This window comes from Variovorax sp. PMC12 (assembly GCF_003019815.1).
In the GTDB taxonomy this organism is placed as follows: Bacteria; Pseudomonadota; Gammaproteobacteria; order Burkholderiales; family Burkholderiaceae_C; genus Variovorax.
Map to the genome: position 1 here is coordinate 1682098 of NZ_CP027773.1, position 55180 is coordinate 1737277.

Annotated in this window: 56 protein-coding genes and 1 tRNA gene (2 of these 57 running past the window's edge); 27 read left to right on the plus strand and 30 right to left on the minus strand. The window is 66.5% G+C overall.

All coding sequences use genetic code 11. The features are described from left to right. Positions 1-269, plus strand: the 3' portion of a protein-coding gene (locus C4F17_RS07830; RefSeq protein WP_081270119.1) for a class II aldolase/adducin family protein. Its footprint begins 499 nt before the window's first position; the window shows 269 of its 768 coding nt (coding positions 500-768); the start codon falls outside the window, past its left edge; the stop codon is at positions 267-269. A 143-nt stretch (positions 270-412) separates the two neighbouring features. Next, positions 413-2698: a glycoside hydrolase family 3 N-terminal domain-containing protein gene (locus tag C4F17_RS07835; protein WP_106934850.1), complete on the plus strand. Its 2286-nt coding sequence runs from the start codon at positions 413-415 to the stop codon at positions 2696-2698. 18 nt (positions 2699-2716) lie between these two features. On the opposite strand, the gene C4F17_RS07840 is transcribed toward C4F17_RS07835, so the two are convergent. Continuing rightward, positions 2717-3070, minus strand: coding sequence for a hypothetical protein (locus C4F17_RS07840; RefSeq protein ID WP_106934851.1), 354 nt, complete (start codon positions 3068-3070; stop codon positions 2717-2719). Between the two features lie 175 nt (positions 3071-3245). Here C4F17_RS07840 and C4F17_RS07845 point away from each other — a divergent pair, with 175 nt between their 5' ends. After that, on the plus strand, positions 3246-3596 hold the full coding sequence (locus C4F17_RS07845; RefSeq protein ID WP_106934852.1) for a VOC family protein: 351 nt from the start codon (positions 3246-3248) through the stop codon (positions 3594-3596). Between the two features lie 19 nt (positions 3597-3615). On the opposite strand, the gene C4F17_RS07850 is transcribed toward C4F17_RS07845, so the two are convergent. The 9 genes from C4F17_RS07850 to urtA form a co-directional block, all read right to left on the minus strand. Continuing rightward, complete coding sequence (locus C4F17_RS07850) at positions 3616-4914, minus strand: aspartate carbamoyltransferase (RefSeq protein ID WP_106934853.1); 1299 nt, start codon at positions 4912-4914, stop codon at positions 3616-3618. A 112-nt stretch (positions 4915-5026) separates the two neighbouring features. Continuing rightward, positions 5027-5377 (minus strand): alpha/beta hydrolase, encoded by a 351-nt coding sequence (locus C4F17_RS07855; RefSeq protein ID WP_081270124.1) that lies wholly within the window; start codon positions 5375-5377, stop codon positions 5027-5029. Positions 5378-5537: 160 nt separating this feature from the next. Then, entirely contained in the window at positions 5538-5879 is a 342-nt protein-coding gene (locus C4F17_RS07860) for a zinc ribbon domain-containing protein (protein WP_081270125.1), read from the minus strand. Positions 5880-5893: 14 nt separating this feature from the next. After that, positions 5894-7126 (minus strand): formamidase, encoded by a 1233-nt coding sequence (gene fmdA / locus C4F17_RS07865; protein WP_081270126.1) that lies wholly within the window; start codon positions 7124-7126, stop codon positions 5894-5896. A gap of 39 nt (positions 7127-7165) precedes the next feature. After that, positions 7166-7855 carry an urea ABC transporter ATP-binding subunit UrtE gene (gene urtE, locus C4F17_RS07870; protein ID WP_106937481.1) on the minus strand — a complete coding sequence of 230 codons (690 nt, stop codon included), beginning with the start codon at positions 7853-7855 and terminating at the stop codon, positions 7166-7168. A gap of 308 nt (positions 7856-8163) precedes the next feature. Continuing rightward, on the minus strand, positions 8164-8907 hold the full coding sequence (urtD, locus tag C4F17_RS07875) for an urea ABC transporter ATP-binding protein UrtD (RefSeq protein ID WP_081270127.1): 744 nt from the start codon (positions 8905-8907) through the stop codon (positions 8164-8166). Between the two features lie 17 nt (positions 8908-8924). Further along, a complete protein-coding gene (urtC, locus tag C4F17_RS07880) occupies positions 8925-10115 on the minus strand; it encodes an urea ABC transporter permease subunit UrtC (protein WP_106937482.1) in 1191 nt (396 codons plus the stop codon). 32 nt (positions 10116-10147) lie between these two features. Continuing rightward, positions 10148-11062, minus strand: a complete 915-nt coding sequence (gene urtB / locus C4F17_RS07885) for an urea ABC transporter permease subunit UrtB (protein WP_081270128.1) — start codon at positions 11060-11062, stop codon at positions 10148-10150. A 154-nt stretch (positions 11063-11216) separates the two neighbouring features. After that, positions 11217-12482 (minus strand): urea ABC transporter substrate-binding protein, encoded by a 1266-nt coding sequence (gene urtA / locus C4F17_RS07890; protein WP_106934854.1) that lies wholly within the window; start codon positions 12480-12482, stop codon positions 11217-11219. Positions 12483-12726: 244 nt separating this feature from the next. On the opposite strand from urtA, the gene C4F17_RS07895 reads away from it, so the two are divergent. From C4F17_RS07895 to C4F17_RS07905, 3 genes are all read left to right on the plus strand, one after another. After that, positions 12727-16122 (plus strand): hybrid sensor histidine kinase/response regulator, encoded by a 3396-nt coding sequence (locus tag C4F17_RS07895; RefSeq protein WP_199851928.1) that lies wholly within the window; start codon positions 12727-12729, stop codon positions 16120-16122. Continuing rightward, on the plus strand, positions 16100-17002 hold the full coding sequence (locus C4F17_RS07900) for a response regulator transcription factor (protein WP_106934856.1): 903 nt from the start codon (positions 16100-16102) through the stop codon (positions 17000-17002). The genes C4F17_RS07895 and C4F17_RS07900 overlap by 23 nt, the downstream gene beginning before the upstream one ends. Positions 17003-17124: 122 nt before the next feature. Further along, positions 17125-17895 (plus strand): TIGR04325 family methyltransferase, encoded by a 771-nt coding sequence (locus tag C4F17_RS07905; protein ID WP_106934857.1) that lies wholly within the window; start codon positions 17125-17127, stop codon positions 17893-17895. 21 nt (positions 17896-17916) lie between these two features. On the opposite strand, the gene C4F17_RS07910 is transcribed toward C4F17_RS07905, so the two are convergent. Continuing rightward, positions 17917-18411 carry a Spy/CpxP family protein refolding chaperone gene (locus tag C4F17_RS07910; protein ID WP_159053619.1) on the minus strand — a complete coding sequence of 165 codons (495 nt, stop codon included), beginning with the start codon at positions 18409-18411 and terminating at the stop codon, positions 17917-17919. A 172-nt stretch (positions 18412-18583) separates the two neighbouring features. Between C4F17_RS07910 and C4F17_RS07915 the strand changes: the two genes are divergently transcribed. The 3 genes from C4F17_RS07915 to C4F17_RS07925 all read left to right on the plus strand — a co-directional run bounded on the left by C4F17_RS07915 (position 18584) and on the right by C4F17_RS07925 (position 20615). After that, positions 18584-19480 carry an SPFH domain-containing protein gene (locus C4F17_RS07915; protein WP_106934859.1) on the plus strand — a complete coding sequence of 299 codons (897 nt, stop codon included), beginning with the start codon at positions 18584-18586 and terminating at the stop codon, positions 19478-19480. Between the two features lie 19 nt (positions 19481-19499). Continuing rightward, positions 19500-19697 carry a hypothetical protein gene (locus C4F17_RS07920; protein WP_106934860.1) on the plus strand — a complete coding sequence of 66 codons (198 nt, stop codon included), beginning with the start codon at positions 19500-19502 and terminating at the stop codon, positions 19695-19697. Positions 19698-19793: 96 nt separating this feature from the next. Continuing rightward, on the plus strand, positions 19794-20615 hold the full coding sequence (locus C4F17_RS07925) for a substrate-binding domain-containing protein (RefSeq protein WP_081270136.1): 822 nt from the start codon (positions 19794-19796) through the stop codon (positions 20613-20615). 102 nt (positions 20616-20717) lie between these two features. Here the strand turns inward: C4F17_RS07925 and C4F17_RS07930 are convergent, their stop codons facing one another. From C4F17_RS07930 to C4F17_RS07950, 5 genes are all read right to left on the minus strand, one after another. Next, entirely contained in the window at positions 20718-23252 is a 2535-nt protein-coding gene (locus C4F17_RS07930) for a response regulator (protein WP_106934861.1), read from the minus strand. Continuing rightward, a complete protein-coding gene (locus C4F17_RS07935) occupies positions 23245-23703 on the minus strand; it encodes a response regulator (protein ID WP_081270138.1) in 459 nt (152 codons plus the stop codon). The genes C4F17_RS07930 and C4F17_RS07935 overlap by 8 nt, the downstream gene beginning before the upstream one ends. Continuing rightward, a complete protein-coding gene (locus C4F17_RS07940; RefSeq protein ID WP_234382857.1) occupies positions 23696-25969 on the minus strand; it encodes an ATP-binding protein in 2274 nt (757 codons plus the stop codon). Before C4F17_RS07940 ends, C4F17_RS07935 begins: the two co-directional genes overlap by 8 nt. A 103-nt stretch (positions 25970-26072) precedes the next feature. Then, complete coding sequence (locus C4F17_RS07945) at positions 26073-26747, minus strand: biliverdin-producing heme oxygenase (protein WP_234382651.1); 675 nt, start codon at positions 26745-26747, stop codon at positions 26073-26075. After that, positions 26744-27160, minus strand: coding sequence for a response regulator (locus C4F17_RS07950; RefSeq protein WP_081266746.1), 417 nt, complete (start codon positions 27158-27160; stop codon positions 26744-26746). The genes C4F17_RS07945 and C4F17_RS07950 overlap by 4 nt, the downstream gene beginning before the upstream one ends. Before the next feature lie 165 nt (positions 27161-27325). Between C4F17_RS07950 and C4F17_RS07955 the strand changes: the two genes are divergently transcribed. Further along, positions 27326-28078, plus strand: a complete 753-nt coding sequence (locus tag C4F17_RS07955; RefSeq protein WP_106937483.1) for a transporter substrate-binding domain-containing protein — start codon at positions 27326-27328, stop codon at positions 28076-28078. 4 nt (positions 28079-28082) lie between these two features. Here the strand turns inward: C4F17_RS07955 and C4F17_RS07960 are convergent, their stop codons facing one another. The 4 genes from C4F17_RS07960 to alaS form a co-directional block, all read right to left on the minus strand. Then, on the minus strand, positions 28083-28502 hold the full coding sequence (locus C4F17_RS07960) for a hypothetical protein (RefSeq protein WP_106934864.1): 420 nt from the start codon (positions 28500-28502) through the stop codon (positions 28083-28085). Between the two features lie 14 nt (positions 28503-28516). Next, positions 28517-30763 (minus strand): M1 family metallopeptidase, encoded by a 2247-nt coding sequence (locus tag C4F17_RS07965; RefSeq protein ID WP_106934865.1) that lies wholly within the window; start codon positions 30761-30763, stop codon positions 28517-28519. A gap of 705 nt (positions 30764-31468) precedes the next feature. Continuing rightward, positions 31469-32485, minus strand: coding sequence for a 2-dehydropantoate 2-reductase (locus C4F17_RS07970; RefSeq protein ID WP_106934866.1), 1017 nt, complete (start codon positions 32483-32485; stop codon positions 31469-31471). Between the two features lie 36 nt (positions 32486-32521). Next, complete coding sequence (gene alaS / locus C4F17_RS07975; protein ID WP_106934867.1) at positions 32522-35146, minus strand: alanine--tRNA ligase; 2625 nt, start codon at positions 35144-35146, stop codon at positions 32522-32524. A 249-nt stretch (positions 35147-35395) separates the two neighbouring features. Here alaS and C4F17_RS07980 point away from each other — a divergent pair, with 249 nt between their 5' ends. The 3 genes from C4F17_RS07980 (at position 35396) to C4F17_RS07990 (ending at position 37767) form a co-directional block, all read left to right on the plus strand. Beyond that, positions 35396-36217, plus strand: a complete 822-nt coding sequence (locus tag C4F17_RS07980) for a ferritin-like domain-containing protein (RefSeq protein ID WP_106934868.1) — start codon at positions 35396-35398, stop codon at positions 36215-36217. A gap of 192 nt (positions 36218-36409) precedes the next feature. Beyond that, entirely contained in the window at positions 36410-36724 is a 315-nt protein-coding gene (locus C4F17_RS07985; RefSeq protein ID WP_106934869.1) for a hypothetical protein, read from the plus strand. Positions 36725-37497: 773 nt separating this feature from the next. Then, positions 37498-37767, plus strand: a complete 270-nt coding sequence (locus C4F17_RS07990) for a hypothetical protein (RefSeq protein WP_106934870.1) — start codon at positions 37498-37500, stop codon at positions 37765-37767. 42 nt (positions 37768-37809) lie between these two features. Here the strand turns inward: C4F17_RS07990 and C4F17_RS07995 are convergent, their stop codons facing one another. Together C4F17_RS07995 and C4F17_RS08000 are read right to left on the minus strand one after the other, a co-directional pair. Beyond that, positions 37810-38511 carry a Crp/Fnr family transcriptional regulator gene (locus C4F17_RS07995; RefSeq protein WP_106934871.1) on the minus strand — a complete coding sequence of 234 codons (702 nt, stop codon included), beginning with the start codon at positions 38509-38511 and terminating at the stop codon, positions 37810-37812. Between the two features lie 94 nt (positions 38512-38605). Next, entirely contained in the window at positions 38606-38887 is a 282-nt protein-coding gene (locus tag C4F17_RS08000) for a hypothetical protein (RefSeq protein WP_081266737.1), read from the minus strand. 11 nt (positions 38888-38898) lie between these two features. Between C4F17_RS08000 and C4F17_RS33795 the strand changes: the two genes are divergently transcribed. From C4F17_RS33795 to C4F17_RS08015, 5 genes are all read left to right on the plus strand, one after another. Further along, entirely contained in the window at positions 38899-39114 is a 216-nt protein-coding gene (locus tag C4F17_RS33795; RefSeq protein WP_159053620.1) for a helix-turn-helix domain-containing protein, read from the plus strand. Between the two features lie 264 nt (positions 39115-39378). Next, complete coding sequence (locus tag C4F17_RS08010; protein ID WP_106934873.1) at positions 39379-39861, plus strand: hypothetical protein; 483 nt, start codon at positions 39379-39381, stop codon at positions 39859-39861. A 42-nt stretch (positions 39862-39903) separates the two neighbouring features. Then, the gene (locus tag C4F17_RS33620) at positions 39904-40035 is read left to right on the plus strand and encodes a hypothetical protein (protein ID WP_267898716.1); all 132 of its coding nucleotides are present in this window, start codon (positions 39904-39906) and stop codon (positions 40033-40035) included. 30 nt (positions 40036-40065) lie between these two features. Then, positions 40066-40212, plus strand: coding sequence for a hypothetical protein (locus tag C4F17_RS32715; protein WP_159053621.1), 147 nt, complete (start codon positions 40066-40068; stop codon positions 40210-40212). Between the two features lie 38 nt (positions 40213-40250). After that, positions 40251-40688: an immunity protein Imm33 domain-containing protein gene (locus C4F17_RS08015; RefSeq protein ID WP_159053622.1), complete on the plus strand. Its 438-nt coding sequence runs from the start codon at positions 40251-40253 to the stop codon at positions 40686-40688. Positions 40689-40752: 64 nt separating this feature from the next. Here C4F17_RS08015 and C4F17_RS08020 read toward each other — a convergent pair whose 3' ends face one another. Next, positions 40753-41202 (minus strand): SMI1/KNR4 family protein, encoded by a 450-nt coding sequence (locus C4F17_RS08020; protein WP_106934875.1) that lies wholly within the window; start codon positions 41200-41202, stop codon positions 40753-40755. 134 nt (positions 41203-41336) lie between these two features. Between C4F17_RS08020 and C4F17_RS08025 the strand changes: the two genes are divergently transcribed. After that, the gene (locus C4F17_RS08025) at positions 41337-41636 is read left to right on the plus strand and encodes a hypothetical protein (protein ID WP_106934876.1); all 300 of its coding nucleotides are present in this window, start codon (positions 41337-41339) and stop codon (positions 41634-41636) included. An 89-nt stretch (positions 41637-41725) separates the two neighbouring features. Here C4F17_RS08025 and C4F17_RS08030 read toward each other — a convergent pair whose 3' ends face one another. Then, complete coding sequence (locus tag C4F17_RS08030) at positions 41726-42172, minus strand: hypothetical protein (RefSeq protein ID WP_106934877.1); 447 nt, start codon at positions 42170-42172, stop codon at positions 41726-41728. A gap of 193 nt (positions 42173-42365) precedes the next feature. Here C4F17_RS08030 and C4F17_RS08035 point away from each other — a divergent pair, with 193 nt between their 5' ends. Continuing rightward, on the plus strand, positions 42366-42719 hold the full coding sequence (locus C4F17_RS08035) for a hypothetical protein (RefSeq protein WP_106934878.1): 354 nt from the start codon (positions 42366-42368) through the stop codon (positions 42717-42719). Between the two features lie 239 nt (positions 42720-42958). Here the strand turns inward: C4F17_RS08035 and C4F17_RS08040 are convergent, their stop codons facing one another. Next, positions 42959-43177, minus strand: coding sequence for a hypothetical protein (locus tag C4F17_RS08040; protein WP_106934879.1), 219 nt, complete (start codon positions 43175-43177; stop codon positions 42959-42961). A 6-nt stretch (positions 43178-43183) separates the two neighbouring features. Beyond that, the gene (locus tag C4F17_RS08045; protein WP_325002743.1) at positions 43184-43939 is read right to left on the minus strand and encodes an integrase arm-type DNA-binding domain-containing protein; all 756 of its coding nucleotides are present in this window, start codon (positions 43937-43939) and stop codon (positions 43184-43186) included. Positions 43940-44238: 299 nt separating this feature from the next. On the opposite strand from C4F17_RS08045, the gene C4F17_RS08050 reads away from it, so the two are divergent. After that, positions 44239-44312 (plus strand) — tRNA-Gly (locus C4F17_RS08050). A 26-nt stretch (positions 44313-44338) separates the two neighbouring features. Here the strand turns inward: C4F17_RS08050 and C4F17_RS08055 are convergent. After that, positions 44339-45250, minus strand: coding sequence for a LysR family transcriptional regulator (locus C4F17_RS08055; RefSeq protein WP_106934881.1), 912 nt, complete (start codon positions 45248-45250; stop codon positions 44339-44341). A 124-nt stretch (positions 45251-45374) separates the two neighbouring features. Between C4F17_RS08055 and C4F17_RS08060 the strand changes: the two genes are divergently transcribed. From C4F17_RS08060 to C4F17_RS33115, 3 genes are all read left to right on the plus strand, one after another. After that, entirely contained in the window at positions 45375-46370 is a 996-nt protein-coding gene (locus C4F17_RS08060) for a Bug family tripartite tricarboxylate transporter substrate binding protein (protein WP_106934882.1), read from the plus strand. A 10-nt stretch (positions 46371-46380) separates the two neighbouring features. After that, the gene (locus tag C4F17_RS08065) at positions 46381-47928 is read left to right on the plus strand and encodes an amidase (RefSeq protein ID WP_106934883.1); all 1548 of its coding nucleotides are present in this window, start codon (positions 46381-46383) and stop codon (positions 47926-47928) included. A gap of 168 nt (positions 47929-48096) precedes the next feature. Then, positions 48097-48471: a hypothetical protein gene (locus C4F17_RS33115; protein WP_234382654.1), complete on the plus strand. Its 375-nt coding sequence runs from the start codon at positions 48097-48099 to the stop codon at positions 48469-48471. 5 nt (positions 48472-48476) lie between these two features. On the opposite strand, the gene C4F17_RS08075 is transcribed toward C4F17_RS33115, so the two are convergent. Beyond that, positions 48477-49385, minus strand: a complete 909-nt coding sequence (locus C4F17_RS08075) for a LysR family transcriptional regulator (protein ID WP_106934884.1) — start codon at positions 49383-49385, stop codon at positions 48477-48479. A 112-nt stretch (positions 49386-49497) separates the two neighbouring features. On the opposite strand from C4F17_RS08075, the gene C4F17_RS08080 reads away from it, so the two are divergent. The 3 genes from C4F17_RS08080 to C4F17_RS08090 all read left to right on the plus strand — a co-directional run bounded on the left by C4F17_RS08080 (position 49498) and on the right by C4F17_RS08090 (position 52238). Next, a complete protein-coding gene (locus tag C4F17_RS08080; RefSeq protein WP_106934885.1) occupies positions 49498-50769 on the plus strand; it encodes an SGNH/GDSL hydrolase family protein in 1272 nt (423 codons plus the stop codon). 78 nt (positions 50770-50847) lie between these two features. Next, on the plus strand, positions 50848-51069 hold the full coding sequence (locus tag C4F17_RS08085) for a hypothetical protein (protein WP_106937484.1): 222 nt from the start codon (positions 50848-50850) through the stop codon (positions 51067-51069). Between the two features lie 110 nt (positions 51070-51179). Beyond that, the gene (locus C4F17_RS08090) at positions 51180-52238 is read left to right on the plus strand and encodes a phosphotransferase (protein ID WP_106934886.1); all 1059 of its coding nucleotides are present in this window, start codon (positions 51180-51182) and stop codon (positions 52236-52238) included. A 16-nt stretch (positions 52239-52254) separates the two neighbouring features. Here the strand turns inward: C4F17_RS08090 and C4F17_RS08095 are convergent, their stop codons facing one another. Continuing rightward, positions 52255-53184 (minus strand): hypothetical protein, encoded by a 930-nt coding sequence (locus C4F17_RS08095; RefSeq protein ID WP_106934887.1) that lies wholly within the window; start codon positions 53182-53184, stop codon positions 52255-52257. Positions 53185-53255: 71 nt separating this feature from the next. Then, positions 53256-55180 carry the 3' portion of an error-prone DNA polymerase gene (locus C4F17_RS08100; RefSeq protein WP_106934888.1) on the minus strand. 1429 nt of this gene lie beyond the right edge of the window, so 1925 of the gene's 3354 nt are visible here — the last part of the coding sequence; its start codon lies beyond the right edge, outside the window; its stop codon occupies positions 53256-53258.

The window sequence follows — 55180 nt, forward strand, 5'->3', positions numbered from 1 at the left end:
CCAACTTCCTCATGCTGCGCAACCACGGCCTGCTGACCTGCGGCAAGACCATTGCCGACGCCTTTCTGTCGATGTACACCTTCGAGAACACCTGCCAGATCCAGATCGCGGCGCAATCGGGCGGCAGCGAACTCACGCACGTGAACCCGAAGATCGTCGAAGGCGTGGGCCAGGCCATGAAGGTGCAGACCGGCGGCCTCGGCGGCTCGTTCGTCTGGCCTTCGCTCATTCGCAAGCTGGACCGCATCGACGACAGCTACAAGCAATAAGCCACGCCGGCGACCGGTTTCCACGGCTGCCACCGCCTGCGCGACGGGTGTTGGCGGCCATTTTTTTGCCTTGCCACGCGGCTCGGGACAGCGCGCATCCATTTCTGCCGGGGCGACGGCCGCCATCTGCAGAATAGAGGCCCATGCACGTCCGATTCCCGCGCCCTTCGGCGCCCTCTTTCGCCCCCGCCTGCGCCCTCCTGCTCTGCCTCGCGCTCTTCCTGCCCGCCGCATCGGCCGCCCCCGACGCGGCGGACGCCGATGCCCGCATCGAGGCGCTCATCGCCCGCATGACGCCGCAGGAAAAAGCCGGGCAGCTCAGCCTCTACGGCCCGGCCGAGATCGACACGCCCAACAACCCCCAGGCCGGCTGGCGAAACGCGCAGCAGGAAACGGCCGACGTGCGCGCCGGCCGCCTCACCGGCCTGTTCAACAACGCGGGCCTCGAAGGCAAGCGGCGGCTGCAGCAGATCGCGGTGAAGGAGTCGCGGCTGGGCATTCCGCTGATCTTCGGCGCGGACGTGATCCACGGCTTCAGAACCATGTTCCCGATGCCCCTGGCCGAGGCCTCGAGCTGGGAGCCCGCGCTGGCCGAGCGCACGGCGCGCGCCGCGGCGGTCGAGGCCACGGCCGATGGTTTCCGCTGGACCTTCGCGCCGATGGTCGACATCGCACGCGACGCACGCTGGGGCCGCGGCCTGGAGGGCGCCGGCGAAGACGTGCTGCTGTCGAAGCGCTTCGCCGCCGCCCGCGTGCGCGGCTTCCAGGGGAGCGATCTTTCGCGCCCCGACGCGATGCTGGCCACGCCCAAGCACTTCGCGGCCTACGGCGCGGCCGAGGGCGGGCTCGACTACAACGTGAGCGACATTTCGGAGCGCACCTTGCGCGAGGTCTACCTGCCGCCGTTCCGTGCGGCCATCGACGCGGGCGCGCTGTCGGTCATGAGCGCCTTCAACGAGATCGGCGGCATCCCCTCCACCGCCAACCGCGACCTGCTGACCGGCGTGCTGCGCGACGAATGGAAGTTCAAGGGCTTCGTGGTCTCCGACTACACCGCCGACGAGGAACTGGTCGAGCACGGCTACGCCGCGAACCCGCGCGAGGCCGCCAAGCAGGCCTTCCTGGCCGGCACCGACGTCAGCATGCAGAGCGGCCTCTACATGCGCTACCTGCCCGATCTCGTGGCCTCTGGCGAGGTGCCGATGGCGCGGCTCGACGAGGCAGTGCGGCGCGTGCTGCACGTCAAGCAGAAGCTCGGCCTGTTCGACGACCCGATGCGCGGCCTGGACGGCCCGCCCGCGTCGCAGCGCGCGGAAAACCCCGAGTTCCTTGCGCTGGCCCGCGAGTCGGCGCGCCGCTCCATCGTCATGCTGAAGAACGACCGCATGCTGCTGCCGCTGCCCAAGGCCGGCACGAAGATCGCGCTGATCGGCCCCTTCGCCGAAGGCACCGTCGACCTGATGGGCGCCTGGAGCCTGTTCCCCGGGCAGTCGGCACCCGTGGGCATCGACCAGGGGCTGCGCGCGGCGCTGGGCGCCAACTCGTCGGTCACCGTGGTGCGCGGCTCGGGCATCGGCACGGCACTGCCGGGCGGCATCGACGCCGCGGTGGCCGCCGCGCGCAACGCCGACGTGGTGGTGCTGGCCATCGGCGAGAGCGAGAAGATGTCGGGCGAGGCGCGTTCGCGCAGCGACATCGGCCTGCCGCAGGCGCAGCAGGACCTGGCCGAAGCCGTGGCGGCCACCGGCAAGCCGGTGGTCGTGCTGCTGAGCAACGGCCGCGCAATGGCGCTGAAGGGCGCGGTGCGCAACGCACGCGCCATCCTCGTCACCTGGTTCCTGGGCGTGCAGACGGGCGGCGCCATCGCCGACGTGTTGTTCGGCGACTTCAATCCCTCGGGCCGGCTGCCTGTGAGCTTTCCGCAGACGGCGGGCCAAGTGCCCTACTACTACGCCCACAAGCGCACCGGCCGGCCCTCACCCGAGAGCGCGCCGGGCATGTCCTTCAAGAGCCGCTATCTCGACGCGACCCACGAAGCGCTCTACCCCTTCGGCTTCGGCATCGGCTATGCGCCGGTGCGCTACGACGACGTGGAGCTGAGCCAGGAGCGCATCACCATGTCGGACACGCTGCGCGTGCGCGCCACCATCACCAACACCGGGCAACGCGATGCGGAGGAAGTGGTGCAGCTCTACGTGGCCGAGCGCGCGGCCAGCGTGACGCGGCCTGTGCGCGAGCTGAAGGACTTCCGCAAGCTGAGCATCGCGCCCGGTGCGTCGGCGCAAGTCGAATTCACGCTCACCAAGGACGACCTGCAGTTCATCGGCCGGGACATGAAGCCCACGGTCGAGCCCGGCGAGTTCGACCTGTGGGTGGCGCCTTCGGCTGCCGGCGGCATCCGCAAGCGCTTCGTTCTCACGCGCGACTGAACGCGGCCGCGCGCAGCTTCATTCGCCGGACGCGCTCGATGTGCTTGGCAGGTTCGCGGAAGCCACCGGCGGCGCCACCTGCGATTCCATGACCTCCGTCGGATGGATGCCGGTGTTGGCACGGATCGCGTCGGCCTGCACCTGTGCGCGGTCGAGGCCGCTCACGGCCGGCGCGGGCTGCGACTCCAGCACTTCGGTGGCGTGCATGCCGTTGTTGGCGCGCACCGCATCCGCGGACACCGCATCGCGCGACTGCGTCGAATGCGACATCTGCGGGTAGTCGGGATCGGCGCGCCCGCTCGCATGCGCGAACGAGGCCAGCACCAGCGCGGGCACTGCGGCAATGCACAGGGTAACGGTACGGACTTTCATGTCTGTCTCCTTGAGTAGTAGCGACGCTTTCACTCTAGGACGGCGCACTTATTGGCCTCTGAGGGGCTGCTTATGCTGCGGTGAGAGTCGGCTTAGAGGGCCGTGAGAGTTCGGTTAGCAGCGTGTGAGGACCGTATATTCGCGAATCAAAGGCCACCATCAGGAAGCCCACCCCATGAAAGTCAAGCGCATCGTCGCCAACATCGCCACGCCCGCTCCCGCGCGCGCCGCCGTTTTCTACAAGGACGTGCTCGGCCTCGACCTGCTCATGGATCACGGCTGGATACAGACCTACGGCTTGCAAGCGGAAACGGCTGTGCAGCTGAGCTTTGCGTCGGAGGGCGGCTCGGGCACGCCGGTGCCCGATCTCTCCATCGAGGTGGACGACGTGAACGAGGCCTTCGAGCGCATGAAGGCCGCGGGCTTCGCCATCGAATACGGTCCGGTCGACGAGCCCTGGGGCGTGCGCCGCTTCTACGTGCGCGATCCCTTCGGCAAGCTCGTCAACATCCTCGCGCACGCCTGAGCGGCTGCGCGGCGCCGGCTCAGTCGAGCCCGTGGAACACGCTGTCGTCAGGCCCGATGTGCGACGGCGGCGTCCATGCGGCGTCGCGCATGGAGCGGCTCACCAGCTTGTCCACGCCCAGCAGCGTGGCGAAGATCGCCATGCGCACCGGAATGCCGTTGTCGGTCTGGCGGAAGATGGCCAGGCGCGGGTCGTTGTTCAGGTCGGTGCTCAGGTCGTGCGAGCCGGGCCGGCCGTCGCGCGGCAGCGGGTGCATCACCACCACGTCCTGCTTGCAGGCCGACTCGATCAGCGCGCGATTGATCTCGAATGCGTTGTCGAAGCCTTCCAGCACCTCGTCGTTCGCGAAGCGCTCTTTCTGGATGCGCGTGGCGTAGATGATGTCGGCGCCGGCCAGTGCCCGAGCCGGCGTGGCGGCGGTTTCCACCACGTGGCCGTTGCGGCTCACGGCTTCCAAGATGGCGGCCGGCATCGCCAGCGAAGGCGGCGAGATCAGCGTGAACTTCAGGCCCTTGTACAGCGCGAGCAGCTTGATGAGCGAATGCACGGTGCGGCCGTATTTCAGGTCGCCGACCATCGCGACGTGCGCGCCGTCCACCAGCTTGCCCAGGCGCGAGAACTCGCGCTGGATGGTGTACAGGTCGAGCAGCGCTTGGCTCGGGTGCTCGCCCGGGCCGTCGCCGCCGTTGATGACCGGCACGTTGGTGGCGCGCGCGAATTCGGCGACCGAGCCCTGCTCGGGGTGCCGCACCACCATCGCGTCGACATAGCCGCCGATCACGCGGCTGGTGTCGTAGATCGACTCGCCCTTGGCCATCGACGAGAAGGTGAAGCCAGTGGTGTCGCACACCGCGCCGCCGAGCCGGCAGAAAGCCGCGCCGAAGCTCACGCGGGTGCGTGTGCTGGCCTCGAAGAACAGGTTGGCCAGCACGGCGCCCTCGAGCACGCGGCTGACCTTGCGCCTGCGCGCAATGGGCTGCATGACGTCCGCGAGCTGGAACAGTTCGTCGATGGCGTCGCGGTTGAGCTGGTTGACTGAAAGCAGGTGATGCGCCCCGCCAGTGGCCATGGCCTTGCGCAAGGCGCCTTCATGTGCGCTCTGCGTATATTCTTCGCGCCGACCGTCCGAAGCCAAGATTTCGCTCACGAAGCGCCGCGCGACCTCGGGCATGGCCCTGAATTCGTTGGATTCGTCTGGCAGGAGCCAGGCGTCAAGAGCCCTCCTCCGGCTGCCGATGCGTTCGGCAAAAGCGTCGCGCGTCATGTTGAGTTGACGCATCGCGTCGCGGAGGAGCACCTGCTGCGGCATGTTGTTCATGGGCCGCGAATATATACTCAATGCGTATATTTTTGAAACGCTGAAGAAAAATGAACTCCGGAAATGAAGAAAGGGCCGTGAGGCCCTTCTTCATTCCTGCTCATGCAACGGCTTACAGGCCGGCCTGGCGCGTGAACGACACGCTGGGCTTCTTGTAGGCTTGCGGCACTTCGTCGCGGTAGAACGCGCGGCGGTCGAGGCTTTGCAGCGGGTCGTGCGCCTTGGCGACGGCTTCGGCCTGCACGGTGGCGCGGTTGGCGGTCGACGTGAAGGCTTGTGCGCCGGCGCTGGCGGCATCGCTGTATTCGTTGCCTGCACGTGCGGCGGCAACGGCTTGCGGTGCCACTTCAGCGCGGGAAACGGACGAGTTCACGACGTGCACGCCGTCGTAGGTTTCTGCATGGGCTCCGGCGGCAGCCAGGAGCGAGAGGGCAGCGGCGGCGAGGATCTTCGAGGCATTCATTTCAATCTCCTTCAGGGCAGACGGTTGGTTGGTGAGGAGAAGTTTGATCCTGAATGACCCCAAAAAACGCTCGCGAAAAGAACCGCGGCGTTCACAGGATTGAAACAATCCGGGCCTTGAAAAGCGCCCGGTCAATAGGGGTTGCCCCTGCGAAACCGCCTCAGTGGCTGATCATCCACGGCCGGCGCGACGGCGCGGACTTGGCGCCGTTGGGCGCGGTCACCGTCGCGCCCCGCTTGCCCGAACCGCAGCAGCCACAGCCCGCCGGATGCTTGAAGCGCGCATAGTCCCGCGAGCTGCCCGGCTCGTGTCGCGCCCGCTCGTTGGTCTCCATGGCACGGCGCGTGCCCGACGCCATCAGCGCCAGCCGCGGCGCGGCCGAGAGCACGCGCGGAGAAGCCGTTCCGCAATCCGGGCAGCAGGCGGGTTCGTCTCGCAGCCCCGAGGGCCGCAGCGCCTCGAAGCCGCCGCATTGCCCGCAGGCGTAGTCGTAGGTGGGCATGGGCTGGCCGTCCTTCAACGCAGGTCGTGCGACAGCGGCATGTCGATGCTGCCGTCGATGAACTTCACCGGGCCCGATGCGTTCGGGTTGATGTCGAAGTCGAAGATGCCCGTGGGCAGCCACAGCGTGGCGCACGAGTTCGGCACATCGACCACGCCGCTGATGTGGCCCTGCACCGGCGCCGTGCCCAGGATCGAATAGGCCTGCGCGCCCGAATAGCCGAACTTCTTCAGGTACTCGATGGCGTTCAGGCAAGCCTGGCGGTAGGCCACGTTCACGTCGAGGTAGTGCTGCTTGCCGCTCTCGTCGACCGAGATGCCTTCGAAGATCAGGTAGTCGTTGTACTGCGGCGTGATCGGGCTGGGCTTGAAGATCGGATTCTTGATGCCGTACTTGGCCATGCCGCCCTTGATGAGCGTGACCTTCATGTGCACCCAGCCGGCCATCTCGATGGCGCCGCAGAAGGTGATTTCGCCGTCGCCCTGGCTGAAGTGCAGGTCGCCCACGCTCAGGCCCGCGCCGTCCACGTACACCGGGAAGAACACCTTGGAGCCGCGAGACAGGTCCTTGATGTCGCAGTTGCCGCCGTGCTCGCGCGGCGGCACGGTGCGCGCGCCCTCCGCCGCAGCCTTGGCGCGTGCCTCGCCGGTCATCTTGCCCATGTGGGCCGTGCCGGCGAACGGCGGGTTGGCCAGGCCGGGCACGCGGTCCGGGTCGGTGGCGATGAGCGCCTTCTCGCGTTCGTTCCACATGTCGAGCATGGGCTTGTCGGGCAGGCAGCCGATGAGGCCGGGGTGGATCAGCCCCGCGAAGTTGACGCCCGGCACATGGCGCGAGCTGGTGAACATGCCCTTGAAGTCCCAGATCGATTTCTGCGCCTCGGGAAAGTGATCGGTCAGGAAGCCGCCGCCGTTCTTCTTCGAGAAGAAACCGTTGAAGCCCCAGAGGCTGTCCTGCTTGGCGCCGATGTCGAGCAGGTCGACCACCAGCAGGTCGCCGGGCTCGGCGCCCTTCACGCCCACCGGGCCCGAGAGGTAGTGCACGGTGCTCAGGTCGATGTCGCGCACGTCGTCTGCGCTGTCGTTGTTCTTGATGAAGCCGCCGGTCCAGTCGAAGGTCTCGAGGATGAAGTCGTCACCGGGGTTGACCCAGCAGGCCATCGGGATGTCCGGGTGCCAGCGGTTGTGGATGTTCTCGTTCTCGGTGGGCGACTTGGTCAGATCGACCTTGATCAGCGTGTCCGTCATTTGCGGTGGCTCCTGGTTGGGTTGTGGTTGAACGGAAAATCAAACGGAGAGGTAGGCCTTGATGTGATCCACGTCGGTCTTGTCGCGCGCGGTCTCGTGCACGAGCCGCCCGCCCTCGATGACGAAGAGCCGGTCCGCCACGTCCATCGCGAAGCTGAGCACCTGCTCGGACACGACGACGGTGATGCCGCGCAGCTTACGGATCTCGTTGAGCGCCTTGGCGATGTCCTTGATGATCGAAGGCTGGATACCCTCGGTGGGCTCGTCGAGCAGCAGGACCTTCGGGTCGGTGACGAGTGCGCGCGCTATGGCGAGCTGCTGCTGCTGGCCGCCGGAGAGGTTGCCGCCCTTGCGGCTCTTCATGTCCCACAGCACGGGGAACAGTGCGTAGATTTCCTCGGGGATGCGGCGGGTCTTCGAGTTCTCCAGGCCGGTCTGGATGTTCTCTTCCACTGTGAGCGTGGGAAAGATCATGCGGCCTTGCGGCACGTAGGCGATGCCTTTTGCCACGCGGCGGAAGCTCTCGTCGCGCGACACGTCTTGCCCCGCCACTTCGATGCGCCCGCTCTTCAATGGCAGCACGCCCATCAAGCTCTTGAACAGCGTGGTCTTGCCCATGCCGTTGCGGCCCATGATGGCGATGGTTTCGTTGGCCTTGCCTTCGAACGAGATGCCGTGCAGGGCCTCGCTCTGGCCGTAGGCTACGTGCAGGTCTTGCACCTTCAGTATGAGGTTGCTCATATTGCTGGGATCCTTTGGGTTGTGTTCGGGGGGCTTGCACAGGCCATCGGGTACTCCCCTCCGCGAATGTCCCCCGGGCTTCGCCCTCCTCCTTTATTTCGCTGCGGGGAGCACCCGACGCCCTGTGCAAGGGGACACGCTGCTGGTGCACGACTGATCAACGACTGCGCCGTCCAACGCTCGCGTCGATGGGGTGCCTTGCGCAGCGAAATAAAGGAGGAGGCCGCAGGCCGGGGGACATTCGCGGAGCAAGGTACCCCATCGACGCGAGCGCGCCCTGAAAAACCGCGCGTCATCTAGTGCCCCAGATAAACGTCGATGACCTTGGGATCCGCCTGCACCTTCTCCATGGGCCCCTCGGCAAGGATCTTTCCCTGGTGCATCACGGTGACCTTGTGCGCGATCTGCTTCACGAAGGCCATGTCGTGCTCGATGACGATCACCGCGCGGTTCTGGCAGATGCGCTTGAGCAGGTCGGCCGTGAGCTCGCGTTCGCGCGCGCTCATGCCGGCAATGGGCTCGTCGAGCATCAGCAGTTCGGGCTCCTGCATCAGCAGCATCCCTATCTCCAGCCACTGCTTCTGGCCGTGGCTCAGCAAGCCGGCTTCGGTATCGAGGCGGTCCGCCAGGCCGATCTCTTCCGCAACCGCCTGCACCTTGGCCTTGACCTCGTCGTCGCACTTGAAAGCCAATGCGCCGAACACCGAGCGCCCCTTGGGGAACGACACCTCCAGGTTCTGGAACACGCTCAGGTTCTCGTAGATCGACGGGGTCTGGAACTTGCGCCCTATGCCAAGCCGCACACGCTTGTGCTCGGCCATCTTCGTGAGCTCGGTGTTCTTGAACTTGATGCTGCCGGCGCTGGCGCGCGTCTTGCCGCAGATCAGGTCGAGCAGCGTGGTCTTGCCGGCGCCGTTGGGGCCGATGATGACGCGCAGTTCATTGCGGTCGATGTACAGCGTGAGGTCGTCGATGGCCTTGAAGCCGTCGAAGGACACGGTGAGGTCTTCCACCGCCAGCGCGAAGTCTGTGTTGCTCATGAATGTGTGGCTCCGGTTCAGGCGCGCTGGCTGCCGACGCCTTCTGGCAGCGCGGGCTCGGGTGGTTGTGCTGCGGGCGGTACGGGTGCGGTTGATGCCGGCGGCTTGACGGCGGCATCGCGCAGCGCCTGTCGGCGCGACTTCCACCACGGGCGGATCTTTTCTTCCCACACCCCGGCCAGCCCCATCGGAAAGGCCATGGTCACGCCGATGAACAGGCCCGCCATCAGGAACAGCCACAGGTCGGGGAAGCTCTCGGAGAACAGCGTCTTGCCCGCGTTCACCAGCAGCGCGCCGTACACCGCGCCCACCAGGCTCATGCGTCCGCCGACGGCGCAGAAGATCACCATCTCGATGGAGGGCACGATGCCCACGAAGCTCGGCGACATGAAGCCCACCTGCAGCGCGAACATCGCGCCGCCGATGCCCGAGAGCCCGGCCGCGAGGCAGAAGATGAAGACCTTGAAGTTCGACACGTCGTAGCCGGAGAAGCGCACGCGGTCTTCCTTGTCGCGCATGGCCAGCAGCAGCGTGCCCAGCTTGCTGGTCTGGATCCAGCGGCACAGCAGGATGCTCAGCACCAGCAGGCCGACGCACACGTAATACAGCACGTACTTGGCGCCGTCGGTGCGCGTGTCCCAGCCCAGCAGTGTCTTCAGGTCGGTCATGCCGTTCACGCCGCCGGTGTAGCCCTGCTGGCCGATGATGAGCACGGTGCAGATCAACGCCACCGCCTGCGTGATGATCGCGAAGTACACACCACCCACCCGGCGCTTGAACATCGCGAAGCTCACGAGCCAGGCCAGCGCCATCGGCGCCAGCACCACCAGCGCGAGGCTCAGCGGCAGGCTCTTGAACGGCAGCCACAGCGTGGGCAGTTCGGTGATCTGGTTCCAGTCCATGAAGTCCGGGATGCCGGGCGTGGTCTGGATCTTGGTGGCGACGGGGTCGGAGGCTTCGAGCTTGAGGAACATCGCCATCGCATAGCCACCGATGCCGAAGAACACGCCCTGCCCCAGGCTCAGCACGCCGCCGTAGCCCCACACCATGACGAGGCCCACGGCCACGAAGGCGTAGGTGAGGTACTTGCCCACGAGGTTGAGGCGGAAGATGTCGAGCGACAGCGGCAGCACCACCGCGAGCAGCAGCACCAGGAGCAGCAGGCTGCCGAGCTGGTAGCGCTGGATCGAGGCCTTGATGAAATTCATCGGAACGTTCTCCTGCAAGGGAATCGGGTTCATCAGCGGCGGACCTTGACGGCGAAAAGTCCCTGCGGCCGCATCATCAGGATCAGCACGATCAGCGACAGCGTCAGCACCTTGGCCATCGAGCCGGTCATGAAGAACTCGGAGATCGACTGGGTCTGCGCAATGCCGAAGGCCGAGACCACGGTGCCGAAGAGGCTCGCAGCACCGCCGAAGGTGACGACCAGGAACGCGTCCACGATGTAGAGCGAGCCCGAGGTCGGCCCGGTCGAGCCGATGGTGGTGAAAGCCGCGCCCGCCACGCCGGCAATGCCGCAGCCGATGGCGAATGTCAGGCGGTCGGTCTTCTTCGTGTCGATGCCGGTGGCGTTGGCCATCGTGCGGTTGGCCACGGTGGCGCGCACCCGCAGGCCCCAGCGGCTCTTGTGCAGCGCGACCAGCACACCGCCCGTCACCAGCGCGGTGAGCGCCAGCACGAAGAGGCCGTTGATCGGAATGTCCAGGCCCTCATGCGGCGTCCAGGAGCCCATGAGCCACTCGGGCAGCGTGGGGCTCACTTCCTTGGGGCCGATGAAGGTGCGAAAGATCTGCTGCAGCCCCAGGCTCACGCCCCAGGTGGCGAGCAGCGTGTCGAGCGGCCGCTTGTAGAGATGGCGTATCAGCACCCACTCCACGATCCAGCCGGCGATGAAGGCGAACACGAAGGCCAGAGCGATGGCGATCGGGAAGTAGTACGGCATGAACTCGGGCGCCAGGCTTTCGGTGACGCGCGCGGCCAGGTAGATCGAATAGGCGCCGATGGTCATGAACTCGCCATGCGCCATGTTGATCACGCCCATCTGGCCGAAGATGATCGCCAGGCCCAGCCCCATGAGCAGCAGCACCGCGAAGAGGCTCAGCCCCGCGAAGCCCTGCATGAGGCCGATGTTCATCATGTCCGACAGAGTCATGGCAAGCTGTTCCGAAGTTGGGGTGTTGGCTCCTTCCCCCTCTGGGGGAAGGCTGGGATGGGGGCCTACCGGCGATCGCAAGCGCAAGGCTTCATCAACTGCCGCCGAGCCCCCACCCCTGCCCTCCCCCAGAGGGGGAGGGAGAAAGACAGGATTACTGGTAGCCCTTCGGGAACGGATCGGGCTTGATCAGCTCAGCCGACTCCGCCACCACCTTGAAGGTCCCATCCGGTTGCCCCTGCCCGATGCGTGCCTTGCTCCACAGGTGGTGGTTGGCGTCGAGCTTCACGTAGCCCTCGGGCGCCGTCTTCAGTTCGATGCCGGGCGAGCTGGCCACGACCTTGTCCACGTCGAAGCTGCCGGCCTTCTCCACCGCCGCCTTCCAAAGCCACGGGCCGAGGTAGCCCGCCTGCGTCACGTCGCCGATGACGGCGTCCTTGCCGTACTTGGCCTTGAAGGCTTCCACGAACTTCTTGTTGTTCGGGTTGTCCAGCGTCTGGAAGTACTTCATCGACGAGTAGAAGCCCGCGAAGTTCTCGCCGCCCACGCCGGTCATCTCGTCTTCCGTCACGGCCAGCGTCAGCAGGAACTGCTTGTCGCCGGTGATGCCGGCGGCCTTGAGCTGCTTGTAGAAGGCCACGTTCGAGCCGCCCACCACGGCCGCAAAGATGCAGTCGGGCTTGGCCACCTTGATCTTGTTGATCAGCGAGTTGAAGTTGGTGTGGCCCAGCGGGTAGTACTCCTCGCCCTTGACCGAACCCTTCTGGAAGTTCTCGATGTGCTTGCGCGCGATCTTCATCGAGGTGCGCGGCCAGATGTAGTCGGAGCCCACCAGGAAGAAGGTCTTGGCCTTCTTCTCCTTCGCGCCCCAGTCCAGGCCCCAGATGATCTGCTGCGTGGCTTCCTGGCCCGTATAGATCACGTTCTTGCTCTGCTCCAGGCCTTCGTAGAAGGTCGGGTAGTACAGCAGGCCGTTCTCCTTTTCGAACACCGGCAGCACGGCCTTGCGCGATGCGCTGGTCCAGCAGCCGAACACGGCCGCGCAATGGTCGTTGACCAGCAGCTTCTTCGACTTCTCGGCGAACGTGGGCCAGTCGGAGGCGCCGTCTTCCTTGATGACCTTGATCTTGCGGCCCAGCACGCCGCCCATTGCGTTGATCTGGTCGATGGCCAGTTGCTCGGCCTGGATCGAGCCGGTTTCCGAGATGGCCATGGTGCCGGTGGACGAATGCAGCTGGCCCACCGTCACCTCGGTGTCGGTCACGGCGAGCTTGGTGGTGTTGACCTTGGCCGTGGGGAACTGCCCCTGGCCGAAGCTCAGGCCGCTCAGGCCCATCACGGGCAGCGCCGCGGCGCCCTGCAGCAGACGGCGGCGGCGCAATGCCAGGGCATCGAGGGAAGAATCGGAATCACGCGACATCAGGAAACTCCAGGCAGGTTGTTGGAAAGGAAGGCCGCGCACCATCGCAGTGCATCGGACGGTGCCCCGAGCACCATGGCTGGAACTTTAGAAATCAGCGGCGTATGCGCGAATACGTCATTCAACGTAGCGGCGACAACCGGCCCTGCCCGCAGACTCGCGAGCCGGAGATCGGCGAAAAAAGGGCCCAGGGAGCGCTTCTTGCTGTACCCGCCCCATGCAACCGCCGCCGCGAGAACCCGCCATGCAATCCGTCTCCGGACAGAAGATCTTTCGCATCCGCCGCGACTACAACGCCTGGGTCGCGAACGAGACGCTGGAGGACTACGCCCTGCGCTACACGCCGCGCAGCTTCCGCAAGTGGTCGGAGTTCCGCGTGGCCAACGCGGCCTTCGGCGCCACCTCGTTCCTGGCGCTGGAGGCCATCGGCGGGGCCATCGCCCTGAGCTACGGCTTCTCGAACGCGCTGTGGGCCATCCTGGTCGTCGGGCTCATCACCTTCCTCACGGGCCTGCCGATCTCGTACTACGCGGCGCGCCACGGCGTGGACATGGACCTGCTCACGCGCGGCGCGGGCTTCGGCTACCTGGGCTCCACCCTCACCTCGCTGATCTACGCGAGCTTTACCTTCATCTTCTTCGCGCTGGAGGCCGCCATCCTCGCGCTGGCGCTGCAGATGTACCTGGACTGGCCGCTGTGGCTGCTGTACATGGTGTCGTCGATCGTCATCATTCCGCTGGTGGCGCGCGGCATCACGCTCATATCGGGGCTGCAGCTGTGGACGCAGCCGATCTGGATCGTGCTGTTCGTCTGCCCCTTCGTGGCGGTGCTGGTGAAGAAGCCCGAGCTGTACGCCGACTTCACCGGCCTCGTGGGCCGCACCTCGGACAGCAGCGGCTTCGACCCGCTGATGTTCGGCGCCGCCGCCACGGTGGCCTTCTCGCTCGTCGTGCAGATCGGCGAGCAGGTCGACTACCTGCGCTTCCTGCCCGAGAAGACCGCCGCCAACCGCGTGCGCTGGTGGACGGCGGTGCTGGTCGCCGGGCCGGGCTGGATCGTGCCGGGCATGCTGAAGATGATGGGCGGCGCCTTCCTCGCCTTCCTGGCGCTGCAGCACGAGATACCGGGCATCCACGCGATCGAGCCCACGCAGATGTACCTCACCGGCTTCTCGTACGTGCTGCGCGATCCGGCCTGGGTGCTGGGCGTGACGGTGCTTTTCGTGGTGGTCTCGCAGATGAAGATCAACCTCACCAACGCCTACGCGGGCTCGCTGGCGTGGTCGAACTTCTTCGCCCGGCTCACGCACAGCCACCCGGGGCGCGTGGTGTGGCTGGTGTTCAACGTGGTCATCGCGATACTGCTGATGGCGCTGGGCGTGTTCGCGGCGCTGGAGCATGTGCTGGGTTTCTACAGCAACATCGCCATCGCCTGGGTCGGCGCGCTGGTGGCCGACCTGGTCATCAACAAGCCGCTGGGCTGGAGCCCGAAGGCCATCGAGTTCAAGCGCGCGCACCTGTACGACATCAACCCGGTGGGTCTCGTCGCGATGCTGGTGGCGGCGGCGCTGGCGATGCTGGCCTACTCGGGCGCGCTGGGGCATTGGGCCAAGGCTTTTTCGCCCTTCATCGCGCTGGTCACGGCCATGGCCGTTTCGCCGCTGCTGGCGTGGCGCACGCGCGGGCGCTACTACCTCGCGCGCAACGACATCGAGCGCTGGGCGCCCGGCCAGAGCGTGAAATGCTCGGTGTGCGACAACAGCTTCGAGTCGGAAGACATGGCGCACTGCCCGGCCTACAGCGCGCCCATTTGCTCGCTGTGCTGCACGCTCGAATCGCGCTGCCACGACCGCTGCAAGACCGACTCGCGCGCGGCCGAGCAGATGAGCGGATGGCTGCAGGCGCTGCTGCCGCCGGCCCTGTCGGCGCGGCTCAACTTCCGCGTGGCGCACTACCTGCTGGTGGCCACGTCGCTCATCGCGCTGCTGGCCACGGTGGTGGGCGTGGTCTATGCGCAGGAGGCCATCGCCGGCACCAGCGACTCGACCATGGCCACGGCCCTGCTGAAGGTGTTCGCGCTGCTGTCGGTGGTGGCCGCGGTGGCGGCATGGTGGGTGGTGCTGGGCAGCGAAAGCCGGCAGATGGCGCAGGAGGAATCGAACCGCCACAACAACCTGCTCGCGCTGGAGATCGAGGCGCACCGCCGCACCGACGCCGCGCTGCAGACGGCCAAGGAAGCCGCAGAGGCCGCCAACCAAGCCAAGACGCGCTATGTGGCCGGCATGACGCACGAGCTGCGCACGCCGCTCAACAGCATCCTGGGCTACTCGCAGATCCTGCTCAAGGGCGATGCAGTCACGCCGCCGCGCGAAGCGGTGCAGACCATCCACCGCAGCGGCGAACACATGCTGGGCCTGATCGACGGGCTGCTCGACCTGGCGCGCATCGAGGCCGGCCGGCTGCAGCTGGAGCCCGCGCCGCTGGCGCTGCCGGCCTTCCTGGACCAGCTGGTGCACATGGTGCGGCCGCAGGCCGAGAACAAGGGCCTGGCGTTCGTCTACACGCACGCCGGCCGGCTGCCGCCCTGGGTGCATGCCGACGCCAAGTGGCTGCGGCAGATCCTCATCAACCTGCTGACGAATGCGGTGCGCTTCACCGACAGCGGCACGGTGACGCTGCACGTGGATGCGCGCCGCGAGGTGCTGCGCTTCGACGTGGTCGACACCGGCATCGGCGTGGCGCCGCAAGACCACCAGCGCATCTTCCTGCCCTTCGAGCGCGGCGCGGCCGGCCGGCGCAGGGGCGAGCCCGGCACGGGGCTGGGCCTCACCATCACCGGGCTGCTGACCTCCCTGATGGGCGGCGAACTCAAGCTGGCCTCGACCTCGTCGCAAGGCAGCACCTTCAGCGTGCGCGTGTACCTGCGCGAGGTGGCCGACCCCGGCCCGCAGGCCAGGGCGGGGGCGCCGCGCCAGCCGGTGTCGGGCTACCTCGGCGCGCGCCGCACGCTGCTGGTGGTCGACGACCAGCCGGTGCAGCGCCAGATGCTCGCCGGCATGCTCGTGCCGCTGGGCTTCGAGGTGCGCGAGGCCGCGAGCGGCACCGAGTGCCTGGACAGCCTGCGCGAGGAACTGCCCTCGGCCATCCTGCTCGACCTGACGATGGACGACATGGACGGCTGGCAGACCGCCACGTCGGTGCGCGCCTCGGGCTTTCGCGACATCCCGATCATCATCGTCTCGGCCAACATGTTCGAGAACCAGGCCGAGCGGCTGCGCGCCGCGGGCTGCCAGGCTTTCGTGGGCAAGCCGGTGATCGAGTCGGAGCTGATCGCGACGCTGGAACGCCACCTCGGGCTCGAATGGCTTTCGCCCGGCGATGCGCAGCCACCCGCCGCCGATGACGACGAAACGCCCCTGCGTCCGCCCCGGCTCGACCTGTCGGAAGACGACCGCGCCGAACTCATGCGGCTGGTGCAGATGGGCCACGTGCGCGGCCTGCACACCGCGCTCGACCGGCTGGCCGCCGCATCGCCCTCCGCGGCGGCCACCTGCACCTGGCTGCGCGGCATGGTCGCGCGCTTCGAACTCGACAACCTCCGCAACGCACTGGCAGAAGATGCTGACACCCTCTCCCCTTGAATCGCCCTCGGCCGAACGCCCCGTGGTGCTGGTGGTCGACGACGCGCCCAGCAGCCTGGGCATGCTGTGCGACACGCTCGAGGCCAGCGGCTACACCGTGCTGGTGGCGGCCGACGGCGAGGCCGCGCTGCAGCGGCTCGAGCTGGTGGTGCCCGACGCGATCCTGCTCGACGGCCTGATGCCCGGCCTCTCGGGCTTCGAGACCTGCCGGCGCATCAAGGCCAACCCGGCGCTCGCGCACATTCCGGTGCTGTTCATGACGGGGCTGTCCGAGACTTCGCACGTGGTCGAGGGCTTCGAGTGCGGCGGTGTCGACTACGTGGTGAAGCCGATCCGCGCGCAGGAAGTTCTGGCGCGGCTGCACACGCACGCGCGCAACGCCCGCATCACGCGCATGGCGCGCGACGCGGTCGACGTGGCCGGCATGGGCGTGGTGTTCGTCGACACGCGCGGGCGCATCGCGTGGCGCTCGCCGCAGGCCGCGCTGTGGCTGCATGCGCTGGAAGACCCGGTGGCACCGGGCCTGCTGCCCGCATCGCTCGAGGCGGCGCTGGCGCCGGGCGCGGCCGTTGCGGTCGGCACCGCCACGGGCATGCGCCTGTCGGTGCGCAACCTGGGCGCCGCGGCGCTCGGCGAGACCATGCTGCTGTTCGCGATGCAGCGCGAAGGCCCGGCCACGCGGCTGGCGGAAGCGGCGCTTACGCCGCGCGAGACCGAGGTGCTGTCATGGCTCGCCAAGGGCAAGACCAACCGCGACATCGGCGAAATCCTGGGCACCAGCCCGCGCACGGTGAACAAGCACCTGGAGCACATCTTCGAGAAGCTGGGGGTGGAGACGCGGGCTGCGGCCGCGGCGCTGGCGAGCGGGCAACTGGTGTGATGCCGGACACCCGGGGCGCGAACGGTAGGTAACCCCCGCGGGGTAACCGCCCCAACGGCGCAGGGCTTTGCCCCTTCGAGGCCCCTGTCGCGCTCAGAATCAGGCGCCACCGGAGCAAACAAATGCTGTCAAGCCTTCTGCAGTTTCCGCCCCGCGAAAGCGCCTACAAGCGCAAGTTCCTCAACAACCAGGACGAAAACCTCTTCATGGGCTCGTTCGAGAGTTTCGCCGCGGCCGAGGCCGGCGCGCCGCCCAGCAAGGCGGTGGGCTACGACAACGCGGAGGCCGCCAAGCTCTACAGCCCGCAGATCTATTTCTACGACTACCCGGCGCTTTTCTGGCTCGGGCGTTCGATCGATGCGGGCCTCACGCGGGTGTTCGACCTGGGCGGGCACATCGGCATCAAGTACTACGCGTTCCGGCGGGTGCTGAGCTACCCCGACGACCTGCACTGGACCGTGTGCGACGTGCCCGGCGTGGTCGAAAGCGGGCGCGCGCTGGCGGTGCAGCGCGAGGCCACGGCGCAGCTCGACTTCACCACCGACCCGCGCGACGCCAGCGGCTGCGACCTGCTGTATGCATCGGGCAGCCTGCAATACCTGCCGCAGCGCATCGACGCGATTCTTGCGTCGCTGGCGGTGAAGCCCAGGCGCATCATCCTCAACACGACGGCGGTGCATCCCGAGCGCACGATCTACACGCTCAACAGCATCGGCGTGGCGGTGTGCCCCTATCGCATCGAACACTACGACGAGCTGATGGCGGAGCTCATGCGCTCGGGCTACAAGAAGCGCGATGCATGGCGCAACGAAGGCAAGCCGATCGAGGTGCCCTTCGTGGACGGCGGCGACAAGCCCTACTACGCCGGCTGCTGCTTCGACCTCGGCACCTGAAGCAGCAGGGCCGCGAACCCCTCAGGGAATGACGGCGGGCAGGTTCTGGTCCGCGATGTGGCGCTGCTCGGGCGACAGCGTGTCGTAGAGGCTGGAGAGCGCATCGCTCGCTGCCTGTGCGCGGCGCGCCCGGTCTGCTGCCAGCGCTGCGCGCTGCTGCGCGAACTGCACTGCGGTCTGGTCGTCCGCCGACGCCGCGCTTGCCAAGCCGCCGCGACCGGCCAAGTCCCACACGGCATCCGAGAAGCGGTCCCACAGCGGGGACTGTTCCGGGGTGACCATCAACTGCAGCCGCAGGTCGTAGAGCTTGTCGCGCACCTTGGCCGCCGCCGTGGCGGGCGTGGACAGGCCGTCGCCCGTGCGCTGGCTCGACGCGTTGTCGCTGCGCGCGCCGCGCCGGCCGCCACCTGTGCCACCGCCACCCCCGCCGCCGCCGAACTGAGCGAAGCCGTGGCCGCTCACGGCGATCAATACCGCGGCCAGCGCGAACCGCTGCAGGGGTCGTTTCATCGTCATCCTGGAATCCTTTGATGCAGGCCCGGAAAGGGCCAGGGTGCATTTCAGGAGCCGCGGCTGTCCAGCGGATTGCGCGCCGGTAAACCAGGGGTAAAGGCGGATCGCCGTCAGAAAAATCTTGAGCGGGCTCAAAAAAGATATTAAAGTGATATCACTTTCAACGGAGAAACCCATGAACGAGACGCCCCCCGCAACCCCGCGCTCCATCCGCAAGGAGCGCCCCTACCGCTCCATCAACGGCTACGGCATCGTCGCGGTGGCGGTGCTGCTGATGGTGCTCGGCGCGGTCGCCATGGCGCAGCGCCTGATGCCGCCGCCAGCGAGCGTGCTGCTGATCGTGGCGGGGCTCGCGCTGGTGCCCGGTCTTTACATGCTGCAGCCCAACGAGGGCATCATCCTCACGCTCTTTGGCGAGTACCAGGGCACCGACCGCACCGAAGGCCTGCGCTGGACCAACCCGCTGCAGACAGGCAAGAAGATTTCGCTGCGCGCGCGCAACCTCAACACGCCGCCGCTGAAGGTGAACGACAAGCGCGGCAACCCGGTGGAGATCGGCGCGGCGGTGGTGTGGAGGGTGCACGACACCGCGCAGGCCGTGTTCGAAATAGACGACTACAACAAGTTCGTCGCCATCCAGGCAGAGGCCGCCATCCGCCACCTGGCCACCCTCTATGCCTACGACAGCGGCGACGACCTGTCCAGCGACGAGACCACGCTGCGCGCCGGGCTCGACACGGTGGCCGACGCGCTCAAGGCGGAGCTCAACCAGCGCTTCGCAAGCGCCGGCGTCGAAGTGCTCGACGCCAAGCTCACCCACCTGGCCTACGCCCCCGAGATCGCGCAGGTGATGCTGCGCCGCCAGCAGGCTGTGGCCATCGTGAGCGCGCGGCAGCAGATCGTGGCCGGCGCGGTCGGCATGGTCGAGGCGGCATTGCGCGGCCTGTCGGAGCGCAACCTCGTGGTGCTCGACGACGAGCGCAAGGCGTCGATGGTGTCGAACCTGCTGGTGGTGCTGTGCTCCGACCGCGAGACACAGCCCGTCGTCAACACGGGTACGCTTTACACCTGACCCCGCCCCCCGTTTCCTGATGGCCAGTCCCGGAAAAAAATCCTATCCCCTGCGCATCGATCCCGCCCTGTGGGCCGAGATCGAGCGCCTGGCGGCGCAAGAGCTGCGAAGCGCGAATGCGCAGGTCGAGTTCCTGCTGCGCGAAGGGCTGGCCAGGCGCGGTCGGCTGCCGGCCGCGGACGCGAAGGACGACGACAAGCCGGCGCCGCCTCGGTGATAACCCCCAATCCGCCGTGGGCGGAATGACAGCCAGGGCTTCTACGATGACAGCTGCGGGCGGCACCGTTCGCCGCCGCTTCCTACTGGAGACACCGTGACGAAGCCCTCTTTCTCTTCCTTCACCCGCCGCGCCGCCCTTCCCCTGCTCGCGGCCTTGGCTCTCGCCGGTTGCGGCGGCATCGGCGGCACGCAGCCCCCTGCAGCCAGCGCGGACATCCACGTCATGACCTCCGGCGGCTTCACCGCCGCCTACAACGACCTGCGCCCGGCCTTCGAGCGCAGCAGCGGCCGCAGCGTCAAGACGGCCTACGGCGCGTCGATGGGCAACGCCGACGACTCGATCCCCAGCCGCCTGGCGCGCAACGAACCGGCCGACGTGGTGATCCTCGCGCGTCCGGCGCTCGACGCGCTGGTCGCGCAGGGCAAGGTGGTGCCGGGCAGCCAGGTCGACCTGGTGCGCTCCTCCATCGGCTTCGCGGTGCGCAAGGGCGCGCCCAGGCCCGACATCAGCACTGTCGATGCGTTGAAGCGCACCCTGATCGCCGCGCCGTCGATCGCCTATTCGGCCAGCGCGAGCGGCACCTACTACGAGACCGAGCTGCTCAAGAAGCTGGGCATCGAGGCCCAGGTGAAGCCCAAGAGCAAACGCATCCTGAGCGAGCGCGTCGGCTCGGTGGTGGCGCGCGGCGACGCGGCGCTGGGGCTGCAGCAGGTGAGCGAGCTGCTGCCGATAGAAGGCATCGACTACATCGGCCCGCTGCCCGCCGAGGTGCAGCGCGTGACGGTGTTCTCAGCCGGCATCGCCACCGCTTCGAAGCAGCCCGAAGCGGCGAAACAGCTGATCCGCTACCTCAACTCGCCGGCCGCCGCGCCGACCATCGCGAAGACCGGGCTGGAGCCGCTGACCGCGCGCTGAGCGGAACACAAGCGCTGCGGCAGCCGGCGAAAACCCGGCACCGCGCGGCCCGCCGCCCTTCGATCCGGGCGACGAGGCGGTGCTCACGGTGGCCGCCCAGCCCTAGCGGCTCTCGATCAGCTGCTTGACGCGGCGCGCCAGCACGTCCATCTCGAAGGGCTTGGTCATCACGTGCATGCCGGGGTCCAGGTGCCCGTGGCTCAGCACGGCGTTCTCCGCGTAGCCGGTGATGAACAGCACCTTGAGGCCGGGCCGCGCGATGCGCGCGGCGTCGGCCACCTGCCGGCCGTTCATGCCGCCAGGCAGGCCCACGTCGCTCACCAGCAGGTCGATGCGCTGGCGCGGCGACTGCAGGATGCGCAGCGCCTCGGCGCCGTCGCCGGCCTCCAGCGTGGCGTAGCCCAGCCCCTGCATCACCTCGACGATGATCATGCGCAGCGCGGGTTCGTCGTCCAGCACGAGCACGGTGTCGCCCTGGTCCGCGCGCGGCGCGAACACGGCCTCGGCCGGCGCGGCCGCCACCTCTTCCTGCATGTCGTGCCGCGGCAGGTAGATGCTGACCGAGGTGCCCTTGCCGACTTCCGAGTAGATGCGCACCTGCCCGCCCGACTGCTTGGCGAAGCCGTAGATCATCGACAGGCCCAGGCCCGTGCCCATGCCGATCGGCTTGGTCGTGAAGAAGGGATCGAAGGCGCGCGCCACCACTTCGGGCGGCATGCCCACGCCGTTGTCGCTGACGGTGAGCGACACGTACTGCCCCATCGGCAGCTCGCGGTCGCGCGCGGTTCGCGAATCGATCCAGCGGTTGGCGGTCTCGATGACCAGCGTGCCGCCCTCGGGCATGGCGTCTCGTGCGTTGATGCACAGGTTGAGCAGCGCATTCTCCAGCTGGCCCGGGTCGGCGTGCACGTTCCACAGGCCCACCGCCGCCACCGTCTCCAGCGCGATGTGCGGGCCGAGGGTGCGGCGCAGCAGTTCCTCCATCTCCGTCACCAGCCGGTTGGCGTTCAGCGGCTTGGGCTCCAGTGTCTGGCGCCGCGAAAAGGCCAGCAGCCGGTGCGTGAGCGCCGCCGCGCGCTTGACCGCGCCCTGCGCCACGCCCACGTAGCGCTCCATGTCGGCCGGCTTGCCGTCCAGGCCGCGCCGGCGCATCAGTTCCAGGCTGCCGCTGATGGCGGCCAGCAGGTTGTTGAAGTCGTGCGCCAAGCCGCCGGTGAGCTGTCCCACGGCCTCCAGCTTCTGGCTCTGGCGCAATTGCTCGCGCGCGGCATCGAGCTCGGCCTCGCGCTCCTTCTGGTCGGTGATGTCGCGCGCGGCGGCATACAGCAGGCCGTTGTCGGGCACGGCTGTCCATGAGAGCCAGCGGTAGCCGCCGCTCTTCGTGCGGTAGCGGTTCTCGAAGCCGGTGGTGCGCTCGCCTCGCATCAGGCGCTCCAGCTCGGCCTCGGTGTGGACCATGTCGTCGGCATGCACCAGCGAGCGGAACGGCATGGCGCGTATCTCGTCGGCGCTCCAGCCCAGCACGGTCTCCCACGCCGGGTTCACGCTCACGAAGTAGCCCTGCTCATTGGCGACGCCCAGCAGGTCCTGGCTCAGGGCCCAGGTGCGGTCGCGCTCGTGGGTGCGTGCCTCGACCTGGCGCTCCAGGGATTCGGCGAAGGCCATCAGCTCGATCTGCGCCTCGCGCCGCGCGATGGCCGAGCGCACGCGGTCGCCGACTTCGCGCACGAAGTCCAGTTCGTCGCGCGACCACGGCCGTACCTGCCCATGGTTGAGATAGAGCAGCCCGACCAGCCCGCCGCGTTCGGTGAGCGGCATGTTGACCACCGCGCGTGCAGTGATGGCTTCCAGCGCATCGGCGTTGTCGCGGGTGCGCGGGTCCAGGCGCGCGTCGGCGAAGGCCACGGTCACGCCGCGGCGTAGGTCTTCGATGTAGGAGCCGTAGTCGCGAAAGTGCAGCAGGCCCGCCAGGCTGGCCACGCCGGGCGCGGTCCAGTCGCGAGCGATGGCGATGGTCTCGGCCGCCGTGTCCACCAGGCCGTAGCCGGCGCGGTCCACGTCGAGGCGCTGCCCGAGCATTTCCGACGCCGCATAGGCGATGTCGCCCGGCTCGTCCATGTCGCGGATGCGGTCGCCCAGTTCCATCAGCGCGAGGCGGCGCGCCTCGGCTTCGACGATGGCCGCGTTGGCGGCGTTCAGCCGGCGCTCCGCCAGCCCCTTGGCGCGGCGGTCGGCGGCCTCCTTGAGCGCGCGGTCCAGCACCACCGGCAGCCGCGCGAGGCGGCCCTTGCTCACGTAGTCGGTCGCGCCGCTCTTGAGCAGCTCGACCGCGTTGTCCTCGCCGATCACGCCCGAGACGAAGATGAAAGGCGTTTCCGGCGCCATGCGGCGCGCCACCTCGAGCGCATGCGCGCCCGAGAACCCCGGCAGCTCGTAGTCGGACAGGATCAGCGAGAAGCCGCCCTTGTTCAGCGCGTCGACGAAGCCGCGCTCGTCGCGCACCACGTGGGTCGTGGCCGACGGCAGGGCCTGCGCCAGCGCCTCGATCAGCAGTTCGACGTCGAAGCGGGAGTCTTCGAGGATCAGGATGCCCGGAGGCTGCGGTGTCGCGGCAGCGGCGCCGCCCGCGCTATTCATGCTTGCGCGCCGCCTTCAGCGAACCCGGCGGCGGCTCGTTGAGCACCGCCCAGAACACGCCCAGCTCGGCAATGGCCGAGACGAAGCGATCGAAAGCCACCGGCTTGACCACATAGGCGTTCACACCCAGCTCGTAGCTGCGCAGCACGTCCGACTCCTCCTGCGACGAGGTGAGCATCACCACCGGAATGCTGCGCAGCGCCGGGCTGGCGCGCACCGCCTGCAGAACTTCGAGGCCGGTCACCTTGGGCAGCTTCAGGTCCAGCAGGATCACGGCCGGGTTGCCTTCGATGCGGTCCGCATGCTCGCCTTCGCGGTGCAGGTATTCGAGCGCCTGCGCGCCGTCGCGCAGCACGACCACGTCGTTGGCGAGTTGGCTGCGCTCCAGCGCGATGAGGGTGAGTTCGAGGTCTCGCTTGTCGTCCTCGACAAGCAGGATCGGCTTAAGCATGTCCTTCTCCATTGGCGGCCGGCGCCGTCGGGGCGGCCGCGTTGTCGGGGCCCGCGCGCGGCAGGATGAAGCCGAAGCTCGCCCCCGCGTCGACTTCCCCTTTTGCCCAGACCGTGCCGCCATGACGCTCCACGATCCGCTTCACATTGGCCAGGCCGATGCCCGTGCCTTCGAAATCTTCGGCCTGGTGCAGCCGCTGGAACACGCCGAACAGCTTGTCGACGTATTTCATCTGGAAGCCCACGCCGTTGTCCTGCACCTCGAGCCCGTCGCCCAGGTCGCTGCGGATGGCGCGCACCGCGATGCGCGACGGGTTGCGGGTGCGCGAATACTTGACCGCGTTGGCCAGCAGGTTGCGCACCGCCACCTGCAGCAGCAGCGGGTCGGCGTAGAGCAGCGGGAGATCGGGGTCGATCTGCCATTCGACATTGCGCTGCGGCTCCAGCCGCTTCAGCTCGCGCACCAGGCCATCGACCAGCGAGCCGCTGTCGACCTCGCGCTGCTTGAGCGCGGAGCGGCCCATGCGCGAGAAGTCGAGCAGCGCATCGACCATCTGCCCCGCGAACGCGGCGGCGTCCTTGACGTGCGAAAGGTAGCGATGGGCCCGGGCACTGAGCTGCTTGCCCTCGCTCTGGGCCACCAGGTCGACGTAGCCTGAAATATGCCGCATGGGCGCGCGCAGGTCGTGCGACACGGTGTACGAAAAAGCCTCCAGCTCCTTGTTGACGCGGCCCAGCTCGGAGGCCACGGAGGCCAGCTCCTCGGCTCGGCGCAGCACGATGCCGATCAGCGCCTGTCGCAGCTCGCCGGCCGCACCGACTTCTGCCGCCGTCCAGGCCGTGGAGCGGCCCCGGATGTGCTCGACCCAGCTCGCGAAGCTCAGGCGCGGATGCATGCGTCCGTTGACCACGGCCTGCGGCTTCTGCGGGTCGCCAGCCCAGCGCACGGTCTGCACGATCTCGGGTCGGAACCAGAGGATCAGGTGCCGGTGAACCTGCGAGATGGAGATGGCGAGCACGCCCGCCGCAACGTCGATGAACTGCCCCGCGGGCGCGAAATGCTCGGCCAGCGCATTGCTTTCGTAGACCTCCACGCCGAGCCCGGCGATCCATTCCGCGAGTTCCTGCACATGCGCCCGGGCGGGCACCTCGCCCACGCACCAGACCTCGTCGTCGAGCACCACCGCGGCACCGGTGGCGCGCATCACGCGCAGCATCAGCGACACCTCGGCCGTGAGGTGCTGCAGCGTGGCGTCGCTCTCGGACAGGTGCGAGACGATCTGCAGCGTGAGCTGGCGCAACTCGAGCCGCTCGGCCACCTCGCCGTTGCTTTCCTTCGACTGGATCTGCAGCGACAGCAACTGGCCCAGGTGCTCGCACGCGAGCCGCGTGCCCGTGTCGAGAAAGCGCGCAGCATGGTCGTGGCACGAGATCAGCCCCCACAGCTTGCCGTCGATGATGATCGACACCGACATGGACGCCAGCGTGCCCATGTTGCGCATGTATTCGAGGTGGATCGGCGAGACGCTGCGCAGTTGCGCCTGCGACAGGTCGATGTCCGCGGCAGTGAGCGCAGCGTCGGTGGCGAGCAGGCGCACCGGCTGGTAGTTGGCATCGGCGATCAGCCGGAAATGGTTGACGAGGTACAGCGCCCTCGCCTGGCGCGGAATGTCGGAAGCGGGGAAGTGATGGCCGTCGTAGCTGTCGTAGCCGGGGTCGGCCTCCTCGGCCAGCACCTCGCCGTGGCCGGCCGCGTCGAAGCGGTAGACCAGGCAGCGGCCGAAGCCGGTGAGCCGTTTCATCTCGCGCGCGGCCAGGCCGCACAGCTCGGCCACCGTGGCGGCCTCCTGCAGCCGCGGCAGGAAGACGCGGCCCAGCGAGTAGATGGGCGCCTCGTTGCCGCCCGGGGGTGAAGCCGCCTCGAACTCGACGATCAGGTGGTTGTCGCTGCGGTGCGCGGAAGTGTCGAAGAAGGCGTGCGCCAGGTTCATCGCGCCGAGCGACACCGGCGAGCCGCCCGGCTGCAGCGCCGGCAGGGCCATGCCGCGGACCGCCGCCAGCGCGGCGGACAGTTCGGCGTCGGGCCAGTTCTCGCTCCATGCGACGAGCGCCAGCGACTCCGGCTGGAGCACCAGCATGCGGCCGTGCGGCTGGATCGAGCCCGGCACGCGGATCGGCTCCAGGTCGCAATTGGACAGGTCGACCTCGACGGGCTCTATGGCCCGCGAACCGGCCAAAAGGTCGGTGGGAGTGATGGGCGGTGGCACGTTGGACAAGGTCAGGCAGCGCGGCCGGGGCCGCGCGTGTTCTCATGAGAATAGGTCGAAAGGATCATGCCAGCGTGTCCCGGGCGCTCTCGTCGGCCAGTTCCTACAGCGCGGCCACCTGCAGGCCGAAGCGCGGCATCAAGGTTTCGAAGCCGGCCACCGCGCCGCGCTGGGCCGAGCCCACGGCGGCCGGATCGCGCAGCGCAGCCGCCAGTTGCGCGACAAAGTCCTTCCACTGGGCGGCCAAGCCGTCGGGCGCGTCGACCGGCTGGAAGTATCGCATCGGGTGCGGCGCCAGCCTCGGCCCCAGGCGCTTGTGCATGGCCATGCCGCCGAGCTGGGAGCCCTCGAGCACGTAGGCCAGGCCCCATGCGAAGGCAGGTTCGCGGGCGGCTTCGGCCAGTTGCGGGGCAAATGGTAGCTCGGGTGGCTCGGGCAGCTCGGCCGATGCGGCCGCGCCCTCCCCGGCCGGCGCCGCGCCGGCGTCTTCGAGGTCGAGCGCGAGCGCGGCCAGGCGCCGGTCGGTGCGCCGCGCCACCCGGTCGAGCCCCGGATCGCCGGGCGCGGCCAGCGCCTGCCGCACGGCCTCCAGCCATGGGCGCAGGGCGCGCAGGTGGGCGGCATAGTCCGCCAGCGAGGCGTTCTCGCGCGCAATCGGCAGGCGGCTGTCCAGCGCTTCATGCAGCGCTTGGGTGGCGTTGCGCAGCGGGCGAAGCACCTCGGCCACGGAGGGCTGGGCTGCCGTGCTTTCCGTACTTTCCATGCTTCCCACGCTCATGGCGCGAGGCTTTCCATCGGCTTGCCGCCGCTCTCCCGCCCTTCGGCCTCGAAACTGGCGCACAGCGAGAAAAAGCCGTCCAGGTCCGCGGCCTTGTCGAACACGGCGTCGGCGCCGAGCTCGCGCGCCCAATCGGCGATTTCCCCGGTGGCGTAGTTGGTCAGCACCACCACGCGCTGGCCGGGCCGGCTGCGGCCGCAGCGCTTGACGATGCCCAGGCCGGAGCCTTCGTGCAGGAACAGGTCGACCACCAGCAGGTCCCAGGCGCCCGGGTTGTCGCCGAGCCAGGCCACCGCGTCCTCCTCGGTGGTGGCGGTGCCGATCAGGTGGATGTCGACCTCGTCCTCCATGGCGGCGATCAGGTTATGGCGAATGTGGGCGTTGTCTTCGACAAGAAAGGTAGAAAGCGGCACGGCGGAGACAAAATTGTTTCTTCGAATATCCCCAAGGGTAAGCGAATCCGCGAGCCTCGCCCGGTGAGCGCGCTTCCCTACATCCGGTAGGAAATGTGGCAAGCGCCCCCGTAAACTGGCGCGCTACCCATCTCCCCCGGCGGCGCCTGCCGACGAATGAACGCCATGACACAGCCTCAGCCGACGACGATCTCCCCCGCCCTCGTTTCAGCCTTCGCGCCCGGCGGCACGCTGCGCGCCTCCATCAACCTCGGCAACCCGATCCTCGCCAACAGGAACCCCGCCGGCGGCGAGCCGGTGGGCGTGTCGATCGACCTGGCGCGCGAATTCGCTCGGCGGCTGGGCGTGGGCATCGAGCTGGTCGTGTTCGAGAAGGCCGCAGCCTCGGTCGACGCGGTGAAGAACGAGAAGGCCGACATCGGCTTCTTCGCCATCGATCCCGCGCGCAGCGAAGGGCTGCTGTTCACCGCGCCCTACGTGCTGATCGAGGGCAGCTACCTCGTGCCCTCGGCCAGCGCCCTGACCGACAACGCGCATGTCGATGCGCCGGGTCATCGCATCTCGGTCGGCGCGGGCAGCGCCTATGACCTGTTCCTGACGCGCGAGATCCAGCAGGCCGAGATCGTCCGGCTGCAGGGCGCCGGCCCGGCGCTGGCGGCACTGCGCGCGGGCGAGGTCGAAGTGGCGGCCGGCATCCGCCAGTTGCTCGAAGGCGAGGCGCAGCGCGCGCCGGGCGTGCGCGTGCTGCCGGGCCGCTTCATGGTGATCCAGCAGGCCATGGGCACGCCGGCCAGCCGGGGCGCCGATGCCCAGGCGCTGCTGGCGGCCTTCGTCGAGGAAATGAAGGCCGCCGGCTTCGTGGCCGACGCGCTGGAGCGCCATCGCATCGAGGGCGCGAGCGTCGCGCCCTCGGCCTGAACGCTCAGAGCTTGTACGCCTCGACCGGCCCCTGCGAATAGAACAGGAAGTAGCCGGTCGAGGTCTGGAAGCCGTTCTTCTTCCAGCCCGCCGGCACCTTGAAGATGCCCAGCTGCCCGCTCGCCACGCCGACGAAGGCGGTGTTCTCCTTGTCGGTGGTGATGCGGCTCCATTGCTCGCGCGTCACGGGCCGCATCTGCATCTTCGGTTCGCTCCACTCGGGTGTGCGCACCTTGTCGCGCATGACGTAGGCGTCGCCCTGGCGCTCGATCTTGATGAGCTCCTTGAGCGCGCCGTTCTGCCTGACGGCGTAGACGCCGACCAGGTCCGCCTCCGGCGCGCCGTTGCCGCTGCCCGCGCCGCATGCGGCCAGCAGCAGCGCCGAAGCGCCGGCGGCCAGCCATTTCTTCGATGCCGTGTTCATGGCTGTCCTCCTTCTCAGCGCTTCGTGTTCTCGCGCAGCTTCAGGTTGCCCTGGAAGCGCAGCGCGTGCGGGTATTCCTCCTTCTCGGCGCCCGCGTCCACGGCGGCCATCTTCTGCTGGCTCTCGCTGGTCTTGGCCAGCAGCGCCGCCGGCAGGTTCACGATGCCCTTGATCTGGTCGTACTGCACCTGAGTGATGCGGCCCACCTGCAGCAGCCGGAAGGCGTCGCGCTCGATGTTCAGCAGCAGCGGCTTGTTGTCGGCAAAGCTCTGCGCCTTGGCCAGCAGCGCGCTCCACGACTGCGCGCTGTAGTTGCTCACGTAGTAGTCCTGCCCGGTCGGCCCGGCCAGCACCGCGGTGCAGCCCGGCAGCTCCACCTGCACCGCGCCCGTGGACATGACGAAGGTCTTGCGCTGCTCCATCGCATCGCCGTACGCCAGCGTGACCGGGATGTTCCAGGTCGAGGCCGGGAACTGGTTCTGGTTGGGGAACGACTCCTGCGTGATGTTGACGTAGGTGCGGTCCGCCGCGCATTGCGCGTCGACCGTGAGCAGCGGCACGCCGGTCTGGCGGATGAAGCTGTCGCCGATGTCGGCCACCTTCTTGCCGCCGCTCACCTTCTCCAGCGAAGTCCACAGCCGCGAGGGCGTGACGTTGCCGAAGCCGTAGTCCTTCAGGTAGATCTGCAGGCCCTTCTGCATCGCCTCTTCGCCGATGTAGTTCTGCACCGTCTCCAGCACGTGGCTGCCCTTGTTGTAGACGAAGATCGACGGGCTGATGAAGCCGAAGGAACCGGCGTCGTTGAGGTTGCGCTGCACCGGCACCGCCGTGTTCTTCAGGTCGGCCACGATCACGTTGTGCTTGTCGAGCACGTAGTCGGAGAAGCTGTAGTACTCGGGGTGGAACTTGATGGTGGTGCGCCTTTCGAACCAGCGCGCGAACGACTCGTTGAGCCACACGTTGTCCCACCAGTCGAGCGTGACCAGGTCGCCGAACCACTGGTGCGCGATCTCGTGCGTGACCACCGTCACCGAATACAGCGTGGGCTTGTCGCCCGGCTTGGTGAGCACCGCGTCGGCAAACTCGAAGATCGCGCCCCAGTTCTCCATGCCGCCGAAGCCGGTGTTGGGCTTGTTGTCGTAGCTGTCGTTGGCGGCGATGGTGTCGAACTTCTTGATCGGCAGCGGGATGCCGGTGTACTTGTAGTAGTAGTCCATGGCCACCTTGGTCCACTCCATCGGGAAGGTCGCCCAGGTGGAGCGGCCCGGGGGCGTGAACCAGCGCAGCGGAATGTCGCTGCCGTCGAGCGGGTTCTTGAAGGTGTCGGGCAGGATGTCGAACTTGCCGCCGCCGAAGAAGGTGAGGTACATCGGCATCGACGGCGTCTTCTCGAACGACACCTGCTGGTAGCCGTCGGGCAGCTTGACGGCGGAAATCTGCGCGCCGTTGGACACCGCCTTCCAGTCGCCGGGCACCTCGGCGGAGATCTCGAAGGTATGGCGGAAGGCCGGCTCGTCCCAGCCCGGGAACCACTGCCGCGCGTAGTTGGTCTCGCCCTGCGTCACGATGGCGTCGCTGCTCACGCCCTCGGGTGTCGAGAGGCCGACCTTGAAGATGCCGGTGGCTGCCGAGCAGAACGGGTTGCGCTGCACTTCCGCGGGCGGACAGAACTCCGCGTCGGAGAACTGGATCTTGCCGTCCCACTCCATGTGCAACAGGTACTTGCCCTTGGCGATCTGGCCGTCGCTCAGCCGCAGCTGCACGAAGTCGCCGAGCGTCTGCGGCGTGGGAATCAGCGGTATCGCCTCGCCGGGGTTCGACACCTTGCGCAAGGTGGTGCGGCCCTTGGCAAAGTTGAGGTTGTGCGCGGCCACGACGATGGCATCGACCGGCTTGAGCACCTCGATCTCCACGTCGCCGCGGCCCACGAAGGTCTTGAGCGCCGCATCGGGGCGGAACCACAGCTTGTAGTTGCTGGGCCAGACGGTGTCGGGCAGTTCCTGCGGCTTGGCCGAGCGGTCCACCGCCGCGGCGGCCAGGTCGCTGGCGGCCACGGGCACGCCGTCGTCGGGCGCCTTCTGCGTGGGATCGACCGCGGGCGCCGAAACCACCGGCCCCGACGACGCGCCGAGGCCGACGCCGCCTCCGCCGAGAGAAGCACCGCCGCCGCTGTCTCCGCCGCCGCCGCAGGCCGTCAGCACGGCGAGGGTCACCGCCGTGATGGCAAGATGATTGACGACGGGTGTGTTGAATTTTTTCATGATCGCCTCTGGGTACTCTTGGTAAGAAGAAGATGCGCCGCCCCGCAAGCGCCGGCGGATAGCCAGCGATGCGCATGGCACGCGCGGATGAGATGGATGAACAACTGCCCATGCAGCGGGCAGCACGGTGCCCTCCCGGCGAACAGGTGGTTCGTCAGGACAGCACACGCACGCAGGAGCCACACCGCGCAGAAAGCGGTGGTCCCAGGATGCGAGGGATGAGCTCGTCCATTCCCGTCAGGCAGCGGGTTGATCGGATGCGGGATGCGCAGCGGGGGCTGGCGGCGCGGAGGGTGCGTTCAGCGCCGCGAGATCGACAGGGCGCGTTCGCGCGTGTCGTCGTCAACGGCACAGGCCATGCTGGCGATGGCAAGAATCTTTGCGGCTCTTCTCGTTGGTTTCACGCGCATTCCCTCGTCCATTGAAGTGCGCCAGTTTTAGCTGATCGAATGCGACGGCTCAACGACTGCCGGAACTTTTCTCTCTCAAAATGTTCGCGCGCCATAGGCCGAATGGAGTCATGGGCCACGGCGCAGCATGCACGCTACGAAGATGGTTCAGCAGCGGCAACACATGCTCACGCAGATGACAAAACTCGAGGGCAAGGACTGTGCGTGCATCGCCACAGTACGAAGGTTCGTGTCGTAGAAAAAACCATGAAAGTTGCGTACCCGGGGCCGCATGCGCCCGGGCACGCCGCGAGCGCTACAGGCCCAATGCGTCCTGCAGCTCGCGCGCCGTCCAGCGCCGGGGCTGCTGCGGCCATGCGCCCAGCAGGCCCACCATGCGCGCGTTGCGCGGCGCGCTCAGGCCATGCTCCTGCGCGAGACGCACGACCTCGCCGCTGAGCGCGTCGATCTCGGTGCGGCGGCCCAGTGCCAGGTCGTCGGCCATGCTGGAGCGCGCCTTGGCATCGATGCGCAGCATGCGCGCCGCGACGATGCGAAACACCCAGTCGGGCAGGCGCAGCAGGCTCGACAAGCGCCGCGCCGGCACCGCAGCCACCTGCGCCGGCGCAATGCCGGCAACGTTGAGGATGCTCAATGCTTCGTCGATCAGCGACGCGAAGCAGCGGCGATAGCCGCGCAGCATCAGCTCTTCGCGCAGCGGCAGACCCGAGAGCGCGTTGACCGGGTTGTTGAGGTTGAGCAGCAGCTTGCCCCACTGCACGGGCAGCAGGTCGGCATGCAGGTCTAGCGGCACGCCGGCGCGCTCGAACACCGGCAGCCAGGGGCGCAGTGCAACGTCGTCCTGCGCGGCCAGCCGGCCGGGCGTGCCGCGGTGGAAGGCGCCGGCGCCGATCTCGGCCACGTTGTAGGGCACCATGCCCGACAGCACGTTGAGCGACGGCCCGGCCTGCGATGCGGCGTCGCTGTTGGAAATGCCGTTCTGCAGCGAAACGACCGTCGTGCCCGCGGGCAACGCGAAGGCCAGTTCGCCCGCGGCCTCGGCCGTGGCACCGCTCTTCACGCACAGCAGCACCAGCGCGGGCCGGGCACCGACGGGCACCTGCTCGCACAGCCGCAGCGAGGAGGCCGGCAGCTTGTGACGGCCGCCGTCCATGTCGGAGAGCGTCAGCCCGTGCGTCGCGAGCTTTTCGAGCACGCGCGGACGGCCGACGAAGGTGACGGGCACGCCCGCCGCCGCAAGGCTGCCGCCGATGAAGCACCCGATGGTGCCGGCCCCCATCACGAGCACTTCACCGGGCATCGCGTCTGGCATGAAACGAAGTGCTTGCGCGCTGGGGGCGTGGCGGCGTCAGGCGCGTTCCGCGACCCAGGCCTGCACCGACTGCAGCGCGGCCGCGAGGCCCGCCGGGTTGGTGCCGCCGGCCATGGCCATGTCGGCCTTGCCGCCGCCCTTGCCGCCGACCTGCTGGGCCACGAAGTTGACCAGCTCGCCGGCCTTGACCTTGGCCGTGCTGTCGGCGGTGACGCCGGCCGCGATCTGCACCTTGTCGCCGTCGACGGCGGCCAGCACGATGGCCGCCGTCTTGAGCTTGTCCTTCAGCTTGTCCATGGTGTCGCGCAGCGTCTTGGCGTCGGCGCCGTCGAGCTTGGCGGCGAGCACCTTGATGCCGTTGACGTCGACCGCCTGCGCCAGCAGCTCGTCGCCCTTGGACGACGCGAGCTTGCCCTTGAGCGAACCCACCTCGCGCTCCAGCGCCTTCACCTGCTCGAGCACCTGCGTGAGCCGGCCCTGCAGCTCGGCGGCCGGCGACTTGAGCGTGGCGGCCACGCTCTGCACGGTCGATTCGAGGTCTTGCAGGTAGGACAGCGCGTTGGCGCCGGTCACGGCCTCGATGCGCCGCACGCCGGCGGCCACGCCGCCTTCGCTGACGATCTTGAACAGGCCGATGTCGCCGGTGCGGTTCACGTGGGTGCCGCCGCACAGCTCGCGGCTGGTGCCGATGTCGAGCACGCGCACGGTCTCGCCGTACTTCTCGCCGAACAGCATCATGGCGCCGGTCTTCTGGGCCGACTCCATGTCCATCACGCGGGCCTGCGTCGGCGCGTTGGCAAGGATCTCGGCGTTGACGCGCTTCTCGATCTCGGTGATCTGCTCGCGCGTGACGGGCGCGTTGTGCGCGAAGTCGAAGCGGGTCTTGTCGGCGTCGACCAGCGAGCCCTTCTGCTGCACGTGGTCGCCCAGCACTTCGCGCAGGGCCTTGTGCATCAGGTGGGTGACCGAGTGGTTGCGCATGGTGGCGGCGCGGCGGGCGGTGTCGACCGCGGCCTTCACTGCGTCGCCGACCTTGAGCGTGCCCTGCGTCTGCGTGCCGTGGTGGCCGAACACGTCGGCCTTGATCTTCTGGGTGTCTTCGACGCCGAACTGCACGCCCTCGGACACGATCACGCCCTGGTCGCCGACCTGGCCGCCGCTCTCTGCATAGAACGGCGTGGTGTCGAGCACCACGATGCCGCTCTGGCCTTCCTTGAGTTCCTGCACGGCGGCGCCTTCGAGGTAGAGCGCCACGACCTTGGCGTTTTCCTCGAGGTGCTCGTAGCCGGTGAAGGTGTTGCCCGCGCCGGCGTATTCGACGTTGCGGTCCATCTTGAACTTGCCGGCGGCACGGCCCGCGGCCTTCTGCTTTTCCATGGCCGCGTTGAAGCCGGCCTCGTCGACGCCCACGCCGCGCTCGCGGCACACGTCCGCCGACAGGTCGAGCGGGAAGCCGTAGGTGTCGTGCAGCTTGAACGCCACTTCGCCCGGCAGCGTCTTGGCGCCGCCGGCCAGCGCCGCGTCGAGGATTTCCATGCCGTTGGCCAGCGTCTCGAAGAAGCGCTCTTCCTCGGCCTTCAGCGTGTCGGTGATGCGCTTTTCATCGGCCACGAGCTTGGGGTACGCGTCGCCCATGAGCTTGACGAGGTCGGGCACCAGCTTGTGGAAGAACGGCTTCTTCTGGCCCAGCTTGTAGCCGTGGCGGATGGCGCGGCGGATGATGCGGCGCTGCACGTAGCCGCGGCCTTCATTCGAAGGGATCACGCCGTCGGCCACCAGGAACGAGGTGGCGCGGATGTGGTCGGCAATCACCTTCAGCGAGTTGTTCGACAGGTCCTGCGTGCCGGTTTCGCGGCCGGCGGCCTTGATGAGCGCGTCGAAGATGTCGATTTCGTAGTTGCTGTGCACGTGCTGCAGGATCGCCGCCAGGCGCTCCAGGCCCATGCCGGTGTCGACGCAGGGCGCGGGCAGTTTCTTGACCGAGCCGTCGGGCTGCATGTCGAACTGCATGAACACGTTGTTCCAGATCTCGATGTAGCGGTCGCCGTCTTCGTCGGGGCTGCCGGGGGGGCCGCCGGGGATCTCGGGGCCGTGGTCGTAGAAGATCTCGGAGCACGGGCCGCAAGGGCCGGTGTCGGCCATCATCCAGAAGTTGTCGGACATATAGCGTCCGCCCTTGTTGTCGCCGATGCGCACGACGCGCTCTGGCGGCAGGCCGATTTCCTTGGTCCAGATGTCGTAGGCCTCGTCGTCCTCGATGTAGACGGTGGCCCAGAGCTTATCGGCCGGCAGCTTGTAGACCTCGGTGAGCAGCTCGAAGGCCCACTTCAGCGATTCGCGCTTGAAGTAGTCGCCGAAGCTCCAGTTGCCCAGCATCTCGAAGAAGGTGTGGTGGCGCGCGGTGTAGCCCACGTTCTCGAGGTCGTTGTGCTTGCCGCCGGCGCGCAGGCAGGCCTGTACCGAGGCGGCGCGCACGTAGGGACGCTTGTCTTCGCCCAGGAACACGTCCTTGAACTGGACCATGCCCGAGTTGGTGAACATCAGGGTGGGGTCATTGCCGGGCACCAGCGAGCTGGACGGCACCACGGTGTGGCCCTTGGAAGCGAAGAAATCGAGAAAGGTCTTGCGGATGTCCGCGACCGTGAATGTGGGCTGGCTCATCTTTGGATTCGTCTTCTGTCGAGGGCGGCGCGGCGATGGCGACCCTCTTGTCGAACCCACTGCGGCGAACCGGCCTAACTGCTTGATTTGCTTGAACAAACGATTATAGGTTTGGCCACGGTTCCCGGGCTGTCCAGGGCAAAACAGCATGATCCGGGCGCCGCGGCTAATATGCGGCCCTGACGGAAAAGAGAACCAAATACGGGCGACGTCATCCGTACTTGTACGGACTTGAAGCAAGGAGCGCGCATGGCAAGGCAAGAGGCGGAACACTGGAAGATCGAAGATCTGGACTTTTCGCGCATTGCGCTCGATGAGGTCCGTGCGGACGAAAACCTCTTCTACCTGGTGGTCTCGGCCTCTTTCATCGAGAGCGGCTCCGACCTCTACACCCAGAACCTCATTGATTTCTTCCAGGGCGACGACGAGGTCACCGACTGGCTGTCGAACCACTGGGAAAAGGAAGAACTGCAACACGGCAAGGCGCTGCGCGCCTACGTGCGCCACGTGTGGCCCGAGTTCGAATGGGACACCGCCTACGCGGGTTTCCTGGAAGAGTATGCGACCTACTGCAAGGTCGAGTTGCTGGCCCCCACCCGCGCCCTCGAAATGACCGCGCGCTGCGTGGTAGAGACAGGCACCGCCACCTATTACCGGGCCATGGCCCGCAGCACCACGGAGCCGGTGCTGCACGACCTGGCCAGCCGCATCGCGACCGACGAGGTCAACCACTACAAGCACTTCTACCGCTTCTTCCGGCGCTACCGCGAGCAGGAAAGGCTGAGCCGCTTCCGGGTGTTCGGCACCATCGGCCGCCGCACGCTGGAGCTCAAGAGCGAGGATGCCGACTGCGCCATTCGCCACGTGGTGCAGGCCCGGTCGCCCAGCCGCGCCAGCGACACCGCCTACGTGCAGCAACTGAGCGCCAAGATGAACAGCACCATCCGCACCAACCTGAGCGCCGGCACCACGCTCAAGATGCTGATGCGGCCGCTGGAATTGCCCGCGCGTGTGCAGACCGTGATCCAGTACCCGATCAAGCAGTTCATGCAGCACGTGTTCCTGCGCTGAGCGCGCCCGCCTGCAACAGCCACGCCGCGGGCTCGAGCGTGTGTAAAGCAGAAAACCGGAACGGCCGTCTCGTTTCCGGCAACCGGCGTCTCGCTAGTATCTGCCCCCACACCTCTAGCGGCAGGGCGGAGACCTTCGGATGAGCGCCCTGCGCTCCTGGCAAGTTGCTCGCAGGCTCTGCATGCGAGTCCGATGTTCGAAAACAAAACCAATCGCGACCAAGCCTATACAGTGCGCCTCGAAGGCACGAGTCTCTCCATACGGGACCTGATGGAAGTGCGCTTCACCTTTCTGCGGGTGCTCGAGCAGCGCATCGGGCCGCCGACGCGCGTGGTGAAGTGCTACCGAGCCTGGTCGAGCCAACTCGAGTGGGGCACGGAGTCGATGACGGACACGCAGATTGCCAATGCCCGCGCATGGCGCGAAGCATGGGAGCACGCTGTCGGTGTGGCGGCACCACTGCTCAGCCACCCTCGGAACACGAAATTTCACTTCGAGCTCCTTTGAACAGAAATCGAACAAAAAAAACCCAGCACTAGGCTGGGCTGAACCTCTTGAGTGCTGTCACACACAGAGAACTCGCACTTCGAAGCGAGCAAACAAAATCTAGGGCTTCAAGCGCCGCCGCCTTGTCGGACGGCACCGACAATTCCAATTTGGTGCTGTGGCACAACAACTTCCGACCCTGAAAAAACTGCCAAATAGTTCACGTTTTAATGAGTGTCCTACGGCTTCTGACTGTTTCCGGCTGACAGGCTTCCAGCCGGCCTCCCAGGACCATGCAATTGCTGTCACGCAACAGGGCCGCAAATAGAAGAAGAGCTCTCTGTTCGTTCTTAGAGCGCCCTCATGGGCTCCTCGCAACCCGCTTCGGCGGGTATTTTTTTGCCCGCATACCAGCAGCGCTTCGACGGGTCGGGTGCGGTCAGTGCGGCCTACCACAAGGCAATTACATGTTTTCCCTTTCCGATGGGGACAATGTTGTGGAAAACCTTGTGTGCAGCGCCCGGAAGCCTTGTCTGGCGTGGCCTGCAACGCGATGCCCGCAAAAGAGGCAGCGCTTGAAAAAATCTTCACAACGGGTTGAATTCGGGGTTTTCGCGCAACGCTCGAGGGTTCCCGGAGACTCGGCGGCTGTCAGCAACGGTCGGTTCCGGCTGACACGCCATCCCGCAGCCTCCCGGGAAATTGCGACCATGCAGTCGCCGGATTCGTGCCAGCCAGGGAGGCGCTGCCAATGACATTCCGACGTGGCACCGCAGCACTACAGAGAGTTTTCCGTGGTCGAATATTTCAAGGTTGGTCTTCCCTACATACGAACGCGCTTCAAGGTTCCCGCGCGGCGTGGCGGCCGTGTGGAACTCAAGGGCCGCTTCGGCACCATCCGGGGCTCGAGCGGCGAATACCTGCTGGTCAAGTTCGACGACGACGAAACCGCGGCCATCGTCCACCCGGTCGAGCCCAACTATGTCGAGAATGGCGAAGCGGCAGAGATGCCGCTTTCCCCGCCGTCCGACGACGGCGCTGCGCCCACGCGCGGCGGCGCCTGATCAACCTCCGAAGCCCAACCCCCGAAGCCGCTTCGCAAGACGTCAGGCCGCGCTGAAAGTCCGAGGCGGTGGGGCGATGTCGCGCAACGTGCCGAAATCTGTCGTCGCCATTCCATCGGTCAGGTAGAGCGCCTCATCATCGCGACGCATGAGGCCACGGTTCTCCATGCCGCGCATGGTCTTGTTGACCACCTCCCGCGAAAGGCCCGCGTACGACGCGATCACCGACTGCGAAATGCGCTTGTCGAACCCGCCTGCGCTCGCCGGGGCCAGGTCGGCCAACTGGTGCAGCACGCGATGCACCACCGCCTCCGGCGGCAGCGACGAGATGCGGCGCATCTGGGCGCGCAGCATGCTCATTCGCTTCATCGCGAGGCCCAGCAGGCCCAGTGCGACCTCGGGATGCCTGGAACACAGGCCGCGCATGACGGCGATGGGCACGAAATAGACCGCCGACGGCAGCGCGGCAACGAGGGTATGCATCGACTGGTAGCGGTCTTCGCGGATCGACAGGTCGAAGAAGAAGTCGTTGCGTGCGACGAACTCGGTCGTCACTTCTGTGCCTTGATCACGCGATGGCGTGACGACACGCAGCAGCCCGCTTGCCACGCAACAGATCTGATCGGTCGACTCACCCGCATTCAGCAAAGTGTCGTTGCGCTTGTAGTGGCGAAGCTCGCTGCACTTGATGAGCGCCTCGCGCTCCGCGGCCGGCAGGTTCGCCGTGAGAGGGTGAAGGTACATGCAGCGATGGTGAGCCGTCGGTACCCTCCCAGCAATCCCGCAGATTGGGTATTGGGCGCATTGCGATACGCGCTATAACCCCCGGCCCGGACACTCAGTCCTCGGTTTCGGACTCGTCTTCCTCTTCGTCGTCGTCTTCGCTCTCTTCGGCACGGCGAATCGTCACGAAATTCTCGGCATCTTCCACGAATGCCATGAGCTTCTCGTCAGGCGCCATGCCGCGGACTTCGGTCTGCGGGCCGTCACCATTCTTGTAGTCGACCTGGACCAGCGCGAAGCACGCCAGGGGCTCTTCCATCTCGCCGTCGTCGCCTCCGTCATACACGGCAACCCAGCCTTCGGCGGGCATGATCTGCAGGATCTTCACGTCTTCCATTGATTGATTCCATGACTATCGGCAGCCGCATCAAGGAATCCAGGTGCGCGATTGGTTGGAGCCAGGTCCAACTGACGGACGAAGCTGGAGTTACCCAGAGCGCCATTGGGAACATCGAGTCTGGGCTCAGGCAACGACCGCGGGAACTCGTGTCCATAGCCAAGGCGCTGCGGGTCTCACCGGAATGGCTGGAGACGGGCAAGGGGCCCAGGACCGGGCGCGCCTAGCTCAAGCTCGTGGGAGCCGATGGCGGGCCGTCAGTGCGAGCGTTGGTGGAGTACCTGGCCGACATCGCCGCTCAGCAGCGGCCGACTCTTCGAAAGAACTTGGCGAACCTGCTGGTCGATCTGGTCGAGCATTCCGAGGACACGATAACCATCAGGGACATTGAGCGGTCCTTCGCTCCGCCCCAGAAATAGCAGGGTTCTCGCCCATGAACCAGCCGTAACAAAAGGTTAGGATGTCGGCTCGAATTTCAGAGGAGCGAGGGAATGAAAAAACTCGGCATCGCCTTGCTGGCAGCCGCATGCTCGATGGCGCACGCCGTCGGCTGGAACTACGACTCTTCCACCGACAAAATGACGGGAAAGAAGTCAGCAAGCGCGCAAACGGTATCTGACAACTCTCTAAGCTTTGGGTTTCCGTACCAAGGCGTCAATCGTGGCAACTTGATCGTTCGCCAGCACCCACAGTACGGCCTTGATGTCCTGATCACTATCGACAAGGGGCAGATGCTTTGCAGCAGCTACGACTGCAAGGTCTCGATCAAATTTGACGACGCGCCTCCGGTCAAATTCAGCGGTAGCGGTCCGGCCGACCACAGCAGCCAAACGATCTTCATCGAAGGAGCGGCGAAGTTCATCGCCTCCGCTAAGAAGGCGAAGAAGATCCTGGTTCAGTTCAATGCCTACCAGAATGGCGCACCTGTGCTTGAGTTCAGCACACCGCAGCCACTGGACTGGCCTAAAAAATAGCACGCGCCGCGATCTCACAATCCATCGAACCAGCAAAGATAAATGAGCCTGTTCGAACTACGCGTGACGGCACTAGTGCCAGCGATTGGAAAGGGTAAAACCCTGAAGACTAACGCGATCGCTGAAGATGGCTTTGACTACCTCACCGAACTTCGACAACAAGGTTTCCATTAGACTGATGGCCAGCCCGACTCTGCTGGCCGCGTGGAGTTCAACTCAGACCTCTTCCGAGGTACGGACAGCGAGGTAACGGTGCAGGTGTACGCCGTCGATCAAGAAGAGCTGGAACGTGAGGTCATGCCAACGCTTGAGGCGCTGCTGCCCTGGAACATCGACCTCATCGCAGCGTAATCTGTCCAGATGTCAGAATTCACTATTCAGTCCTACGAGTGCTTTCTGATCCGGAGCACGCGCGCCATCCCATTGGTTGCGCTTGGCTCTGTCAGCCGTTTGCAAAACGTCGAGGAGCAAAAATCGATATGTGGCCGTTTAAAAAGAAGAAAGAGCCTTGGGAAGACAAGTTCGCCGCACTCGCGCCGCTCGTCCTGGCATCGGACCAAGTCATGGGCCCGAACCGGCTATCCGTGTGCTTTGCCTATCGGGTCAAGCCGAACAACCCACACGATTCGGGCTGGATTTTTCTCAGTGGCAGGGAGAGCCAGCGCGTGCTCGATGACAACCCACCAAAGGTATGTCCTCTGAATTCCTTCCTCAAGATGGACCCGTCGTTGAGCACGATCACAGACAAGCCTATCGGCTCAGCGTGGGAGCGCAATAGCGCCGATGCGCCATGGGAAGAGGTGTTCGATTTCAAAACGCGCGACTGAAGCGACCTCTATGCCTGTCGTCGCAAAACATTGCGCAAGGGCGTAGAACATTGATCGCTTACGGTCAAAGCACTCCGGCAAGCCCATTCATGTCGTTCAACAGAAACTCGGAGAAGCGCCCCGCGGGTCGAGGCTCGCTCACACCATCGGTCATGAACCAGCACTCGGGATCTGGGACCGCCGCCTCAGCCTCAAACCAAGCCGCCATGTAGCCTTGATGCGAGAAGAAGACGACGTGAGAGTCCTTCAGTTGGTACTCGACTTCCTCCTCTTCGAGCAGATCCCGAAGCATGCCGTGATTCGAGAAGATGCAGTCGATGAACCAGGCTGAGCCGCGAAAGATACCGTCGCAGTCCCGGCCCATCCAAAGCAGGTAATCCCTGTAGGCCTGAGGAAGCTGGAAACCCAGCTTGCGCTCAAGCGCTTCGACTTCCGCCTCGCTGGCGCCGATTGGAGCGCCTATCCTGGGCTCAATGTGAAGCGCGTGGAACTGTTTTGCGGCTTCGATGGGCATGAGATGGTGAGTTGTCAGGTCGAGTATGCCGAAGCTGACGGTACGTCCCCTGCTTTTTCGGCTCGACCGGACTGCACCCTATCGCGACAAACACGAAATCCCGCTAAATTTGGCGCCACTGGAGGTGAAAGTAAATGCTGGAACTGCTCGATACGGGTCGGATTGCGCACAAGCTTGGGAGGTGGCGGTGGACCGCCTACTTCGCTTCTGGGGTGTGCCTGTTTTTAATCGGTTGGGGAATCGCCGAGGTCCTCATGATTCCCAGCCTTATGAGCCCGGTCGCCGCCGACTCATCGCCCGCGTTTTGGACGTTTGCGGCCTTCTCGCTGGCTTCGCTACTTCTGATCATCTACAGCGTTCGCCTTTGCTACATCGACGAGATGCATGGGACTTACATCGAAGATGCGCAGCATTACAAGACCCACGGCTGGTAGCGCAGTCGTATAGCACTCCGAAGCCCGCCCCAAGCGGGCTTTTTCGTTCCCGGGGCCGGCATCGAACCGGCACATTGCCGTTTCCACCGTCAGCCCATTTCCGATCGCTTGCAATCAAAGATCGCGCTCGGCTCAATCGCCTTCAACGCCGGCGTATTGCCGACGAACGTCACTCCTGCACCGATGAGGCGCCAGTCATCCAGCGACTTGAATAGCTTGAAGAGGTGGGTGACCTCGACGCCAGCAGCGGGAATTGTGTTGAAGACATAGATCGGCTCGCCAAACTGGGCGTCTGTCGAACTCACCAACTCGGCTTTCAGTTTGCCCATCGTCTCCGAGTCCTTGGTCCTGAAACGCACGATGTCCATGTTGACAGTTCGCGAAGGCTCATCGATGGAGATTCTGCGAACCCAGTGCAGGTATGGCGTGTCCTTGCTCGCAACCGGAACGCATGTGATCGTCTTTGCCGACGCCGAGCCCGCGGCCAAGAGCAGCAGCAGCGCCTGGCAAGCGAGACGCCTAGTTTGAATTTTCATGGTCGCCCTCCTCTGTTATTGAGTGGTCCACTTTAGCGCCTCGCGTCGATGTCCAACTTTTGCGCCCCTTCCCTCGTGTTGATGGCAATATCACGGGTGTGTTTGAACCGTTGGCGCGCGAGGTCGACGAGGCTGGTGATCAGCTCTTAGCGCAGTACCAAGAGGCCCGCAACCTGGCCAACGAGGCGCAAGCATGAACGCCGTCCTCGAAAGGCCCCGCGCCAAGGCTAAGCCGAAGGCCACGAAGGGCGGACTGCAGACACGGCTCGAGTCGATATTCACCAACCTCAAGCTCGACCAGGAAAAGCTGCAACTCGCACACCAGTCAGTCGAGCTGAAGCACCCCGGCGACACCGCAGACGTGCTTCTGCGTGCCGTCATCGAAGACCTGCTGCCAGCCGCCATCGCGCCGATGTACCGGCAGCCCCTGACGCGCAACGACACCGACGCGGCCTACACCGGCATGTTCACGTCGCTCGCAGCGATCGAAGGGACCATCGCGCTGTCGCGCGGCCAAGTGATCGAGCCCGTGCTTCGTGAAGCATAGGTGCTGCTCGACGAAGCGAACAGCCAGATGGACTTCGGCGACATGGGCGACGTACTGCCACAGCGCTAGGACATCACGGAAGCCGACCAGATGCAAGGCGATATTGCAGCACGTCTACCAGCCGCCGCCGCCGCCGAGCATGAAAACGTAGCCAGCCGCATTTTCGGCGCACACGACAGAACCATCGAAGCCCACGCGATTCTCGACTCTCGCGTAGCGGAGATGAACACCGGAGCCGCCTATGGCGCTCGCTCGCTGGTGAAGGTCGCCGTTGATGCAACTAGCGCCGCGGATGCGACCAACACGCGCAACGACTGCGAGCACGCGAGCTGCGCCAGCCCAGACTTGCCCACGGCCTTGAGGCGGCGCTGCACGATCTTCAGTGCACGCCCCACCAGCGGCACGCGCAGATCGACGGCTTCCTCGAAGCGCGCGTTCGTTGTCGCTTCCTTCGGCACGGTCCACTACCAGCCATCCTTCTCTTCGGTGATGTGCTCCGGGCGCATGGCCGGGATCTCAACGCCGCGCGCGCAGGTCCACAGGTAAATCTGCGTCGCATCACGGCCGAGTTCGTGCATGTTCGGCAGCCACGCCAACAGTTCTCCGACCTCATCGTCGCGCAGCACGCGCCGCTTCTGGCCCTGGTGCTCACCGCCGACGATCTTCCCTTTGCTTTTCAGCTTGCCCTTCATCAGGGTGGGCCACCAGTTCGGCACGTCCTGGTCGAGGCGGCCAACGTCCAGCGCACGCGACCACGCCGCGCCGAGCATCGAGCGTAGCTTTTGCGCCGCCGTTGGCGTAGCTTTTCGGGCATCGAGCAGGTCGAAGCACGTAGAGCGGGTCACGGCAGCAGCCGGCGCATCGGCAAATGCCGGCTCTTCGTCCAACAGCCTTTCGAGCGCCCTCCTCGCCGCGATGGCACCCGCTTCCTGGCGCTCCTGCTCGATGTGGTTGGTGATGTAGTCCTGCACCAGCTTGCGCACGGTGAACACCTCGGCATCCGCCGGCACCGCAGCGGCAGGTTTGCGCTGCTGCCGCTGGAACGCCTTCGGGTCCACGCCGTCGGCGCGCAGGATGCGCAGCCGCTCCACGGCCTCGGCCGCTTCGGATGGCCGCATGCCGGGATACGTGCCGATGCGGGTCTGCTTCATCAGCCCCGTGACGGGCTGCTTGTAGCGGTAGGTCCACGTCATCTTGGACGCAGAGGCGACAAGGCGCAGTCCCTAGCAACCTTCAACGACGAGATGCTCGCCTGGCTTGAGCTGCTTGGCAGCGCGAACATCGAAGAACATGGCCCTATACTCCCGGCTGTCGTCGCTCGCAGGCATGCGGCCGACGGGTGGTTTCGGGTGTAGTTTCTACCAAAAAAACCTACGCCAAAACCTACGCCAAGGTGCCAAGTGGACAGGGGTGTGACCGGGTGACGTTGGGAACACGGTCGAAGTCGAAAGACCTTCTTTACTCGGTAAGATCAGGCACTTAGGTGGATAACTCGTTAGAAATCAACGGGTTGCAAAATGCGGGTGTAGTTCAATGGCAGAACGGCAGCTTCCCAAGCTTCATACGAGGGTTCGATTCCCTTCACCCGCTCCACTCCCTCTTCCTCTGCCCGGTCCGCATCACGTAGCCTTCACCGCGTCGACCAGAAAGCGCACGAAGGCTTTTCCCGCATCGGGCAGCGAGCGGCCCGCCATGGTCTCTATTTCCAGATGACGCTCGTTCATCTCGCGGTCCTTTAGCGGAATGACGACCAGCGCCTTGCTCTGCAGCAGCGAGCGCATCGACAGCGCGCCGTAGAAGGCGATGCTGTCTCCACCCGTCGCCACAAAGCTCAACAGCGCGCTCGCGTGGTTGCTGGACATGGCCTGCACATAGCTCAGCCCCTGCCGGCTGCAACTGGCGTCGAGCAGGCGCCGTATTGAACTGTCTTCCTGCGGCAAGCCCAGCGGGTACGCCACCACCTGGCGCAGCGACAACTGCCGCTGCGACGCCAGCGGATGGTCCTTGCCCATCACGGCCAGGATGGGGCTGGGGTGCCGCAACTCGATCTCGATGCCGGGCTCGGGCACGGCGCTCAAGGTGATGCCGACATCGGCTTCGCCGTCGCGCACATGCCTGGAAATGTCCGCCGGAGAGCAGACCTGCAAATGAAAGCGCACGCCCTCGTGCTTGCGCCGGAAGCGGGCGATCAGGGTCGGAATGAAGTCGAAAGCGAAGCCCTCGGTGCTCGCCACGCGCACATGTCCGCTGCGCAGGCCGCGCAAGCCGGCGATGTCGTTCGCGACCCGCTCAATGTCCTGCTGCGCCCGTTTGGCATGCGCCGCGAGCAGTTCGCCGGCGGCATTGGGCACCATGCCTCGCGCGTGGCGGTCGAACAGCAGCGTGTCGAGTTCGCGCTCCAGGCGCGCCACCTGCCGGCTCACCGCCGAAGGCGCGACGTTGAGCTTGAGCGCCGCTTCCTTCACCGAGCCGGTCTTCACGACCTCGAGGAAATAGCGGACCGCGGTCTCCTGCAAGGCACGAAGTGACATGGAATTCTCCGATTCTCGATTGCTGATTCGGCAATGAAAGATTCTAAACATTGCGCTTGTTGCATCGACTGCCGACTCCTAGGATGACTCTGTTTCGCACTCTCTCGAACCATCAGGAGCTCCGATGAACCGTCTTCCGCTCATGGCCCGCGCGGCCCTCGCCTTGCTGTACGGATTCACCCTTGCCGCGGTGCCGCTGACCGCGCCCGCGGCCGAGACTGCCTTCCCCTCGCGCCCGATCACGCTCGTGATTCCCTTCCCGCCGGGGGGCGCGACGGACGTCAACGGCCGCGTGATCGCGCAGCGGCTCGGCAAGGAGCTCGGGCAGCCTGTCGTCATCGAGAACCGCGCAGGCGCCGGCACGGTGATCGGCGCAAGCTACGTCTCGAAGGCGGCGCCCGACGGCTACACGCTGCTGGTCAGTTCGGGCTCCACGTTCACCGTCAACCCCGCCATCCGCGCCAACCTGCCCTATGACCCCGTCAAGAGCTTCGACCCGATCGGCATCGCCGGGCGCATCGCCCTGATCCTGCTGGCCAACAGCGACGTGCCGGTGCAGACGGTGAAGCAGTTCGTCGACTACGTGAAGGCGTCGCCCGGCAAATATTCGTATGGTTCCTTCGGCACCGGCACCACCTCGCAATTCGCCGGCGAAAGCATCCTGCACGCGGCCGGCCTGAAGATGACGCACGTGCCCTACAAGGGCAGCGCTCCGGCCATGACCGACCTGATGGGCGGGCAGATTCCCTTCAGCATCGACACCGTGAGCGCAGCCATACCGCAACTCAAGAGCGGCAAGATCAAGGCAATTGCGCTGACCACGGCCAAGCGCTCCGTCTTGCTTCCCGACGTGCCGACCATGGCCGAGAGCGGCTATGCCGACATAGACATCGACGCCTGGCTGATGCTGGCGGCGCCGAAGGGACTGCCCGCCGATGTGAAGGCCAAGCTCGAGAAAGCCCTTGCGGCGACCATTGCCGACCCCGACACGCGCGCCAAGCTACTGGGCCAAGGGCTGGAGCCGGCTTACAGCAATGCTGCCGCGGCCAGCGAACTCATCAACCGCGAACTGCCGGTGATGCGCGCCGTGGCTGCGCGCGCGAGCATCACAGCCGATTGAAGAGAGACTGATGAACGCAGCACCGAACACATCGCCAGCCGCCGCCGAGCTCGTCGAGCAATCCGCCGTCGAATTGCGCCGCCTCATCGGCAGCAAGGAGATCTCGCCAGTAGAACTGCTGGAAGCATGCATCGCGCGAATCGAACGCGTGAACCCCTTCGTCAACGCGGTGACCGCCACCTGTTTCGAACGCGCGCGCGCGGAAGCCAAAGGCGCGGAAAGCGCGGTCATGCGCGGCGACCCGCTAGGACTGCTGCACGGGCTGCCGCTGGGCGTGAAAGACCTCGAGCCCACGCAGGGCCTGCTCACGACCTGGGGCTCCGCCATCTATCGCGACCACGTGCCCGCGGAAGACATCGAACTGGTGGCCCGCCTGCGCCGCGCGGGCGCCATCGTGACGGGCAAGACCAACGTGCCAGAGATGGGCGCGGGCGCCAACTCGCGCAACGAAGTGTGGGGCGCCACCGGCAACCCCTTCAACCCCAACCTGAATGCGGGCGGCTCTTCGGGCGGGTCGGCGGCGGCGCTGGCCTGCGACATGCTGCCCGTGTGCACCGGCTCCGACACCGGCGGCTCGCTGCGCATTCCCGCGGCCAAGTGCGGCGTGGTGGGCTTCCGGCCTTCGCCGGGCATCGTGCCGAGCGTGCGCAAGCCGCTGGGCTGGACCCCGATTTCGGTCGTCGGCCCCATGGGCCGCACGGTGGAAGATGCGTGCCTGCAGCTGGCCGCCTCCGCCGGCATGCACGCGGGCGACCCGCTCAGCCACCCGCTGGACCCGTTGTCCTTTCGCAAAACGGCTCCGGTCGACCTTGCCAACCTGCGCGTGGCATGGACCGAAGACTTCGGCACCTGCGCGGTGGACGACCGCATCCGCGCCACTTTCTGCCGCAAGATCGAGGCCATGCGGCACTTGTTCCGGCGCTGCGACAAGGTCGAGTTCGACATGGGCGAGGCGCATCGCTGCTTCGACGTGCTGCGCGCCGAGGCCTTCGTGGCGGGCATGCAGGCAGCCTACGAGCGCAACCCCAACAGCCTGGGCCCGCACTCGCGCGCGAACTACGAAATGGGCGCGCAGATGAGCCTGCTCGACAGCGCCTGGGCGCAGGCCGAGCAGACCCGGCTTCTCAAGCGCTTCCAGGCGACCTTCGCCGACTACGACCTCGTGCTGTCGCCGACCACCCCGGTCTCGCCCTTCCCCTGGACGCAGCCGTACGCCGACACCATCAACGGCGAGAAGCAAGCCAACTACTACCGCTGGCTGGCGCTGACCTACGTGGTCACGCTCACGACGCACCCGGCGATCTCGCTGCCTTGCGGCGTCGACCACGCAGGCATGCCCTTCGGGCTGCAGGTCGTGGGCGGATTCAGGATGGACCACCAGGTGCTGGGTGCGGCGCATGCCATGGAGGCGGCGTTCTCTCGCGATGCGCAGCTGCGCAGGCCGCGCCCCGACCTGGCCGCGCTGCGAGCGGCGGAGCCTGCCTTGACATCGATCGTCACGACACCGCCCGTCTTCGACCGCGGCCTCATGGAGACAGCCGCGATATCGGCTGTCTGAGCCTCACCGGCGGGTATCGGCCGGTTTGCTTGCGCATCAAAATACTGTATATTCAAACAGTACTTCACGGGAGTTCTGAAATTCCCAATCCCGGTCAATTGCCCCAAGCACACCAGGACGATGAACCAAGCTGAACTGTTCTTTCCCCGCGCAACCACGCCAGCACCCATGCCTGCCGCATCGTTGCCCGAATTCGAAGCCCCGCTCCACTTCGTGGAGGTCGAAGCAGCGGCGGAAGAAGCCGATGCCTCGCCACCAGACGCCTACACCGTGCGGCTGGCGGACTACGCACTGCCATCGGCAGACGCCGCAAGAGTGGCCGAGCAGCGCTTCCGCCGCGAAATCGACCGGCAGCTGGGCGACGATGTCATTCCCGCGCTGCGCGCCTTTCAAAATGCCAGCGAGTCGAGCGAAAGCGAACTCTCGAAGGCAGAAATCGCAATGGCCAAGCGCTGGGCAAAGGCCTACGACGCCGCGCGAACCGCGGGCTTTCGCGATCTGGGCGAAACCGACGAGGCGTACTTCGAAATCCGCATCGACTGACGGCGTCAGCCTTGCCGGGGCGACAGGGCTCCTGGCAAGCGCGACACCCGCTCGGCCAGGAAATCCACCATCACGCGCACCCGCAGCGGCAGATGGCGGCGCGGCGCATAAAGCAGGTGAAGCTCCTGCGCCTGCCCTGTGTGCCGGCCAAGCACCCGGACCAGCCGGCCTTGCGCCAGCAGGTCCGCCACCATCCACGTCGGCTGCAATGAAATGCCTGCGCCGCCGAGCACGCTGTCGAGCAGCGCCACGGCGTTGTTGACGCGATAGCGGCTGCGCACCGGCACCGCCTCCGGCCCGTTCGGCCCCTGCAGCAGCACGCCGTCGTCTCCGCCCGCATAGCGCAGGTAGTCGTGCGTCAGCAGATCCTGCGGCTTGCGCGGTTTGCCGCGCGCGGCGATGTAGTCGGGCGAGGCGACCAGCACGCGCGGCCAGGTGCCGAGATGCCGGGCAACGAGATCGGGCGGCAGCTTGCCGCCGACCCGCAGCGACACGTCGACGCGTTCCTCCAGCGGATCGACGAATCTGTCGTCGAGCACCAGTTCCAGCTCGATGTCGGGGTACAGCGCCAGAAACTCCAGCACCATCGCATTGAGATGCCGCTGGCCCAGCGTCACAGGGGCGCTCACGCGCAGCAGGCCGCGCGGTTGCTGGATGCCTTCGCGCGCATCGGCCACCGCGTCGCCGTAGTCTTCGAGCACGCGCCGCGAGCGCTCGTGAAAGCGCTGGCCCTCCTCCGTCAGGCTCAGGCCCGAGGCGGTGCGCCGCAACAGCCGCACGCCGAGCGAGCGCTCGAGCCCCGCGACGAGCTTGCTGACGGTGGGCTGCGTGGTGTCCAGCGCACGCGCGGCGCCCGACAGGCTGCCCAGTTCGACGCTGTGCACGAAGGCTTCGATGGCGCGCAAGGTGTCCATGGAGATGTATTCGAATATGGAATGGGCTGGATGCCATTCTGCCTTCTACCCATCCGTATCCGCATGAATGAAAGTCGTGTCATCGATTCGCTTTTCATCCAAGGACATGCAAATGACACCCGCTGCATTCACGTCGCTCATCCGCCACGGCGCCTTGGCGCTTTCACTCGCCGCCGCGGTCTCCGCGTCCGCGGCCGAACCCGCAACCGCCTACTGGAGCCCCAGCTGGGTCGCCAGCACGCAGCCCATCTGGAGCGGCGACTTCGTGCTGCCCCCGGGCCTGCCGTTCCAGTTCAACCGGCAGACCGTGCGCCAGGTGGCGCGCCTGAGCATCGGCGGCACGCGGCTGCGCGTGGTGGTCAGCAATGAAGGCGGCACGTCGCCGCTGCACATCGGCGCGGCTCGCGTGGCACGCCATGCAGAGGGCTCCGGGATCGTCGAAGGCACCGACCGGCAACTGCGCTTCGGCGGCCAGGCCGAGGTGACCATACCGCCCGGTGCCCGGCTCGTCAGCGATCCGGTCGACATCGTTTTGCCCGCGCTCAGCGAGGTTGCGGTGTCGCTCTACCTGCCGCGCGCCAGCCAGCCCGCGGGCTTTCATTTCGATGCCCGCCAGATCGCCTACGTGGCGGACGGCGACCTGACCGGCGCCCCGCGCATGCCGGCCAACGCGAGCCAGTGGAGCACCCGCGTCTACGTCAGCGGCCTGATCGTGGAAACGCCCAGGCCCCCGGTCACCGTCGTCACCCTCGGCGATTCGCTGACCGACGGCAACGGCTCCACCCCCGGCGCCAACACCCGATGGCCCGATGCATTGGCCGAGCGGCTGGCAAACCGTGGCGTCGCCGTGCTGAACGCCGGCATCTCCGGCGGCCGGCTGCTGAAGGACGGCATGGGCCGCGCCGGCCTGGAACGCGCGGGCCGCGACGTGTTCGCGCAGCCGGGCGTGCGGGCCATGGTCGTGCTGCTGGGCACCAACGACATCGGCTGGCCCGGCGGTCCGTTCGCGCCCGACGAGCCCGCGATGCGCGCGGAAGAATTGATCCAGGGCTTCAGGCAATTGATAGAGATGGCCCGTGCCCACAACGTGCGCATCGTGGCCGGAACCATCCCGCCCAATGAAGGCGCCTTGCAAGGCACGCCGCTCGCGGGCCACTACTCCCCCGCAAAAGACAAGGTGCGCCAGGCCGTGAACCGCTGGATCCGCGAAGGCGGCGCGTTCGACGCGGTGGTTGACTTCGACGCACTGCTGCGCGATCCGGCCCATCCATCGCGCCTGAAAGCGGCTATGGACTCGGGCGACCACCTGCATCCGGGCGACGCCGGCTACAAGGCGATGGCCGCCGCCATAGACCTGGAGGCCCTGCTAAGCACGGCGCCGTGAGCTCGCAAATATACTGTACATGCATACAGTATTTCTCTAAAATTGGCCGTCTCCAAGAACAACATCGAGGCGACGCCGATGACCACCGCCAACCCGCCCGCGCCCTCCGCGCAGGCTCTTTTCTTCTCGAGGTTGCATCCGTTGCAGCCCCGCTCACGCAAGGGCCGGGTCTCCACGTGGCCCTTCAAGGTGGCTCGCGAACAGGGCCAGTACGACATCCATGACAAGGACGACGTTCGCGTCCAGGCGGCGCGCGTCATCCGCACGACGGCCGAGAGTTGGTGGCCACAGGAATACTGAAGGAACGACCATACCGTAGGCAGACAGCTTTCCGTCGGCCTCTGCAGCAGGACAGGATGCCCCACATCACGATCGCACGCAATTCATTCGCAAGGCACTACAGTGGCCTTATGCCGACACCTTCAGACATCTCGCACGAGACCATCGCCCAGCACCTCGCGCAGGCCTACCGGCTCCGCGTTGCCCGGGCCGAACTTCTTCCTGCGGGAGCAAGCGCCACATCCGCTGCCTTTCGCGTCATCGCGGATGACGAGACGCGGTATTTACTGAAGGTGCAACAGGGCGCCATCGATCCTGCCGCTCTCGCCCTCTGCGCCTTTCTTCATCACGACAAGGGCGTCGATGCCGTGATGGCCCCCATGCCCGCCACAGACGGCACGCTGAGCACCCAGGGCCACGGCTTCGACTGGACGCTCTCCCCATTCTTCGACGGACAGAACGGTTTCGACCGCACCTTGTCGGACCGGCAATGGATCGCACTCGGCAAGGCGCTCGGCGCCATCCACCGCACCCAACTCCCCGAAGCCCTGCTGGCCAAGCTCCCCAAGGAAAGCTACGCGCACCAGTGGCGCGAAGGCGTGCGCCGCTATCAGCGCCGCTTCATCAACGGCACTGCTGGCGACGGCATCGTCCAGCGCTTCCTTGCCTTCTGGGAAGAGCACGCCGAAGAGATCGACACCGTCGTCTACCGCAGCGAGCAACTGGCGTCCATCCTGCTGGAACGCCCACCGCGGCTCGTGCCGTGCCACTCCGACATCCACGCGGGCAACGTCCTCGTGGGCGAAGGCGACCGGCTGTCCATCGTCGGATGGCACGCGCCCATCCTCGCGACCAAGGAGCGCGACCTGATGTTCATCGGCGGCGGCGTCGGCAACGCGTGGAACCAGCCTCGGCAGCAAGCGCTGTTCTACGAAGGCTACGGCCCTGCGGACATCGACGCAGTCGCGCTGGCCTACTACCGCTACGAGCGCATCACCAGGGACGCGCTCGAACTCTGCGACCGGATACTCGACAGCGCAAAGGCCAACGCCAACGCCAACGCCAACGCCAACGCCAACGCCAACGCCAGCGCGGAAGGGCGCGAAGAAGACATGCGCCGCATGCAGAGCCTGTTCGTGCCGAACGGCGCGGTGGCCATCGCCCACCAGAGCTACGACGCCGTGACCTGACACGGCCACCGGCGCGTCAGATCAGCAGATCCTGCGCGTCTTCCTCGAAGCCGGCAATGGGCTTCGCCTTGGCCAGCGCCAGCCACACCCCGAACGGGATGCGCTCGAAGCTGCGATGCACGGCCGCACGTGCCACCACGAGCCGTTCGCCTTCGAGCACCATCACGCCGCATTCGGCCGGCACCTCTTCGGGCTTGGCGATGCAGCGGCCCTTCGCGTCGTTGCCCAGCACGTACCAGCACTCGCCGCCCAGGTCGAGGTACGCCGCGCGCTTGTCGGGCTTGCGCAGGTCGCCCAGCAGATCGGCGCGGCTCACCTTCACCTCGTGCACGATGGGATGTGCATAAGCCTCCACGCTGGTATTGCGGATCGAGAACACATCGGGCCGCGCGATGCACCAGCGCGGCTTGCCGCCCTCCTCCAGCGGCGGCAGCCGTGCGCGCAGCCCGAGGCCGCGCCATGCGATGCGGCCGCCGCGTGTCATCTCGCGCGCCACGCGCTCGACCAGCGCCTCGTGCGGCGACAGGGCCGCGCGGTTGATGGTGAGCGTGGTCGCGATGCGCGCAATGCCGGCGTCGGTGACGCGCAGCGTCTCGTGGCCGTGCATGCTGCGCACGCGCTCGAGAAAGCCGCCCGCCAGCAGTTCGACCTCGATGCCGTCGCAGCAGGGCCAGCCGGCGGAGCGGTAGATCTCGCGAAGGCGCCGTGCGTGCAGCTTGCCGAAAGGCACCTCGACCGCTTCGCAAGAGGCGGTCTGCATCGGCGGCGGATCGACCACCGGTGGCGGAAAACCGGGGTCGGTGACCGGCGGAACCCCCGGCGGCGGATCGCCCTCCGGCGGTGGCACGGATGGCGGTGGCGGCGGCATGGGCACCGGCACGTCGGGTGCGGGCGGCGGTGGACCGATGGGCGTGGCGACGACGGGGTCAAGGACGAGTTCGGGCATGGCTCTGGCAGGTTAGCGAAAAGTCTTTCGGAACGCGAGACATGGAACGATCGGTTGCATCGATCGTTCCGTCAATGGAAGTCGCGGCTGGTGTTGCTCTGCGCGAGCCGGCCCATGAGCGGCGTCAGGTCCTTGAAGCCGGTGGCCACGAGGTGCTGCACCTTGCCGCCGGTTTCATCGTCGCGCTGCCACGTGCCCTGCACCGCGAGCAGGTGCGACTTGAGCAGCGGCTCGCGCCAGGCCTCGATGACATGGCTCCAGACGATCACGTTGACGTTGCCGGTCTCGTCCTCCAGCGTGACGAAGATGGTGCCGTTGGCCGTCTGCGGCCGCTGCCGGCCCTTGACGATGCCGCAGGCGCGCGCGGTCTGGCCGTTGGGCACCGAACGCAGCTCGGCCGCGCTCATGAGCTTCATGCGCGCCAGCCGCGGGCGCAGCAGCGCGAGCGGATGGCGGCGCAGCGTGAGCCTGAGCGACGCGTAGTCGCCGACGATCTCCTCGCCCTCGGACGCGGCCGGCAGCAGCAGCGCCTGCTCGTTGATGGGCACGCCTCGCAGCAGGGCCGGCGCCCGGCGTTGCGCCGTGGCGTCCCACACCTGCTGGCGGCGGTGGCCGGAGAGGGACATCAGCGCATCGGCCGCGGCCAATGCGGCCATGTCCTTGCCGTCGAGTTCGGCGCGCAAGGCGATGTCTTCGGTGCTGGTGAAGGGTGCCGCGGCGCGGGCCTGCAGCAGGCGCTCGGCGCCGCCCGCGCTGAGGCTGGCAATGCGGTTCAGGCCCAGGCGCACCGCGGGCTGGTTCTCGTTGCCGAGGCGGTCGGCATAGCGTTCGTCGATGCCGCAAGGACGCGGTGCATCCGGGTCCCGCGCTTCGAGCGTGGTGTCGAAGTCGCTGCGCGTCACATCGACCGGGCGCACCTCGACGCCATGGCGGCGCGCGTCCTGCACCAGCTGAGAGGGGCTGTAGAAGCCCATCGGCTGCGAGTCGAGCAGCGCGGCCAGGAAGCAGGCGGGCTCGTAGTGCTTGAGCCAGCTGCTCACCGTGACGAGCAGTGCGAAGCTGGCGGCGTGGCTTTCGGGGAAGCCGTAGTCGCCGAAGCCCATGACCTGCTTGAAGATGGCTTCGGCAAAGGCTTCCTTGTAGCCGTTGTCGACCATGCCGCGCACGAGCTTGTCGTGGAACTTGCCGAGGCCGCCCTTGCGCTTCCATGCGGCCATGGCTCGCCGCAACTGATCGGCTTCATCCGCCGTGAACCTGGCCGCGATCATGGCGATCTGCATCACCTGTTCCTGGAAGATCGGGATGCCCAGCGTTCGCTCCAGTGCCTCGCGCAGTTCCTCTTTCTCGTAGTGAATCGCCAAGCCCTTGCGCACCCGCTCCCGCTGCTTGAGGTACGGATGCACCATCCCGCCCTGTATGGGCCCCGGCCGCACGATCGCCACCTCGATCACCAGGTCTTCATAGCTGCGCGGCTTCAGGCGCGGCAGCATCGACATCTGCGCCCGGCTCTCGATCTGGAACACGCCGATGGTGTCGGCGTCGCAGATCATGTCGAACACTTTCTGGTCGTCGTTCGTTATCTGGTGCATCTCCACCGTCGAGCCCCGCCAGCGGTTCATGTGCTCGAGCCCGCGGCGAATGGCGCTGAGCATGCCGAGCGCCAGCACGTCGACCTTGAGCATGCCCATCGCTTCGAGGTCGTCCTTCTCCCACTGGATGACGGAGCGGTTTTTCATCGACGCTTTCTCGACCGGAACCAGCCGCGTGAGCTTGGTGTGCGTGAGGACGAAGCCGCCCACGTGCTGGCTCAGGTGGCGCGGAAATCCCTTGAGCTTCTGCGTGAGCTCGATCCACTGGACCAGCTTGAGTTCGTCTTCTTCCACGCCTGCACGCGCGGCAGCCTGCAGCAGCTGTTCGCCTCGCACGGTGTCGTCGAACCAGTAGTGGTCCTTCGCGAATTCGTCGATCAGCCGTTCGTCGATGCCGATGGCCTTGC

Bases quoted from the DNA above. Each gene is read 5' to 3' on its own strand.
- C4F17_RS07835 (WP_106934850.1), top strand. From the start codon at position 413: ATGCACGTCCGATTCCCGCGCCCTTCGGCGCCCTCTTTCGCCCCCGCC.
- C4F17_RS07840 (WP_106934851.1), bottom strand. From the start codon at position 3,070: ATGAAAGTCCGTACCGTTACCCTGTGCATTGCCGCAGTGCCCGCGCTG.
- C4F17_RS07845 (WP_106934852.1), top strand. From the start codon at position 3,246: ATGAAAGTCAAGCGCATCGTCGCCAACATCGCCACGCCCGCTCCCGCG.
- C4F17_RS07850 (WP_106934853.1), bottom strand. From the start codon at position 4,914: ATGAACAACATGCCGCAGCAGGTGCTCCTCCGCGACGCGATGCGTCAA.
- C4F17_RS07855 (WP_081270124.1), bottom strand. From the start codon at position 5,377: ATGAATGCCTCGAAGATCCTCGCCGCCGCTGCCCTCTCGCTCCTGGCT.
- C4F17_RS07860 (WP_081270125.1), bottom strand. From the start codon at position 5,879: ATGCCCACCTACGACTACGCCTGCGGGCAATGCGGCGGCTTCGAGGCG.
- fmdA (WP_081270126.1), bottom strand. From the start codon at position 7,126: ATGACGGACACGCTGATCAAGGTCGATCTGACCAAGTCGCCCACCGAG.
- urtD (WP_081270127.1), bottom strand. From the start codon at position 8,907: ATGAGCAACACAGACTTCGCGCTGGCGGTGGAAGACCTCACCGTGTCC.
- urtC (WP_106937482.1), bottom strand. From the start codon at position 10,115: ATGAATTTCATCAAGGCCTCGATCCAGCGCTACCAGCTCGGCAGCCTG.
- urtB (WP_081270128.1), bottom strand. From the start codon at position 11,062: ATGACTCTGTCGGACATGATGAACATCGGCCTCATGCAGGGCTTCGCG.
- urtA (WP_106934854.1), bottom strand. From the start codon at position 12,482: ATGTCGCGTGATTCCGATTCTTCCCTCGATGCCCTGGCATTGCGCCGC.
- C4F17_RS07895 (WP_199851928.1), top strand. From the start codon at position 12,727: ATGCAATCCGTCTCCGGACAGAAGATCTTTCGCATCCGCCGCGACTAC.
- C4F17_RS07900 (WP_106934856.1), top strand. From the start codon at position 16,100: ATGCTGACACCCTCTCCCCTTGAATCGCCCTCGGCCGAACGCCCCGTG.
- C4F17_RS07905 (WP_106934857.1), top strand. From the start codon at position 17,125: ATGCTGTCAAGCCTTCTGCAGTTTCCGCCCCGCGAAAGCGCCTACAAG.
- C4F17_RS07910 (WP_159053619.1), bottom strand. From the start codon at position 18,411: ATGACGATGAAACGACCCCTGCAGCGGTTCGCGCTGGCCGCGGTATTG.
- C4F17_RS07915 (WP_106934859.1), top strand. From the start codon at position 18,584: ATGAACGAGACGCCCCCCGCAACCCCGCGCTCCATCCGCAAGGAGCGC.
- C4F17_RS07920 (WP_106934860.1), top strand. From the start codon at position 19,500: ATGGCCAGTCCCGGAAAAAAATCCTATCCCCTGCGCATCGATCCCGCC.
- C4F17_RS07930 (WP_106934861.1), bottom strand. From the start codon at position 23,252: ATGAATAGCGCGGGCGGCGCCGCTGCCGCGACACCGCAGCCTCCGGGC.
- C4F17_RS07935 (WP_081270138.1), bottom strand. From the start codon at position 23,703: ATGCTTAAGCCGATCCTGCTTGTCGAGGACGACAAGCGAGACCTCGAA.
- C4F17_RS07945 (WP_234382651.1), bottom strand. From the start codon at position 26,747: ATGAGCGTGGGAAGCATGGAAAGTACGGAAAGCACGGCAGCCCAGCCC.
- C4F17_RS07955 (WP_106937483.1), top strand. From the start codon at position 27,326: ATGACACAGCCTCAGCCGACGACGATCTCCCCCGCCCTCGTTTCAGCC.
- C4F17_RS07960 (WP_106934864.1), bottom strand. From the start codon at position 28,502: ATGAACACGGCATCGAAGAAATGGCTGGCCGCCGGCGCTTCGGCGCTG.
- C4F17_RS07965 (WP_106934865.1), bottom strand. From the start codon at position 30,763: ATGAAAAAATTCAACACACCCGTCGTCAATCATCTTGCCATCACGGCG.
- C4F17_RS07970 (WP_106934866.1), bottom strand. From the start codon at position 32,485: ATGCCAGACGCGATGCCCGGTGAAGTGCTCGTGATGGGGGCCGGCACC.
- alaS (WP_106934867.1), bottom strand. From the start codon at position 35,146: ATGAGCCAGCCCACATTCACGGTCGCGGACATCCGCAAGACCTTTCTC.
- C4F17_RS07980 (WP_106934868.1), top strand. From the start codon at position 35,396: ATGGCAAGGCAAGAGGCGGAACACTGGAAGATCGAAGATCTGGACTTT.
- C4F17_RS07985 (WP_106934869.1), top strand. From the start codon at position 36,410: ATGTTCGAAAACAAAACCAATCGCGACCAAGCCTATACAGTGCGCCTC.
- C4F17_RS07995 (WP_106934871.1), bottom strand. From the start codon at position 38,511: ATGTACCTTCACCCTCTCACGGCGAACCTGCCGGCCGCGGAGCGCGAG.
- C4F17_RS08000 (WP_081266737.1), bottom strand. From the start codon at position 38,887: ATGGAAGACGTGAAGATCCTGCAGATCATGCCCGCCGAAGGCTGGGTT.
- C4F17_RS33795 (WP_159053620.1), top strand. From the start codon at position 38,899: ATGACTATCGGCAGCCGCATCAAGGAATCCAGGTGCGCGATTGGTTGG.
- C4F17_RS08010 (WP_106934873.1), top strand. From the start codon at position 39,379: ATGAAAAAACTCGGCATCGCCTTGCTGGCAGCCGCATGCTCGATGGCG.
- C4F17_RS33620 (WP_267898716.1), top strand. From the start codon at position 39,904: ATGAGCCTGTTCGAACTACGCGTGACGGCACTAGTGCCAGCGATTGGA.
- C4F17_RS08020 (WP_106934875.1), bottom strand. From the start codon at position 41,202: ATGCCCATCGAAGCCGCAAAACAGTTCCACGCGCTTCACATTGAGCCC.
- C4F17_RS08025 (WP_106934876.1), top strand. From the start codon at position 41,337: ATGCTGGAACTGCTCGATACGGGTCGGATTGCGCACAAGCTTGGGAGG.
- C4F17_RS08030 (WP_106934877.1), bottom strand. From the start codon at position 42,172: ATGAAAATTCAAACTAGGCGTCTCGCTTGCCAGGCGCTGCTGCTGCTC.
- C4F17_RS08035 (WP_106934878.1), top strand. From the start codon at position 42,366: ATGAACGCCGTCCTCGAAAGGCCCCGCGCCAAGGCTAAGCCGAAGGCC.
- C4F17_RS08055 (WP_106934881.1), bottom strand. From the start codon at position 45,250: ATGTCACTTCGTGCCTTGCAGGAGACCGCGGTCCGCTATTTCCTCGAG.
- C4F17_RS08060 (WP_106934882.1), top strand. From the start codon at position 45,375: ATGAACCGTCTTCCGCTCATGGCCCGCGCGGCCCTCGCCTTGCTGTAC.
- C4F17_RS08065 (WP_106934883.1), top strand. From the start codon at position 46,381: ATGAACGCAGCACCGAACACATCGCCAGCCGCCGCCGAGCTCGTCGAG.
- C4F17_RS33115 (WP_234382654.1), top strand. From the start codon at position 48,097: ATGCCTGCCGCATCGTTGCCCGAATTCGAAGCCCCGCTCCACTTCGTG.
- C4F17_RS08075 (WP_106934884.1), bottom strand. From the start codon at position 49,385: ATGGACACCTTGCGCGCCATCGAAGCCTTCGTGCACAGCGTCGAACTG.
- C4F17_RS08080 (WP_106934885.1), top strand. From the start codon at position 49,498: ATGACACCCGCTGCATTCACGTCGCTCATCCGCCACGGCGCCTTGGCG.
- C4F17_RS08085 (WP_106937484.1), top strand. From the start codon at position 50,848: ATGACCACCGCCAACCCGCCCGCGCCCTCCGCGCAGGCTCTTTTCTTC.
- C4F17_RS08090 (WP_106934886.1), top strand. From the start codon at position 51,180: ATGCCGACACCTTCAGACATCTCGCACGAGACCATCGCCCAGCACCTC.
- C4F17_RS08095 (WP_106934887.1), bottom strand. From the start codon at position 53,184: ATGCCCGAACTCGTCCTTGACCCCGTCGTCGCCACGCCCATCGGTCCA.